This is a genomic window from Streptomyces scopuliridis, from assembly GCF_042790125.1.
GTDB classification, from domain to species: domain Bacteria; phylum Actinomycetota; class Actinomycetes; order Streptomycetales; family Streptomycetaceae; genus Streptomyces; species Streptomyces scopuliridis_A.
In genome coordinates, this window is record NZ_JBHTZS010000039.1 from 1 (window position 1) to 56,526 (window position 56,526).

General features: G+C 71.0%; 50 protein-coding genes, 1 rRNA gene, 1 pseudogene and 1 riboswitch. Of the genes and pseudogenes, 36 read left to right on the forward strand and 16 right to left on the reverse strand.

What is annotated here, in order from left to right; genetic code table 11:
• The 11 genes from rrf to ACFRKB_RS34655 all read left to right on the forward strand — a co-directional run.
• Positions 1-105, forward strand: a 5S ribosomal RNA gene (rrf, locus tag ACFRKB_RS34605); the annotation flags it as partial.
• A gap of 171 nt (positions 106-276) precedes the next feature.
• Positions 277-885, forward strand: a complete 609-nt coding sequence (locus ACFRKB_RS34610) for a CDP-alcohol phosphatidyltransferase family protein (protein ID WP_383110573.1) — start codon at positions 277-279, stop codon at positions 883-885.
• A gap of 113 nt (positions 886-998) precedes the next feature.
• A complete protein-coding gene (locus tag ACFRKB_RS34615; RefSeq protein WP_383110574.1) occupies positions 999-3,494 on the forward strand; it encodes a sugar phosphate nucleotidyltransferase in 2,496 nt (831 codons plus the stop codon).
• Positions 3,495-3,604: 110 nt separating this feature from the next.
• Positions 3,605-4,534 carry a DUF881 domain-containing protein gene (locus ACFRKB_RS34620; RefSeq protein WP_383110575.1) on the forward strand — a complete coding sequence of 310 codons (930 nt, stop codon included), beginning with the start codon at positions 3,605-3,607 and terminating at the stop codon, positions 4,532-4,534.
• Positions 4,531-4,863, forward strand: coding sequence for a small basic family protein (locus ACFRKB_RS34625; RefSeq protein ID WP_023543062.1), 333 nt, complete (start codon positions 4,531-4,533; stop codon positions 4,861-4,863). The genes ACFRKB_RS34620 and ACFRKB_RS34625 overlap by 4 nt, the downstream gene beginning before the upstream one ends.
• Before the next feature lie 5 nt (positions 4,864-4,868).
• Positions 4,869-5,657, forward strand: coding sequence for a DUF881 domain-containing protein (locus ACFRKB_RS34630; protein ID WP_383110576.1), 789 nt, complete (start codon positions 4,869-4,871; stop codon positions 5,655-5,657).
• 82 nt (positions 5,658-5,739) lie between these two features.
• Positions 5,740-6,624, forward strand: coding sequence for an FHA domain-containing protein (locus ACFRKB_RS34635; protein WP_383110626.1), 885 nt, complete (start codon positions 5,740-5,742; stop codon positions 6,622-6,624).
• 16 nt (positions 6,625-6,640) lie between these two features.
• On the forward strand, positions 6,641-7,378 hold the full coding sequence (ftsR, locus tag ACFRKB_RS34640) for a transcriptional regulator FtsR (protein ID WP_383110577.1): 738 nt from the start codon (positions 6,641-6,643) through the stop codon (positions 7,376-7,378).
• A 53-nt stretch (positions 7,379-7,431) separates the two neighbouring features.
• On the forward strand, positions 7,432-7,905 hold the full coding sequence (locus ACFRKB_RS34645) for a bifunctional nuclease family protein (protein WP_006123076.1): 474 nt from the start codon (positions 7,432-7,434) through the stop codon (positions 7,903-7,905).
• Positions 7,906-8,084: 179 nt separating this feature from the next.
• Positions 8,085-8,654 carry a MerR family transcriptional regulator gene (locus tag ACFRKB_RS34650; RefSeq protein WP_383110578.1) on the forward strand — a complete coding sequence of 190 codons (570 nt, stop codon included), beginning with the start codon at positions 8,085-8,087 and terminating at the stop codon, positions 8,652-8,654.
• A 103-nt stretch (positions 8,655-8,757) separates the two neighbouring features.
• On the forward strand, positions 8,758-10,281 hold the full coding sequence (locus tag ACFRKB_RS34655) for a DNA polymerase IV (RefSeq protein ID WP_383110579.1): 1,524 nt from the start codon (positions 8,758-8,760) through the stop codon (positions 10,279-10,281).
• Here ACFRKB_RS34655 and ACFRKB_RS34660 read toward each other — a convergent pair.
• On the reverse strand, positions 10,176-10,574 hold the full coding sequence (locus tag ACFRKB_RS34660; RefSeq protein WP_383110580.1) for a PRC-barrel domain-containing protein: 399 nt from the start codon (positions 10,572-10,574) through the stop codon (positions 10,176-10,178). The genes ACFRKB_RS34655 and ACFRKB_RS34660 overlap by 106 nt on opposite strands.
• Positions 10,575-10,697: 123 nt before the next feature.
• Positions 10,698-10,793, forward strand: a riboswitch (glycine riboswitch).
• Between the two features lie 178 nt (positions 10,794-10,971).
• On the opposite strand from ACFRKB_RS34660, the gene gcvP reads away from it, so the two are divergent.
• A complete protein-coding gene (gene gcvP, locus ACFRKB_RS34665; RefSeq protein ID WP_383110581.1) occupies positions 10,972-13,857 on the forward strand; it encodes an aminomethyl-transferring glycine dehydrogenase in 2,886 nt (961 codons plus the stop codon).
• A 154-nt stretch (positions 13,858-14,011) separates the two neighbouring features.
• Here gcvP and ACFRKB_RS34670 read toward each other — a convergent pair whose 3' ends face one another.
• Together ACFRKB_RS34670 and ACFRKB_RS34675 are read right to left on the reverse strand one after the other, a co-directional pair.
• The gene (locus tag ACFRKB_RS34670) at positions 14,012-14,218 is read right to left on the reverse strand and encodes a DUF5999 family protein (RefSeq protein ID WP_365973488.1); all 207 of its coding nucleotides are present in this window, start codon (positions 14,216-14,218) and stop codon (positions 14,012-14,014) included.
• Between the two features lie 315 nt (positions 14,219-14,533).
• Positions 14,534-15,142: a hypothetical protein gene (locus tag ACFRKB_RS34675; protein WP_383110582.1), complete on the reverse strand. Its 609-nt coding sequence runs from the start codon at positions 15,140-15,142 to the stop codon at positions 14,534-14,536.
• A gap of 504 nt (positions 15,143-15,646) precedes the next feature.
• Between ACFRKB_RS34675 and ACFRKB_RS34680 the strand changes: the two genes are divergently transcribed.
• Positions 15,647-17,170, forward strand: a complete 1,524-nt coding sequence (locus ACFRKB_RS34680; protein WP_383110583.1) for a glutamate--cysteine ligase — start codon at positions 15,647-15,649, stop codon at positions 17,168-17,170.
• A 41-nt stretch (positions 17,171-17,211) separates the two neighbouring features.
• On the opposite strand, the gene ACFRKB_RS34685 is transcribed toward ACFRKB_RS34680, so the two are convergent.
• Positions 17,212-19,008, reverse strand: a complete 1,797-nt coding sequence (locus tag ACFRKB_RS34685) for a substrate-binding domain-containing protein (protein ID WP_383110584.1) — start codon at positions 19,006-19,008, stop codon at positions 17,212-17,214.
• Positions 19,009-19,250: 242 nt separating this feature from the next.
• Here ACFRKB_RS34685 and ACFRKB_RS34690 point away from each other — a divergent pair, with 242 nt between their 5' ends.
• A complete protein-coding gene (locus tag ACFRKB_RS34690; protein WP_383110627.1) occupies positions 19,251-19,991 on the forward strand; it encodes a CPBP family intramembrane glutamic endopeptidase in 741 nt (246 codons plus the stop codon).
• A gap of 66 nt (positions 19,992-20,057) precedes the next feature.
• On the opposite strand, the gene ACFRKB_RS34695 is transcribed toward ACFRKB_RS34690, so the two are convergent.
• Positions 20,058-20,879, reverse strand: coding sequence for a PhzF family phenazine biosynthesis protein (locus tag ACFRKB_RS34695; protein WP_383110585.1), 822 nt, complete (start codon positions 20,877-20,879; stop codon positions 20,058-20,060).
• 140 nt (positions 20,880-21,019) lie between these two features.
• On the opposite strand from ACFRKB_RS34695, the gene ACFRKB_RS34700 reads away from it, so the two are divergent.
• The 4 genes from ACFRKB_RS34700 to ACFRKB_RS34715 all read left to right on the forward strand — a co-directional run bounded on the left by ACFRKB_RS34700 (position 21,020) and on the right by ACFRKB_RS34715 (position 24,680).
• Positions 21,020-21,649, forward strand: a complete 630-nt coding sequence (locus ACFRKB_RS34700) for a PadR family transcriptional regulator (RefSeq protein WP_383110586.1) — start codon at positions 21,020-21,022, stop codon at positions 21,647-21,649.
• A 238-nt stretch (positions 21,650-21,887) separates the two neighbouring features.
• The gene (locus ACFRKB_RS34705) at positions 21,888-22,439 is read left to right on the forward strand and encodes a Clp protease N-terminal domain-containing protein (protein ID WP_383110587.1); all 552 of its coding nucleotides are present in this window, start codon (positions 21,888-21,890) and stop codon (positions 22,437-22,439) included.
• 106 nt (positions 22,440-22,545) lie between these two features.
• Positions 22,546-23,529, forward strand: a complete 984-nt coding sequence (locus tag ACFRKB_RS34710) for an EamA family transporter (RefSeq protein ID WP_383110588.1) — start codon at positions 22,546-22,548, stop codon at positions 23,527-23,529.
• A gap of 185 nt (positions 23,530-23,714) precedes the next feature.
• Positions 23,715-24,680, forward strand: a complete 966-nt coding sequence (locus tag ACFRKB_RS34715; RefSeq protein WP_383110589.1) for a DMT family transporter — start codon at positions 23,715-23,717, stop codon at positions 24,678-24,680.
• 59 nt (positions 24,681-24,739) lie between these two features.
• On the opposite strand, the gene ACFRKB_RS34720 is transcribed toward ACFRKB_RS34715, so the two are convergent.
• Complete coding sequence (locus ACFRKB_RS34720; protein WP_383110590.1) at positions 24,740-25,441, reverse strand: pyridoxamine 5'-phosphate oxidase family protein; 702 nt, start codon at positions 25,439-25,441, stop codon at positions 24,740-24,742.
• A gap of 35 nt (positions 25,442-25,476) precedes the next feature.
• On the opposite strand from ACFRKB_RS34720, the gene ACFRKB_RS34725 reads away from it, so the two are divergent.
• Complete coding sequence (locus ACFRKB_RS34725) at positions 25,477-26,808, forward strand: aminotransferase class I/II-fold pyridoxal phosphate-dependent enzyme (RefSeq protein ID WP_383110591.1); 1,332 nt, start codon at positions 25,477-25,479, stop codon at positions 26,806-26,808.
• A 54-nt stretch (positions 26,809-26,862) separates the two neighbouring features.
• Here the strand turns inward: ACFRKB_RS34725 and ACFRKB_RS34730 are convergent, their stop codons facing one another.
• Entirely contained in the window at positions 26,863-27,876 is a 1,014-nt protein-coding gene (locus ACFRKB_RS34730; protein WP_383110592.1) for a DMT family transporter, read from the reverse strand.
• Positions 27,877-27,949: 73 nt separating this feature from the next.
• Here ACFRKB_RS34730 and ACFRKB_RS34735 point away from each other — a divergent pair, with 73 nt between their 5' ends.
• Positions 27,950-28,867 carry a LysR family transcriptional regulator gene (locus ACFRKB_RS34735; protein WP_383110593.1) on the forward strand — a complete coding sequence of 306 codons (918 nt, stop codon included), beginning with the start codon at positions 27,950-27,952 and terminating at the stop codon, positions 28,865-28,867.
• Between the two features lie 109 nt (positions 28,868-28,976).
• On the opposite strand, the gene ACFRKB_RS34740 is transcribed toward ACFRKB_RS34735, so the two are convergent.
• Together ACFRKB_RS34740 and ACFRKB_RS34745 are read right to left on the reverse strand one after the other, a co-directional pair.
• Positions 28,977-29,441, reverse strand: coding sequence for a Rieske (2Fe-2S) protein (locus ACFRKB_RS34740; RefSeq protein WP_383110594.1), 465 nt, complete (start codon positions 29,439-29,441; stop codon positions 28,977-28,979).
• Positions 29,442-29,521: 80 nt separating this feature from the next.
• Positions 29,522-31,648, reverse strand: coding sequence for a S9 family peptidase (locus ACFRKB_RS34745; RefSeq protein ID WP_383110595.1), 2,127 nt, complete (start codon positions 31,646-31,648; stop codon positions 29,522-29,524).
• A gap of 104 nt (positions 31,649-31,752) precedes the next feature.
• On the opposite strand from ACFRKB_RS34745, the gene ACFRKB_RS34750 reads away from it, so the two are divergent.
• The 7 genes from ACFRKB_RS34750 to ACFRKB_RS34780 all read left to right on the forward strand — a co-directional run bounded on the left by ACFRKB_RS34750 (position 31,753) and on the right by ACFRKB_RS34780 (position 37,882).
• Positions 31,753-32,622 carry a HipA family kinase gene (locus tag ACFRKB_RS34750; protein ID WP_383110596.1) on the forward strand — a complete coding sequence of 290 codons (870 nt, stop codon included), beginning with the start codon at positions 31,753-31,755 and terminating at the stop codon, positions 32,620-32,622.
• Positions 32,619-33,002 (forward strand): DUF3037 domain-containing protein, encoded by a 384-nt coding sequence (locus ACFRKB_RS34755; RefSeq protein ID WP_383110597.1) that lies wholly within the window; start codon positions 32,619-32,621, stop codon positions 33,000-33,002. The genes ACFRKB_RS34750 and ACFRKB_RS34755 overlap by 4 nt, the downstream gene beginning before the upstream one ends.
• 237 nt (positions 33,003-33,239) lie before the next feature.
• Positions 33,240-34,001: a 3-oxoacyl-ACP reductase FabG gene (gene fabG / locus ACFRKB_RS34760; protein ID WP_383110598.1), complete on the forward strand. Its 762-nt coding sequence runs from the start codon at positions 33,240-33,242 to the stop codon at positions 33,999-34,001.
• A gap of 17 nt (positions 34,002-34,018) precedes the next feature.
• Positions 34,019-34,807: an SDR family oxidoreductase gene (locus tag ACFRKB_RS34765; protein WP_383110599.1), complete on the forward strand. Its 789-nt coding sequence runs from the start codon at positions 34,019-34,021 to the stop codon at positions 34,805-34,807.
• Positions 34,808-34,958: 151 nt separating this feature from the next.
• Complete coding sequence (locus ACFRKB_RS34770; RefSeq protein ID WP_383110628.1) at positions 34,959-36,494, forward strand: ABC transporter substrate-binding protein; 1,536 nt, start codon at positions 34,959-34,961, stop codon at positions 36,492-36,494.
• A 117-nt stretch (positions 36,495-36,611) separates the two neighbouring features.
• Complete coding sequence (locus ACFRKB_RS34775; protein WP_365973465.1) at positions 36,612-37,304, forward strand: uracil-DNA glycosylase; 693 nt, start codon at positions 36,612-36,614, stop codon at positions 37,302-37,304.
• An 86-nt stretch (positions 37,305-37,390) separates the two neighbouring features.
• On the forward strand, positions 37,391-37,882 hold the full coding sequence (locus ACFRKB_RS34780) for a hypothetical protein (RefSeq protein ID WP_383110600.1): 492 nt from the start codon (positions 37,391-37,393) through the stop codon (positions 37,880-37,882).
• A gap of 77 nt (positions 37,883-37,959) precedes the next feature.
• Here ACFRKB_RS34780 and ACFRKB_RS34785 read toward each other — a convergent pair whose 3' ends face one another.
• The 3 genes from ACFRKB_RS34785 to ACFRKB_RS34795 form a co-directional block, all read right to left on the reverse strand.
• Complete coding sequence (locus ACFRKB_RS34785; RefSeq protein ID WP_383110601.1) at positions 37,960-38,409, reverse strand: hypothetical protein; 450 nt, start codon at positions 38,407-38,409, stop codon at positions 37,960-37,962.
• 163 nt (positions 38,410-38,572) lie between these two features.
• Positions 38,573-39,103, reverse strand: coding sequence for a DinB family protein (locus ACFRKB_RS34790; RefSeq protein WP_383110602.1), 531 nt, complete (start codon positions 39,101-39,103; stop codon positions 38,573-38,575).
• Between the two features lie 41 nt (positions 39,104-39,144).
• Positions 39,145-39,801 (reverse strand): TetR/AcrR family transcriptional regulator, encoded by a 657-nt coding sequence (locus ACFRKB_RS34795; RefSeq protein ID WP_383110603.1) that lies wholly within the window; start codon positions 39,799-39,801, stop codon positions 39,145-39,147.
• Between the two features lie 106 nt (positions 39,802-39,907).
• Between ACFRKB_RS34795 and ACFRKB_RS34800 the strand changes: the two genes are divergently transcribed.
• Positions 39,908-41,119 carry an FAD-dependent oxidoreductase gene (locus ACFRKB_RS34800; protein ID WP_383110604.1) on the forward strand — a complete coding sequence of 404 codons (1,212 nt, stop codon included), beginning with the start codon at positions 39,908-39,910 and terminating at the stop codon, positions 41,117-41,119.
• Between the two features lie 86 nt (positions 41,120-41,205).
• Positions 41,206-42,114 (forward strand): Gfo/Idh/MocA family protein, encoded by a 909-nt coding sequence (locus ACFRKB_RS34805; RefSeq protein ID WP_365973459.1) that lies wholly within the window; start codon positions 41,206-41,208, stop codon positions 42,112-42,114.
• Here ACFRKB_RS34805 and lnt read toward each other — a convergent pair.
• The gene (lnt, locus tag ACFRKB_RS34810) at positions 42,035-43,693 is read right to left on the reverse strand and encodes an apolipoprotein N-acyltransferase (protein WP_383110605.1); all 1,659 of its coding nucleotides are present in this window, start codon (positions 43,691-43,693) and stop codon (positions 42,035-42,037) included. The genes ACFRKB_RS34805 and lnt overlap by 80 nt on opposite strands.
• A 109-nt stretch (positions 43,694-43,802) precedes the next feature.
• The gene (locus tag ACFRKB_RS34815; RefSeq protein WP_383110606.1) at positions 43,803-44,261 is read right to left on the reverse strand and encodes a nuclear transport factor 2 family protein; all 459 of its coding nucleotides are present in this window, start codon (positions 44,259-44,261) and stop codon (positions 43,803-43,805) included.
• A 662-nt stretch (positions 44,262-44,923) separates the two neighbouring features.
• Between ACFRKB_RS34815 and ACFRKB_RS34820 the strand changes: the two genes are divergently transcribed.
• The 6 genes and pseudogenes from ACFRKB_RS34820 (at position 44,924) to ACFRKB_RS34845 (ending at position 51,557) form a co-directional block, all read left to right on the forward strand.
• Complete coding sequence (locus ACFRKB_RS34820; RefSeq protein WP_383110607.1) at positions 44,924-46,105, forward strand: NAD(P)/FAD-dependent oxidoreductase; 1,182 nt, start codon at positions 44,924-44,926, stop codon at positions 46,103-46,105.
• A complete protein-coding gene (locus ACFRKB_RS34825; RefSeq protein ID WP_383110608.1) occupies positions 46,102-46,398 on the forward strand; it encodes a (2Fe-2S)-binding protein in 297 nt (98 codons plus the stop codon). The genes ACFRKB_RS34820 and ACFRKB_RS34825 overlap by 4 nt, the downstream gene beginning before the upstream one ends.
• Positions 46,379-47,839, forward strand: a pseudogene (locus tag ACFRKB_RS34830) (FAD/NAD(P)-dependent oxidoreductase); the annotation flags it as partial. The gene ACFRKB_RS34825 and the pseudogene ACFRKB_RS34830, both read left to right, overlap by 20 nt.
• A gap of 192 nt (positions 47,840-48,031) precedes the next feature.
• Positions 48,032-48,994: a dihydrodipicolinate synthase family protein gene (locus ACFRKB_RS34835; RefSeq protein ID WP_383110629.1), complete on the forward strand. Its 963-nt coding sequence runs from the start codon at positions 48,032-48,034 to the stop codon at positions 48,992-48,994.
• A 5-nt stretch (positions 48,995-48,999) separates the two neighbouring features.
• Entirely contained in the window at positions 49,000-50,073 is a 1,074-nt protein-coding gene (locus ACFRKB_RS34840) for a proline racemase family protein (protein ID WP_383110609.1), read from the forward strand.
• Between the two features lie 218 nt (positions 50,074-50,291).
• Positions 50,292-51,557 (forward strand): cytochrome P450, encoded by a 1,266-nt coding sequence (locus tag ACFRKB_RS34845; RefSeq protein ID WP_383110610.1) that lies wholly within the window; start codon positions 50,292-50,294, stop codon positions 51,555-51,557.
• 96 nt (positions 51,558-51,653) lie between these two features.
• Here ACFRKB_RS34845 and ACFRKB_RS34850 read toward each other — a convergent pair whose 3' ends face one another.
• Positions 51,654-54,977: an amino acid adenylation domain-containing protein gene (locus tag ACFRKB_RS34850; RefSeq protein WP_383110611.1), complete on the reverse strand. Its 3,324-nt coding sequence runs from the start codon at positions 54,975-54,977 to the stop codon at positions 51,654-51,656.
• A 33-nt stretch (positions 54,978-55,010) separates the two neighbouring features.
• Positions 55,011-55,469, reverse strand: a complete 459-nt coding sequence (locus ACFRKB_RS34855; protein ID WP_383110612.1) for a pyridoxamine 5'-phosphate oxidase family protein — start codon at positions 55,467-55,469, stop codon at positions 55,011-55,013.
• 358 nt (positions 55,470-55,827) lie between these two features.
• Between ACFRKB_RS34855 and ACFRKB_RS34860 the strand changes: the two genes are divergently transcribed.
• The gene (locus tag ACFRKB_RS34860) at positions 55,828-56,466 is read left to right on the forward strand and encodes an LOG family protein (RefSeq protein ID WP_383110613.1); all 639 of its coding nucleotides are present in this window, start codon (positions 55,828-55,830) and stop codon (positions 56,464-56,466) included.
• Positions 56,467-56,526: the final 60 nt, after the last annotated feature.

Genomic DNA, 56,526 nt, shown 5'->3' on the forward strand with positions numbered 1-56,526 from the left:
TGCGTGAGGGAAACGCCCGGTTACATTCCGAACCCGGAAGCTAAGCCTCACAGCGCCGATGGTACTGCAGGGGGGACCCTGTGGGAGAGTAGGACACCGCCGAACAATCTTTGTGGGAATGCCCCGCACCTCTGGTGCGGGGCATTTCTGCGTTCTATGGGATGTTCTCCCCTCGCTGCCGTTTCCTCCGTTTCCTCACCCCCCTACGTTCGTGCGCCGGCGCTGAGGGTAGGGTCAGGACGCATCGTTGGCACGTTCCACACAGGAGGCCCCCGGGTGGAGGTCCAGGAGACTCGCGTTCAGACGGACCGGGTGCTCACCATCCCCAACATCCTCAGCATGGCCCGCCTCGCCGGCGTACCGCTCTTCCTGTGGCTGATCCTGCGCCCCGAGTTCGGCGGGCCGAAGAGCGACGGCTGGGCATTGCTGGTGCTCATGCTGAGCGGTGTCAGCGACTATCTCGACGGCAAGCTCGCCCGCCGCTGGAACCAGATCAGCAGCCTGGGACGACTTCTCGATCCCGCGGCCGACCGGCTCTACATCCTTTCCACCCTGGTTGGCCTCACCTGGCGGGAGATCCTGCCCCTGTGGCTCACCGTGGCCCTACTGGCCCGGGAACTGATGCTTCTGGTCATGGTGGCCATCCTTCGCAGGCACGGCTATCCGCCTCCCCAGGTGAACTTCCTCGGCAAGGCGGCTACCTTCAACTTGATGTACGCCTTCCCGCTCCTGCTCCTCAGTGACGGAACGGGCTGGCTTGCGTCACTCGCTGAAGTTTTCGGATGGGCGTTCGCCATTTGGGGTACAAGTCTGTATTGGTGGGCAGGGATCCTGTATGTGGTCCAGGTCCGTCGGCTTGTCAAGGCGGACAACGTGGCCGACTGAGCTCGTCGATGTGGTGCCGCGCAGTGTCGCCGGCCCGCGCCCGACGTCAGTGGGGCCTCTGTCCAGACGGGTGAAGTCGGCGAGACCGTCTCTTCAAGGAGGACGCTTCCGACATGAAGGCCGTCGTGATGGCCGGTGGCGAAGGTACTCGACTTCGCCCCATGACCTCAAGCATGCCCAAGCCGCTCCTGCCGGTTGTCAACCGGCCAATCATGGAGCATGTGCTGCGGTTGCTCAAGCGCCATGGGCTCAGTGAGACCGTCGTAACCGTGCAATTCCTCGCCTCTCTCGTCAAGAACTATTTCGGTGACGGTGAAGAGTTGGGCATGGATCTGACCTATGCCAACGAGGAGAAGCCGCTCGGCACCGCGGGGAGTGTGAAGAACGCGGAGGAGGCACTGAAAGACGATGCCTTCCTCGTCATTTCCGGTGACGCCCTCACCGATTTCGATCTGACCGACCTCATCGCCTTCCACAAGGAAAAGGGCGCACTGGTGACGGTGTGTCTGACCCGGGTGCCGAATCCACTGGAATTCGGCATCACGATCGTGGACGAAGAGGGGAAGGTCGAGCGCTTCCTGGAGAAGCCCACCTGGGGACAGGTCTTCTCGGACACCGTGAACACGGGCATCTATGTGATGGAGCCCGAGGTCTTCGACTATGTCGAGGCCGACGTGTCGGTGGACTGGTCCGGTGATGTCTTCCCTCAGCTGATGAAGGACGGCAAGAAGGTCTACGGCTATATCGCCGAGGGCTATTGGGAGGACGTCGGCACGCACGAAAGCTACGTCAAGGCGCAGGCCGACGTGCTCGAAGGCAAGGTCGACGTCGATATCGACGGCTTCGAGATCTCGCCGGGCGTGTGGATCGCCGAAGGTGCCGAAGTCCATCCCGACGCTGTTCTGCGCGGGCCGCTGTACATCGGTGACTACGCCAAGGTCGAGGCCGACGCGGAGATTCGTGAGCACACCGTCGTCGGCTCCAACGTGGTCGTGAAGAGCGGCGCGTTCCTCCATAAAGCCGTTGTCCACGACAACGTCTACATCGGTCAGCACAGCAATCTGCGCGGCTGTGTGATCGGCAAGAACACGGACATCATGCGCGCGGCCCGGATCGAGGACGGCGCGGTCATCGGCGACGAGTGTCTCGTCGGCGAGGAATCGATCATCCAGGGCAATGTGCGGGTCTACCCGTTCAAGACCATCGAAGCCGGCGCCTTCGTCAACACGTCCGTGATCTGGGAGTCCAGAGGGCAGGCGCATCTCTTCGGGGCGCGTGGTGTCTCCGGCATCCTGAACGTCGAGATCACGCCAGAAGTCGCGGTGCGGCTCGCGGGCGCGTACGCCACCACCCTGAAGAAGGGCTCCACCGTCACCACGGCGCGTGACCACTCACGTGGTGCCCGTGCCCTCAAGCGCGCCGTGATCTCGTCGCTGCAGTCCAGCGCCATCGACGTACGGGACCTGGAGAATGTGCCGTTGCCCGTGGCCCGGCAGCAGACGGCGCGGGGCAGCGCCGGCGGCATCATGATCCGTACCTCGCCCGGGGTGCCGGACTCCGTGGACATCATGTTCTTCGACGAGCGCGGCGCCGACCTCTCGCAGGGAGGTCAGCGCAAGCTGGACCGCGTGTACGCGCGACAGGAGTACCGCCGCGCGTTCCCCGGGGAGATCGGCGATCTGCACTTCCCCGCCAGCGTCTTCGACTCGTACACCGGCTCGCTGCTGCGCAATGTCGATACGACCGGGATCGCGGAGGCCGGGCTCAAGGTCGTGGTCGACGCGTCCAACGGCAGCGCCGGGCTCGTACTGCCCAGCCTCCTGGGCCGGCTCGGGGTCGACGCGCTGACCATCAACCCGGGCCTCGACGAGTCCCGGCCGACCGAGACGGCCGAGTCACGTCGTTCCGGGCTGGTCAGGCTCGGTGAGATCGTCGCCTCGGCGCGGGCCGCGTTCGGGGTGCGGTTCGACCCTGTCGGTGAGCGGCTGTCGCTGGTCGACGAGCGGGGCAGGATCATCGAGGACGACCGCGCGCTGCTGGTCCTGCTCGATCTGGTCGCGGCCGAGCGGCGCAGCGGCCGGGTGGCGCTGCCGGTGACCACCACGAGGATCGCCGAGCAGGTCGCCGCGTACCACGGCACGCAGGTGGAGTGGACGACCACCTCGCCGGACGATCTGACCCGGGTGGGCCGCGAGGAGACCACGATCTTCGGCGGTGACGGGCGTGGAGCCTTCATCGTGCCGGAGTTCAGCAGCGTCCTGGACGGTACGGCCGCCTTTGTGCGGCTGATCGGTCTGGTGGCGCGTACGCAGCTCACGCTGAGCCAGATCGACGCCCGTATTCCGCGTGCCCATGTGCTGCGCCGGGATCTGGCGACGCCCTGGGCCGTGAAGGGTCTGGTCATGCGCAGCGTCGTCGAGGCGGCCGGAGACCGGCAGGTGGACACGACGGACGGCGTGCGTGTGGTGGAGGCCGACGGCCGCTGGGTGATGGTGCTGCCCGACCCGGCCGAGGCCGTCACTCATCTGTGGGCGGAAGGCCCCGATGACGCGTCGGCGCAGGCGCTGCTCGACGAGTGGTCGTCGGTCGTGGACAGCGCAGGTCATTAGGGCCTTTCGCGGGTGTGACACGGGTGTGCCGGACGGTGTGATCGACCGCCGTCCGGCGCGCCGGTGGGGCCATTCGGCGGTAGCGCCCCCGACGTGCGACGATGTGCGTCATGTCGCAGCAGCCCCCCATTCGGAGCACCGGCTTTCCGCCGCCGCGCCCCGACGCGTCGATGTCGCTGCTGAACAATGTGATGGACCACAGCCTCGATGAGGGCTACGCGGAGGCGGCGGCCCGCAGGGACGCGGAGGAGGGCGGGCTGCCGCGCACGCTCAAGGCGAAGCTCGGCCTCGCCGCGGGTCTGGTGCTGGCCGCGCTGGTGGTCACCGTCGGCGCGGCCCAGGCGCGGATCTCGGCGCCCGTGGTGGCCAAGGAGCGCGAGGAGCTGATCAGCCGGATCGACGCGGAGACCGCCACGGCGGACACGCTGGAGAGCACGGTCGAGAAGCTGCGTACCGAGGTGGGTGAGCGCCAGCGCGCGGCCCTGCGGGCTCACGGCGGTGACCAGGGCGCGTTGGTTGCCCTGCTCGCGGGCGCGACGCCCGTGCGGGGGCCGGGTGTGCAACTCGTGGTGGACGACGCGAAGGACACCGATTCCGGTGGCGGCGGGCCGCGCGAGAGCAGTGGATTCTCCGATACGGGCCGGGTGCGCGACCGCGACATGCAGCGGGTCGTCAACGGGCTGTGGGAGTCGGGCGCGGAAGCGATCGCGATCAATGGGCAGCGGCTGACCTCGCTGTCCGCGATCCGGGCCGCGGGCGACGCCATACTGGTCGACAACAGGCCGCTGGTGCCGCCGTACACGGTGCTGGCGGTGGGGGACGGGAAGAAGCTGAGCACCGCGTTCCAGGACAGCGCCGACGGTCAGTATCTGCACGCGCTCCAGGAGAACTTCGGTATTCGCACCAGCATTTCGGATCAGGAAGAGGTGCGTCTGCCTGCCGCGCCGAGCCTGATCGTACGTACAGCAGAGCCGAAGGCCGCCGACGCCGGGAAGGGCAACGGACAGGGCGCGGCCAACACCGGGAAGGGCACATCGTGATCGCCGTACTGGGCCTCGTCGTGGGAGTCGTGGTCGGATTGTTGGTCCGGCCCGAGGTGCCGGCGGTGGTCGAGCCCTATCTGCCGATCGCCGTCGTCGCCGCGCTCGACGCGGTCTTCGGGGGACTGCGCGCCATGCTCGACGGGATCTTCGTCGACAAGGTCTTCGTCGTCTCGTTCCTGTCGAACGTGGTGGTGGCCGCGCTGATCGTGTTCCTGGGCGACAAGCTGGGCGTGGGTGCCCAGTTGTCCACCGGCGTGGTGGTCGTGTTCGGTATCCGTATCTTCTCCAACGCTGCCGCGATCCGCCGGCATGTGTTCCGGGCGTGAGGCCGATGAACGGCGGAGAGACCCCCAGGAACGAGGACGGTAAGGACATCCCGTCGCAGCCGGAGCGCCAACAGCTCACCGGCCGCCAGCGGTTGGCCGCGGGGCTGTGGCCGCCGAGGGTCACCCGGGCCCAGCTGATCGTCGCCGTCCTGCTGTTCGTGCTCGGACTCGGGCTCGCCATCCAGGTCACGTCGAACAACGACGACAGCGCGCTGCGGGGCGCCCGCCAGGAGGACCTGGTGCGCATCCTCGACGAGCTGGACAACCGTACGCAGCGGCTTGAGGACGAGAAGCAGCGTCTCGACGCCCAGCGCACCGAGTTGGAGACCAGCTCCGACCAGGCCGAGGAGGCGCGTAAGCAGACGCGCGAGAAGGAGCAGCAGCTGGGCGTCCTGGCCGGCACGGTCGCGGCGCAGGGGCCCGGGATCACGCTGACGATCAACGATCCGAGCGGCACGGTCGAGCCGGACATGCTGCTCGACGCGATCCAGGAACTGCGGGCGGCCGGCGCCGAAGCCATCCAGGTCAATGACGTCAGGGTGGTCGCCGATACATACTTCTCGGGTACGGGAGGTGACGTCCAGGTGGACGGCAAGGCGGTCACGGCCCCGTATGTCTTCAAGGTCATCGGCAAGCCGCAGGATCTGGAGCCCGCCCTCAACATTCCGGGCGGAGTGGTCCAGACGCTGGAGAAGGAGCAGGCCACGGCCACGGTGACACGGGCTGAGAAGATCATCGTGGATGCCTTGCGACCGGCGAAGCGTCCTGACTACGCTCGGTCGTCGTCGCAGTGAGGCGGGGGCGCATGGCAGTCGCTGTACGCGGGCATGAGGTTGCGGGGGGTCGGCGCACGATCAGCGTGGTGCGTGGTGGAAACTGTCCGGTGGATACGGACGTTGTCAAGATGTCCGGGTCGGCAGGTGTGTTCATTCAGGGTTCGTCCTGCCCCACGGGCGGGTCTGTTTCGGTCAAGGGGAATCGCCCGTGAAGTTGTTTGCGAAGTTGTTCGGCAAGAGCGCACGCGAGGAGAGCGGCTCCGCTCGCCATCGCGCATCGCGCCGTGGCCAGAGCGAGGAGGCGGGCGGCGAGCGTCCGCTCTTCCGTGACCAGGTGGGTGGTGAGGCGCCCGGCGCGTCGTCTGTTGACCCTGCTGGTCCCGGCCGCATAGGTTTCGAGGACTCATCTGTCCCCGGGGGGCAGTCGCGGCAGGAGGATCCCTCTATGTCGGCTTTGCCTGTGTGTACGAGGTGCGGACACCGAAACGCCGAAGCCAGTCGGTTCTGCTCCAACTGTGGTGCGCCGCTGCGGGGCGGAGCGCCCGCGGAGCGCGCTTCCGAGACGACCTCGACGATCTCCATCTCGGGCCTTGAGGCGTACGACTCCGAGGTGACCGGCCAGACGTCGCTTCCCTCGCTCACGCCGGAGGCGCAGGCGGCGGTCGACGCGCTGCCGATGGGATCGGCGCTCCTGGTGGTGCGCCGCGGTCCGAATTCGGGCAGCCGCTTCCTGTTGGACGGCGAGCTGACCACGGCCGGCCGTCATCCGGAGAGCGACATCTTCCTGGACGATGTGACGGTGTCGCGTCGCCATGTGGAGTTCCGCAGGGGCGCCGACGGCCGCTTCACCGTCTCGGACGTCGGCAGTCTGAACGGTACGTACGTCAATCGTGAGCGGATCGATTCGGTCCTGCTGGCGAACGGCGACGAGGTCCAGATCGGTAAGTACCGGCTGGTCTTCTACGCGAGCCAGCGGGGCGTGTGACCCTCAGGGAAGGTCCATGCTGCGCACACCGAAGGGCGGTGCCGGATCCGGCACCGCCCGCACGGGCGAGCCGCTGCTGAGCATCGGCGCGGTGCTCGCCCGGCTGCGGGACGAGTTTCCCGGCATCTCCATCTCCAAGATCCGGTTCCTGGAGGCGGAGGGGCTGGTCGAGCCGGACCGGACTCCCTCCGGTTACCGCAAGTTCAGTCCCGGGGATGTCGAGCGGCTGGCCCGGGTGCTGCGGATGCAGCGGGACCACTATCTGCCCCTGAAGGTCATCAGGGAGCAGCTGGACGCCTCGGGGCGCGGCGAGCATGTCCAGCTGCCGGGCCCCCAGCGGGGGCCGCTGAGCGCCGTCACGGAGGCGGAGCCGGGGGTTCCGACCGCCGCCAGGATCGGTCGTGACGAGCTGCTGGCCGCCGCCGGGGTCGGTGCGGGCTCCCTGGACGAGTGGGAGTCGTACGGCCTCATCACGCCACTGCCGGAGGGCGGCTATGACGCCGGGGCCGTCACTGTGGCCCGGCTCGTCTCGGATCTCGGACGATTCGGTCTGGAACCCCGGCATCTGCGGGTCATGAAGGCCGCCGCGGAACGCGAGGCCGGGCTGGTCGAACAAGTCGTCTCGCCGCTGCGCCGGCACCGTAACCCGCAGACCAGAGCCCATGCCGAGGCGACCACGAGGGAGCTGGCCGCGCTCTCCACGCGGCTCCACGCGGCCCTGGTCCGGACCGCTCTCGGGGTCCGGCCGGACTGATCATGGGGGAGTCCGACTACCCAAACCTGCCGGGCACGTCCTAGGGTTGCTGTGTGAACGAGCTCGACGTTGTGGGTGTCCGGGTGGAAATGCCCTCCAACCAACCGATCGTGCTCCTGCGTGAAGTGGGAGGCGACCGGTACCTCCCCATTTGGATCGGACCGGGGGAGGCGACCGCCATTGCCTTCGCCCAGCAGGGCATGGCCCCGGCCCGTCCGCTGACCCATGATCTCTTCAAGGACGTGCTGGAAGCGGTGGGCCAGGAGCTCACCGAGGTCCGCATCACGGACCTGCGCGAGGGGGTCTTCTACGCGGAGCTGGTCTTCGCGAGCGGGGTCGAGGTGAGCGCCAGGCCGTCCGATGCCATAGCGCTCGCGCTGCGCACGGGCACGCCGATCTACGGCAGTGACGGGGTTCTGGACGATGCCGGCATCGCCATCCCGGATGAGCAGGAGGACGAGGTGGAGAAGTTCCGCGAGTTCCTCGACCAGATCTCTCCGGAGGACTTCGGGACCAACAGCCAGTGAGCGGCCGGTGAGCGCTGCGCCGGGCTCTGTCAGCGCATTCGGTCAGCCTTTCCCCGAAAAGAGGCACGGGAAACCACTCTCAGGGTGATTATCACTCGGCGTGGCGAGTGTGGCGATCGTTGACGCACCCCGGGTGACTGCCTACCTTCGACAGGGCAGGTCAAGGACGGAGGGTCGGCGTGAGAAGCAGCGGCGACAGTACGGCGGCGGGCGGTCCGTATCCGCTTCACGGCAGTGCCCCCGACCCCGGTGCGGAGACGGTCGGATACCGGGGTCCCACAGCGTGCGCGGCGGCGGGGATCACCTACCGCCAGTTGGACTACTGGGCACGCACGGGGCTCGTCGAGCCGAGTGTCCGCCCGGCGTACGGGTCGGGCACCCAGCGGCTCTACAGCTTCCGGGATGTGGTCGTCCTCAAGATCGTGAAGCGGTTCCTGGACACCGGCGTCGCTCTGCAGAACATCAGGGCGGCCGTCCAGCATCTGCGGGCGGGCGGCTTCCAGGATCTGGACCGGGTGACGCTCATGAGCGACGGCGCGACCGTCTACGAGTGCTCCTCGCCCGACGAGGTGGTGAGCCTGCTCCAGGGGGGTCAGGGGGTCTTCGGGATCGCGGTCGGTGTGGTGTGGCGGGATGTCGAGGCCGCGCTGTCCCAGCTCCATGGGGAGCGGACCGACACCGGCGAGACGCTGATCGGCAACAACCCCGCCGATGAACTGGCCCGACGGCGCCGGGACCGGGCTGTCTGACCGTATCTGCGGCCCGTATCCCGGTCTCCGTCTCCGGCCCGTATCCCCGGTCTCCGGCCCGTATCGCGGCCGATTGTCAGTGGCGTGAGGGAGCATCGGTGATGTGAGATCCGCGCCGACGATCCTGCATCTGGACATGGATGCCTTCTTCGCCGCCGCCGAGCAGGCGGCGAAGCCGAGTCTGCGCGGAAAGCCGGTGGTGGTCGGCGGTCTGGGCCCGCGTGGGGTGGTCTCCACGGCCTCGTACGAGGCGAGACGCTTCGGGGTGCACTCGGCGATGCCGATGGCCCAGGCGAGGCGTCTGGCGCCGAACGCCGCGTATCTCGTTCCGCGCTTCGCGCTCTACCGCACGGTCAGCGAGCAGGTGATGGAGCTGCTGGGGCGGCTCTCGCCGCTGGTGGAGCCGCTGAGCCTGGACGAGGCGTTCGTGGATCTGGAGGCGGGCGGCTCGGCCGATGACAGCGCCTCGGCGCGGGCGGCGGGGGAACGGCTGCGCAGGGACATCAGGGCGGTGACGGGGCTCAGCGGGTCGGTGGGGCTCGCGGGGTCCAAGATGCTGGCGAAGATCGGCTCCGAGCAGGCCAAGCCGGACGGCCTCGTGCTCATAGAGCCCGGTACGGAGCGCGCCCTGCTGGGGCCCATGCCGGTGCGTACGCTGCCCGGGGTCGGGCCCGCGACCGGGGACCATCTGCGCCGGGCCGGCATGACCACGGTCGCCGATCTGGCCGAGGCGGGCGAGGACGAGCTCGTACGGCTGCTGGGGAAGGCGCACGGCGCCTCGCTGTACCGGATGGCGCTCGGGCGCGACGACCGGGCCGTGGTGTCCGAGCGCGACGCCAAGTCGGTGTCGGTCGAGGACACCTTCGATGTCGATCTGCACGACCGGGTCAGGGTGCGTACGGAGGTGGACCGGCTCGCGGACCGGTGCGTCGAGCGGCTGCGGGCGGCCGGGCGCTCGGGGCGGACCGTCGTCCTCAAGGTGCGGCGGTACGACTTCTCGACCCTGACCCGGTCGGAGACCCTGCGCGGGCCCACGGACGACCCGGGGGTGGTGCGGGAGGCCGCCGGGCGGCTGCTGGAGTCGGTGGACACCACGGGCGGGGTGCGGCTGCTCGGGGTGGGTGTGACGGGGCTCGCGGACTTCACGCAGGAGGATCTCTTCGCGCAGGCCGCGGCCGAGGAGTCCGCCGCCGCCCCGCACCTGTCGGCGGACCAGTCGGGGCGCGAGCCGGCGGGTGCGGAGAGCACGGCCGGACACGGGACGGTCCCGGCCGGAGCGGCCGGGAGCGGCGGTGGGCCCGCGCAGGCGCCGGACATGCCCGCCGAGCGGCGCTTCCCGGCGGGACACGACGTGCGCCATCGCGAGTTCGGCGCGGGCTGGGTGCAGGGCAGCGGGCTGCGGAGGGTGACCGTACGGTTCGAGGAGCCCGGGTCCGCGCCGGGGCGGGTGCGGACCTTCTGGGCCGACGACCCCGATCTGGAGCTCTCCGAGCCGCTGCCGCTGGTGCCGACGGTGGCGGGTCAGTCGTCCTGGCCGGCCAGGCGTCCGAAGTCGCGGTCCGCGTCACGGTCGGACAGGGAAGCGGGCCGTTCGGGTGACTCGGGGTCCGGCAGGGCCAGGCCGTAGTGGTGGTAGAGCTGGAGTTCCTGGTCCGGCGAGAGATGCCGGCCGACTCCGAAATCGGGGGCGTCCTTGATCAGCGCGCGCTCGAACGGGATCCGCAGACCGTCCTGGGACAGCGTGCTGGGAGCAAGGGGGACGAAGGCGTCGCGACTGAAGAGTCCGGTACGGACGGCGGCCCACTCGGGGATTCCGGTGGCGTCGTCGAGATATACCTCGTCCACTGTCCCGAGCTTATGGCCGTTGCGGTCGAACGCCTTGCGGCCTATCAGACTGCGCGGATCAATGTCGGTCTCCACGGTCCCTCCAACGGGTCGCAACTGCTCGCAACTGCTTGTGAATACTACAAAAGTGCAGATTTCGGACGTCGGCCACTCGAAAGTTGTGCCGAAGGCCGCGCTGGTAGGCTGGCAAGCGGCTGCTGACCCCGTGCGGGAGAGTCTCCGGAGAGAAGCCGGAGGCGCCGAAGGAGCAAATCCTCCCCGGAATCTCTCAGGCCCCCGTACCGCACGGACGAGGTCACTCTGGAAAGCAGGGCGGGCGTCGGACGGCATCCGCTCTCACCGACGGTGAAAGCCGGGCCGCCTCCGGGCGGGCCGGTGAAGCTCTCAGGTCGAGATGACAGAGGGGGAGGCCGTTCGGGCACCCGCGTCTCGGTGCCCCTCACAGGTCGCGTCGACCAGGAGGCCTCCCGCAATGACCGTCAACCGCATTCCGCTCTCCCAGCTGGAGCGAGGCACCCCCTTCGAGCAGCGCCACATCGGGCCCGACGCGCCGGCGCAGGCGAAGATGCTGGCGCAGGTCGGCTACGGCTCGCTCGACGAGCTGACCGCCGCCGCGGTGCCGGACGTCATCAGGAGCGCGGAGGCCCTGGAGCTGCCGGAGGCCCGTACCGAGGCGGAGGTGCTGGCCGAGCTGCGCTCCCTCGCGGACCGCAATCAGGTGCTCGCGCCGATGATCGGGCTCGGCTACTACGGCACGTACACGCCGTCGGTGATCCTGCGCAATGTCATGGAGAACCCGGCCTGGTACACCGCGTACACGCCGTACCAGCCGGAGATCTCCCAGGGCCGGCTCGAAGCACTGCTGAACTTCCAGACCGTGGTGGCCGAGCTGACGGGGCTGCCGACCTCGGGCGCCTCCCTGCTGGACGAGGGGACCGCGGCGGCGGAGGCCATGGCGCTCGCCCGCCGCGTCGGCAAGGTCAAGGGCGGTGTCTTCCTGGTGGACGCCGACGCCCTGCCGCAGACCATCGCCGTGATCGAGACCCGTGCCGAGCCGACCGGTGTCGAGGTCGTCGTCGCGGACCTGAGCGAGGGCATCCCCGCCGAGGTGGCGGAGCGCGGTGTCTTCGGTGTGCTGCTCCAGTACCCGGGCGCTTCGGGGGCCGTACGGGACCTGGGGCCCGTGATCGAGCAGGCGCACGGCCTCGGCGCGGTCGTCACCGTCGCCGCGGACCTGCTCGCCCTGACGCTGCTCACCTCACCGGGTGAGCTGGGCGCGGACATCGCGGTGGGCACCACCCAGCGCTTCGGGGTCCCGATGGGCTTCGGCGGACCGCACGCCGGATTCATGGCCGTACGCGAGAAGTTCGCGCGCAGCCTGCCGGGCCGGCTCGTCGGGGTGTCGGTGGACGCCGACGGCAACAAGGCGTACCGGCTCGCGCTCCAGACCCGCGAGCAGCACATCCGCCGCGAGAAGGCCACCAGCAACATCTGTACCGCTCAGGTGCTGCTCGCCGTCATGGCCGGGATGTACGCGGTCTACCACGGCCCCGAGGGGCTGCGGTCCATCGCGCGCCGCACCCACCGCTACGCCACGCTGCTCGCCGAGGGGCTGCGCGCGGGCGGCGTCGAGATCGTGCACGGCGCGTACTTCGACACGCTGACCGCGCGGGTCGCCGGCCGGGCCGCCGAGGTGGTCGCCGCCGCGCGTGAGGGCGGCGTCAACATCCACCTGGCCGACGCCGACCATGTCTCCATCGCCTGCGACGAGACCACCGGCCGTACGCAGCTGGCCGCCGTGTGGACGGCCTTCGGCGTGAGCGGGGACATCGAGGCGCTGGACGCGGCGACCGAGGAGGCGCTGCCCGGCGCGCTGCTGCGGACCGACGACTATCTGGCCCACCCCGTCTTCCACCAGTACCGCTCCGAGACCGCGATGCTGCGCTATCTGCGCCGGCTCGCGGACCGCGACTACGCGCTGGACCGCGGCATGATCCCGCTCGGCTCCTGCACGATGAAGCTGAACGCGACCACCGAGATGGAGCCGGTCACCTGGCCCGAGTTCGGCGCGCTGCACCCCTTCGCGCCCGCCGAGCAGGCACAGGGCTATCTGACGCTGATCAGGGAGCTGGAGGAGCGGCTCGCCGAGGTCACCGGCTATGACGCGGTCTCCCTCCAGCCCAACGCCGGTTCGCAGGGCGAGCTCGCGGGGCTGCTGGCGGTGCGGGCGTACCACCGGGCCAACGGCGACACGGGACGCACCGTCTGTCTCATCCCGTCCTCCGCGCACGGTACGAACGCGGCGAGCGCGGTGATGGCCGGCATGAAGGTCGTCGTCGTCAAGACCCGCGAGGACGGCGATGTCGACGTCGAGGACCTGCACGCCAAGATCGCCCAGCACGGCGCCGAGTTGGCCGTCCTGATGGTCACCTACCCGTCCACGCACGGGGTGTTCGAGGAGCACATCGGTGACATCTGCGCGGCCGTGCACGACGCGGGCGGTCAGGTGTACGTCGACGGCGCGAACCTCAACGCGCTGGTGGGGCTGGCCAAGCCGGGCAGGTTCGGCTCCGATGTGTCGCATCTGAACCTGCACAAGACGTTCTGCATCCCGCACGGCGGCGGCGGCCCCGGCGTCGGTCCGGTCGGCGTACGGGCCCATCTCGCCCCGTATCTGCCCAACCACCCCCTCCAGCCCGCGGCCGGGCCCGAGACGGGCGTCGGACCGATCTCGGCGGCGCCGTGGGGCTCGGCCGGCATTCTGCCGATCTCCTGGGCGTATGTCCGGCTGATGGGCGGCGAGGGCCTCAAGCGCGCCACGCAGGTCGCCGTGCTGGCCGCCAACTACATCGCCAAGCGCCTGGAGCCGCACTACCCGGTGCTCTACACCGGCCCGAACGGACTGGTGGCCCACGAGTGCATCGTGGATCTGCGGCCGCTCACCAAGGCGACCGGTGTCAGTGTCGACGACATCGCGAAGCGGCTGATCGACTACGGCTTCCACGCGCCGACGATGTCGTTCCCGGTGGCCGGGACGCTGATGATCGAGCCCACCGAGAGCGAGGACCTGACCGAGATCGACCGCTTCTGCGAGACGATGATCGCGATCCGCGCGGAGATCGAGAAGGTCGCGTCGGGGGAGTGGCCCGCGGACGACAACCCGCTGAGCCAGGCCCCGCACACGGCCGCCGCGTTGGGCGGTGCCTGGGAGCACGCGTACAGCCGCGACGAGGCGGTCTTCCCCGCCGGGGTCTCGGCGGCCGACAAGTACTGGCCGCCGGTGCGCCGTATCGACGGCGCGTTCGGCGACCGCAATCTGGTCTGCTCCTGCCCGCCGTTGGACGCGTACGACAACTGACGGGTACGAACTGACGGGCAGGGAGCACTGACGCGTACGGCAAGGCCGTGTACGGACAGTGACGGGGGCCGGACATGCGTCGGGGCCGGTGCGGAGGAAGGTCTCCGGGCCGGCCCCAGTCATTCCGGCGGCGTCCGGACGCCGCCGGGCGGCGTCAGGCCGCCGTCACCACCTGTTCGGTCCGCAGCGGCCGGTGCGGGGCGATGATCTTCCCGTCGGGCAGCAGTTCGCCGGTGTCCTCGAAGAGCAGAACGCCGTTGCACAGCAGACCCCAGCCCTGCTCCGGGTGGTGAGCCATCAGTCGGGCGGCGTCGCGGTCGGCGGAGTCGGCTGTGGGGCAGGCTGGTTGGTGCTGGCACATGGGCGAGTTCTTTCGCTGTGTCGTAGTGGGTGTCCTGCGGCTCGATGTGGTCATGGCCGCCCCCCGTATTCTGTCTGGTCCAGTCCTAGTCTTGCCCCACGGACGGCAATCCGCAGGGATTTCGCGGCAGCGCTTCCTTCTGCTTGAGGACGTGTCACCCAGCCGGACGGTTCAGTTCAACTTGACCGTCTTTCCGGGTGGTTCGGGGTGGCCGAACCGGGCTACGCCGGATGAGCAGAAAGGTACCCCGCGACCATAGCGGCCGCGGGGTACGGGAGGAACACATGACGCGGGCGCGCTGCCCGCGCTCCGGCCTCAGGCCGGCGTACGCAGCAGTGGCGCGGGCGCGAGCCGCAGGCCGATCATGGGCAGCAACTCGGCGACGTGGTGCGGGCGGTGGGCCGCGATGCCCGGCGGGGCCGGTGCGAGAGGCACCAGGATGTCGGCCGGCGCGGGGGACCCCGTGGAGGCGTCTGCCTCCGTGTCCCCGTGCAGCCAGAGCGTCAGCATGTAGAGCTCCGGCACCGAGAGCAGCCGGGGCTGGTACGCCGTCCCCAGCGCCTCCGCCTGCCGTACCGCCCGCTCCGTCGCGGTGATGTACGGGCCCTCGAAGAACCGGGAGAAGGCCCAGCCGTCCGCGGTGAGCATCGTGTCCGCGGCGGCGACGGCGCGGTCACCGCTGCGGATCAGGAAGCGCCAGCCTGCCAGCCTGGTCCGTGACGTACGTCCCGCCGGGGCGGTCGCCCGGGCTGCCGGGCTGACGTGGTCGAGCACATGGACGGGCAGCGGGAGTTCGGGGCTCAGCGGTCCCTGGACGGACTGCAGAGCGGGGGTGCGGGCATCGCGCACAGCGGTAGGGGAACCGAGTGCCGCGAGAACGCTGCGCAGGGCGGGCGCGGGAGCCGGGGGAACATGCAGCGGCATGGTGGGTTGCCTCTCACTCAGGAGACAGGGGTGACGCTTGAGGTGGAGCATGGGCGGGTGCGGACGTCGCTGTCAGCGTGCGTGGTCAGAGGTGGGCTCAGGGCTGTACGGCCGGACGCCGACTCTCTGCCTCGTATACGGGAGTTTATACGACACGTGTTCGTGCCATGTTTCTGCTAGCTCTCCTGCATATTGCGGACAAGGCACTATTAAGTCCATCTCCTGCGTAGTTTCTGCTGATAAGCGCGGAACGCAGGCGTCTGGCCTGGGGTGATTCATTCGCCACGGACGGCCGAAACTCGTCGGCGTTTTTCGCGGCCGGTCGGGCAGTGGATGCAGAACACCACGCCATGCCAAAGGAATGTGCCGCACGACCGATGTCCACACTGTACCGGGTACACGGTGTCGGCGGGGCGTTACGGATCACTCAGTGTGGGCATTATCGATCGTGACGCGAGCGCCCGGTGCCGCGGGCTGCCCACTCGATCGAGGAGGGACACTTCGATGGGTGAGAAGGTCGAGGCGGGCGGTCCCGGACTGTCCGATCGGCAGAAGTACCGCAGAAAGCTGCAACAGTGCCTGGCGGTGCTGGGGCGGCTCCTGGCGGAGGAGGGGTTCGACCGGCCCAAGAATCTGATGGGACTGGAGATCGAGCTGAATCTCGCGGGGTCCGACGGGATGCCCCGGATGATGAATGCCGAGGTGCTGAAGCGTATCGCGAGCGGTGATTTCCAGACCGAACTCGGAATGTTCAACCTGGAAGTGAACGTGGCTCCGCACCGGCTGGCCGGACGGGTTCTCGACCAGCTCGCCGAGGAACTCCGTACCGGCCTCGGATATGCCCACCGCAAAGCGAGCGAGGTCGACGCGGGGATCGTGATGATCGGAATTCTCCCGACCCTCACCCGGCATGACGTGGTCTCCGCGAATCTCTCCGACGTCGACCGCTACACCCTGCTCAACGAACAGATGCTGGCGGCCAGGGGCGAGGATTTCACCCTCGACATCGAAGGCGTCGAGCGGCTCACCTGCACCTCGTCGTCGATCACTCCGGAGGCCGCCTGCACCTCCGTACAGCTCCATCTCCAGGTCACGCCCGACCGGTTCGCCGATGTGTGGAACGCCGCCCAGGCCATGGCATCGGTGCAGGTGGCACTCGGTGCCAACGCGCCGTTCCTGTTCGGCCGGGAGCTGTGGCGGGAGTCCAGGCCGCCGCTCTTCGAACAGGCCACCGACACCAGGCCGCCGGAGCTGAAGGCCCAGGGGGTGCGGCCCAGAACCTGGTTCGGGGAGCGCTGGATCGACTCCGCGTACGACCTCTTCGAGGAGAATCTGCGCTACTTCCCGCCGCTGCTGCCGATCTGCGACGACGAGGACCCGCTGCGGGTGCTCGACAACGGGGGAGTGCCGGAGCTCCAGGAACTGGCGCTGCACAACGGGACGGTCTACCGCTGGAACCGGCCGGTGTACGAGGTCGCCGACGGCGTACCGCATCTGCGGGTGGAGAACCGCGTACTGCCCGCGGGTCCCACCGTCACCGACGTGATCGCCAACACCGCCTTCTATTACGGGCTCGTGCGCGCGCTCGCCGAGGACGCCAGACCGGTCTGGAGCCGGCTGCCCTTCGCCGACGCGGCGGCCAACTTCGACCTCGCCTGCCGCTATGGCATCGACGCGGAGCTGCGCTGGCCGCGCCCCGGCCGGGCCGCCGGTCTGACGACCGTGCCGGTGGTCAAGCTCGTACGCGACGAACTGCTGCCGCTCGCCGCGGCCGGTCTGGACGCGTGGCAGATCGAGCCGGCGGACCGCGACTTCTATCTCGGTGTGATCGAGGAGCGCTGCAAGCGGCGGATGAACGGGGCCTCGTGGCAGGTGGACACCTTCCACCGGGCGCTGGAGGCCGGGCTTGAGCGGCACGCCGCCCTGGCGGCCACCACCCGTCGCTACTGCGAGCTGATGCACCAGGGCGAGCCGGTGCACAGCTGGCCGCTGGGGTTCCCGGGGTCCTCTCCCGACGGGACGGGATGAGGGGTGACGTACGGCCCGCCGCCCCCTCGCGGCCGCCGTACTCAGGACCGGTCGGACGCCGTCGGGCCGGTCAGTCCGGCCGACAGCATGACCGCCCGCAGCATCACCGCCTGGATCTCGGCCGGGTCGCTCACCTCGTAGCCCGCGCCTCCGGTGGCCCTGGCGATGGTGTCGACCTCGCCGCGGTCGGCGTCGGGGCCTACCGCGATCGCGATCAGCGGTACCGGGCGGCGGGGGTCGACGACGGTCTTGAGCTTCTTGATCAGTTCGGTTCGTGAGAGCGAGTCGTCGTCCTTGTTGGAGCCGTCGGTGAGGATGACGAGCGCGTTGAACTTGCCGCTCACGTACGTGGCCACCGCTTGCCGGTACGCGGCGAGCATCGTGTCGTACAGACCGGTGTCGCCGTCCGGGACCGGCTTGAGCGCGGTGAAGGCGTCCGAGAGCCGGTCCCGGTGCGTGCCGCCGCCCTTCACCGGCTCGCCCAGCCGGGCCGTCTTCTCCAGCTCGCGGTAGTCCTTGGCGCCGTCCAGCCGGGTGGCGAACTCCCACAGTCCGATCTCGTCCTCGGCGGTGAACCCCGCGAGAGCCCGGAGCAGCGAGGCTTTCGTGATGTCCATCCGGCTCTGGCCGTCGCGGCCGGGCACGGGCGCCGCCATCGAACCGGACGTGTCCACGACCGTCGTCAGCCGCGCGCTCTGCACCGTCACCGTCCACAGACCGAGCGCCCGCTGAAGCGACTCCGGGGACGGCGGTCCGGCGTCGATCCCGTCGTACGGCTGGGGTGCGAGGCCGCCCGCCGTACGGACCAGGGTCGGGTCCAGCGCGGTGTCCGCCACCCTGAAGCCGCGCTTCTGGAGCGTGCGGCAGGCGGCCTCGTCGCCGAGCAGCGCCATGAACCGCATGGCGGCGCGGCTCCGGTCGGTGGTCAGCTCCGTCTCGTCGACCAGGCTGTACGGGTAGTCGAGTACGGGGGCGCCGTCCGTGGGGTAGAAGAGATTGAGGTTCGCGGAGCCGTTGCCCTCGGAGTTGTGGGCGAACGCGGCCTGTTCGGAGAGCAGCACCGCCTCATTGCGGCGGGGATTGCCCTTCTCCGCGCCCGAGTCGTCCTGCGCCAGTGTCTCCAGCACGCGCGTGTCGGTGTCGGAGACGCGCTGGGTGAGGAGTTCGGCGGTGGCCGCGGTACGGGTGTCGCTGTCGGCGCCCTTCTGCCGCGAGGACTCGGCGATGCTGCTGAGCGCGAGCAGCCCCGTGGCGCTGCGGGCCGGGTCGGCCGAGCCGAGCAGCAGTCCGTCCGGGCCGGTCGCGGTCGCGGCCAGTTCGGCCCATGTATAGCTCTTGCGGGGCCAGCCCAGGGTGCGCGCGGTCGTGGGGACGGTGGCCAGCGTCACCGGGGAGGTGGCGACCGTGCCGGCCGGGGTCAGCGGGATGCCGTCGCCAAGTCCCTTGGCGCGCTCCACCCAGATATCGGAGTCGGGCACCCATACCTGGTAGCCGGGTGTCCCGGAGCCGTCGGCGAGCGCGGCGGCGACCTGGTAGTTCTCGCGTGCCTCGACCCGTACATCGAGACAGTGGCCGTCGGTGGTCACCCGGTCCTGGCGCGCGCGGTCCGCGATGGCGCGCAGCGCGGGGGCGATATCGGGGGAGGCCGCCAGGTCCAGCCGTACCGGAGCGTCCGCGCAGGGATCGTCGAAGGAGAGAAGGCCGCTCTGTGCGGCCACCCCCGTCCCCGCCGCCACGGCCAGGACCAGCGCGGTGGCGATGGAGACGGTGCGGCGGCGCGGTGAACGGGCCCTGCCCGCGCCGCTCACCTTCGCGTCGGGCAAGCTGTGACGTCCCATGACGGTGGCGCCCCTCCTTCATGAAGGGTGTACAAGGGCTGGAAGAGTGGACGAGGACGAGCCTCGCCACGCGAACGGCGAATCGCTCCCCCGGCCTGTCGCGCGCGATCTTCGTACCTGCATTCGAGACCCTAGCGGCACCGCGTGAGGCATGAGGCGGGAATACTCAACTGGAGGCAGGTGTGCAGGCGGAGGCGGGCCAGGAGGACGGTTTCCATCCCCGGGAGGCCATCTCGCGCGGGATGTTGCGGTCCGAGACGGTACTCGTACTGGCGCTCTCGCTCGGCGCGAGCGCGGTGTCCGCGCTGATCAGTTTCATCGGCTCGCTGACCAGACCGGAGGCGCTGGGTGACCAGGCGGCGAGGCTCAACACGTCGGCCGCGCCCGGCCGGCCCTGGCTCGATCTCACCTGGCAGCTCTTCGGGATCTGTACGGCGCTGGTGCCGGTCCTGCTGGTCGCGCATCTGCTGACCCGGGAGGGCAGCGGGCTGCGTGACATCGGCTTCGACGGCCGGCGGCCCTGGCCGGACCTGGGCCGCGGCACGCTCGTCGCGGCCGGTATCGGGAGCGCCGGGCTCGCGTTCTATCTGGTGATGCAGGCGGCGGGCTTCAATCTGACGGTGGAGCCGGAATCGCTGCCCGATGTGTGGTGGAAGTTTCCGGTGCTGATCCTCTCCGCGGCGCAGAACTCCGTGCTGGAGGAGGTCATCGTCGTCGGCTATCTGCTGCGCAGGCTCGGACAGCTGGGGTGGTCGCCGATGGGCGCGCTGGTGGCCAGCTCGGTGCTGCGCGGCTCGTACCACCTGTACCAGGGGATCGGCGGCTTCATCGGCAACATGGTGATGGGCGTCGTCTTCGTACTGCTCTACCGGCGCTGGGGGCGCGTCGGGCCGCTGGTGGTGGCCCACACACTGCTCGATATCGGGGCGTTCGTCGGGTACGCGCTGCTCGCCGGGAAGGTGGACTGGCTGCCGACGGTGTAGCTCCGGGCCCGGAGGGCGGGACGGTGAGGGGGCGTACGGGCTGTCCGTGCGCCCCCTCCGCCGTGGTCACGGGGAGCTGAGCAGCTCGCCGTCGATGACCGTCACCGCTCGTCCGGTGAGCAGGGTGCGGTCGCCGCGCAGTGAGGTGCGGACGAGGCCGGTACGGGCGGAGGCCTGGAGGCCGGTCAGTTCGGTACGGCCCAGCCGAGCGGACCAGAACGGGGCGAGCGCCGTGTGGGCGCTGCCGGTCACCGGGTCCTCGTCGATTCCGACGCCGGGGAAGAAACCGCGGGAGACGAAGTCATGGCCCAGGCCCGGGTGCTGGGCGGCGGCGGTGACGATGATGCCGCGCCGGGAGAGTCCGGCGAGCGCGGCGTGGTCGGGGGTGAGCGCGCGTACGGCCGGTTCGTCGGCCAGTTCGACCAGCAGATCGCCGACGTGCTCCGAGGTGTTGTGGACCGCGACCGGCTCGGCGCCCAGCGCGGACGCGAGCCCGTCCGGGACCGGTACGGGCGTCAGCGAGGACGTCGGGAAGTCCAGGGTGAGCGAGCCGTCCTCGTGCGCGAGGGCGCCGAGGATCCCGGAGCGCGTCGCGAAGCGCAGGGCGCCGCTCGCGCGTCCGGTGGAGCGCAGCACATGCGCGGTGGCGAGCGTGGCGTGGCCGCACAGATCCACTTCGGTGGCCGGGGTGAACCAGCGCAGCGCCCAGTCCGCCTCGCCGCCGGGCGGCAGGGGGTGCGCGTAGGCCGTCTCCGAGAGGTTCACCTCGGCGGCGACCCGCTGGAGCCAGTCGTCGTCGGGGAAGCCGGTGGAGTCGAGGAGCAGCACCCCGGCGGGGTTGCCCGTGAAGGGGCGGTCGGCGAAGGCGTCGACGATTCGAATACGCATGGGCGGAGCGTAGAAGGCGTGGAAAGCCGCAGGCCAAGGCCAATCCGGGAAGCGCGGCCCGAGAATGCTTGCCGAACGAGCTGTTCCGATATATCGTTGACGCATCGCGACAGATCAACGATGTAGAGAGTGTGAGAGCGATGCGTTCACATGGACATGACCATGACCATGGACACGGGCGCGGACACGGTCCGGGCCCCGGCGCCTGCGGACCCGGCCACCAGGGCAGGGGCGACTTCGAGGCGCGGCGCGGGGCTTTCGGCCCGTTCGGGCCCGGCTTCGGCGGCCCCTTCGGTGGCGGTGGCCGCGGGCGCGGCGGTGGCAGGGGAAGGGCGCGGCGCGGCGATGTGCGCGCGTCGATCCTGGCCCTGCTGAAGGACCGGCCCATGCACGGCTACGAGATGATCCAGGAGATCGGCGAGCGCAGCGGCGGGGCCTGGCGTCCCAGCCCCGGCTCGGTGTACCCGACGCTCCAGCTGCTGGAGGACGAGGGGCTGATCACCAGCCAGAGCGAGGGCGGCAAGAAGCTGTTCACGCTGACCGAGACCGGGCGGACGGAGGCCGAATCGGGGCCCGAGGCCCCGTGGGAAGAGGCCGGCCGGGGCATCGACTGGGACACGATGAACGAGATCCGTCAGGCCGGCTTCGGGCTGATGGAGGCGTTCGGACAGGTCTGGAAGACCGGTACGCCCGAGCAGCGCCAGAAGGCTCTGGCGGTCATCACCGAATCGCGCAAGAAGCTCTATCTGATCCTCGCCGATGAGGACTGAGCGCGCTTCGGCCCGTAGTGGAGGCCCCGCGGCCACGCCTGTAGCGCAGGCGCCGCGGGGCCTCTTCGTGTTGTGGTCCACCGCGCGGAGGCAAGGCGGCGCGCTTCACCGGGGAGAGCAAGGGGGCGATCTCATTCGTAAGGAGGAGAACCGGTCCAGATGTGCCCAACTCCGGTGGGACGTGAGAATGCTCCCCGGCGGGGATGCTCCGCGAGTCCGGGGCTGATGGGGTGAGAGGGTGCAGAGCCCACCTCCGGGGGTGCCGGAACCGTCCGCACCGAACCGACCCGATACCGCGTCCGTGCGCGCCGATGTCGAGGCCCGGCTCACTCCGGAGCTGGCATCCGTCGTCTCGGGCGCGCGCAGAAGGGCGCACCGCGACGGGGACCGGCAGATCGACACCGCCCATCTGCTGCACTCACTTCTGGAGACCGACCCCGGGGTACGGGCCGCGTTCGGCGACGGTCCCCAACTGGCCCGGGTGCTCGGCTATCTCGTGCAGCGGAGCATCGGCTACGGACTGCGCTGGCAGGGAACCGTGGAGGACTCCGGGGCCGTACCCGTGGTGCGGGAGCGCCCCGTGACGGGCTGGTCGCCCCCGGCCGTCACCGCCATGGCGAGCGCGCTGGAACGGGCCGAGCTGCGTGGTGAGCCACTGGCCGGCGGGCTCGATCTGCTCGCCGCGCTCGCCGCCGACCGGGAGTGCCGGGCGGTCGATGTGCTCGAACGGGCCGGGGTGGACGCGCGATCGCTGGCCGGGCGGCTGTCCGGTACGTCACGATCGGTCTGACCGCGGGCGATTCGGCCGGCCGTGCCGCGTCACCGCGCCGGACATCTGCTGTCTCGACAGGTGTCATGAGGATGACGCTCCTGACGTCGGCTGTCATGATGACGCCATGCACATGTCTCAGGGGAGGAGCGTCGGCCTGGGCCTTGCCCTGGCCTCGGCGTTCGCGTTCGGCGGTTCGGGCGTGGCGGCCAAGCCGCTGATAGAAGCGGGGCTGGACCCGCTCCATGTCGTCTGGCTACGGGTCACCGGCGCCGCCCTGGTCATGCTTCCGGTCGCCTGGCGCCATCGGGCGCTGGTGCGGCGGCGGCCCGCGCTGCTGGCCGGATTCGGCCTGCTGGCCGTCGCGGGCGTCCAGGCCTGCTACTTCGCCGCGATCTCCCGTATCCCCGTCGGGGTCGCGCTGCTCATCGAGTATCTGGCCCCCGCGCTCGTCCTCCTCTGGGTCCGGTTCGTCCAGCGGCGGCCCGTGACCCGCGCCGCCGCCGTCGGGGTCGTTCTCGCGGTGGGCGGGCTCGCCTGTGTGGTCGAGGTCTGGGCCGGGCTGGGCTTCGACCCGGTCGGGGTGCTCCTCGCGCTCGCCGCCGCCTGTTGCCAGGTCGGCTACTTCGTCCTCTCGGACCAGGGCGCCGACGGGGAGCACCCGGCCGATCCGCTGGGCGTGATCGCGTACGGACTGCTCGTCGGGGCCGTCGTCCTGACGGTGGTCGCCCGGCCCTGGGGGATGGACTGGGCGCTGCTCGGCGGGAGCGCCGACCTGGGCGGAACGAGCGTGGCCGCGGCCCTGCTGCTCGGCTGGATCGTGCTGATCGCCACCGTGCTCGCCTATGTGACCGGAGTGATCTCCGTACGCCGGCTCTCGCCGCAGGTGGCGGGCGTGGTCGCCTGTCTGGAGGCGGTCATCGCGACCGTACTGGCCTGGGTGCTGCTGCGCGAACACCTCTCCGCGCCGCAGATCATCGGCGGCTTCGTGGTGCTGACCGGCGCGTTCATCGCCCAGTCGTCGACGCCGAAGGCGCCTTCCGGGCCGATGGCGGGCGGTACGGGGACGGGCGACCCGGCGCGGTTGTCCGCCGGACACCCCACGACGTAGGGTGCCGATCATGCACTTGACCGTTCTTCCGCCTCCCGCGTCATAACGCGGGCGGCCCTCCGCTGACGAAGACCGGGCTCGGACAGGACCACGGCCGTACAGGCCCCTTGTCCCGAGCGGTTCGTCGCTGCCCGCGTGACGGCTGAGCGACCACACCCATCCCGTTCTTCACACGGAGACGTCACGTGTCGAATCCTGTTTCCTCCGCTGCTTCCGGCCTGCCGGTCGGGCGGAGTCTGTTCTTTCTGATCGTCGCCGGGGTCGCCTGGGGGACCGCCGGCGCCGCCGCCTCGCTGGTCTACCGGGTCAGTGACCTCGGCCCTCTCGCGCTCTCCTTCTGGCGCTGCCTGGGCGGCCTCGTCCTGCTGCTCGGCGCGCTCGCGCTCCGGCGGCGCCGGGAGGCCGCGCCCGCGGAACCGCGCCGGCGGCGGCTGCTCCGGATCCTCGGGACCGGTATCGGTCTCACCGTCTTCCAGAGCGCCTACTTCGCCGCCGTCGAAGCGACCGGTCTGGCGGTCGGTACGGTCGTCACCCTCGGCGCCGGCCCTGTCCTCATCGCGCTGGGTGCCCGCCTCACCATGGGCGAGCGGCTGGGCGGCGGCGGTCTGGTCGCGGTGACGGGCGCGCTCGCCGGGCTCGGAGTGCTGGTGCTCGGCGGTGAGGGCGGCTCCGTACGCCCGGCCGGTGTCGCGCTCGCCATCCTGTCCGCCGCCGGGTACGCGGGGATCACCCTGCTCACCCGATGGCTGGGGCGCGACGGCGGCGGTGGCGACGCGATGGCCACCACCGCCTGGGCGTTCGCCATCGGCGCGGTCCTGCTGCTGCCGGTCGCCTGGGGCGAGGGGCTGCTGCCGCACACCGCGGAACCGGCCCGGGTGGTCTGGCTGCTGGTGTATGTCGCGGCGGTGCCGACCGCGCTCGCCTACGCCCTCTACTTCGCCGGGGCGGCGGTGGTGCGGGCCGCGACGGTCTCGGTGATCATGCTGCTTGAGCCGGTCAGCGCGGCGGTGATCGCGGTCGTTCTGCTCGGTGAGCGGCTGACCGCCGCGACCCTGCTGGGTACGGTCCTGCTGCTCGCGGCGGTGACCGGTCTCGCACTGGCCGAGGCGCGCCTCGCGGCGGTACGGCGCCGGGCGGCGGCGGTGGTCTGACCGCTGCCGCCCGTACTCCGCGTGGTGTCGTCCGTGGTGCCGCCGTCGGCGGTGTCGCCTCAGAGCGCGGAGAGATAGTCCGGCAGCGCGATGGCCGGGTCGAGATCGTCGGACCGGACGGGGGCGCCGTAGCCGCGCGCGAGCGGGACGACCCCGGCCCAGTGCGGCAGCGAGAGGTCCTCGGGATCGTCGTTGGGGCCGCCCGTACGGACCTTGGCGGAGACCTCGTCGAGATCGAGTCGGATCACGGCGGTCGCCGCCAGCTCACGGGCGTTGGCCGGGCGCGAGTCGTCGGAGCGGCCGGGCACGACATGGTCGACGATCGCGTCGAGCGCGGTGCGCCGTTCCCCGGGGTCGGTCACCTGGCGTGCGATGCCGTGGACCACGACGGAGCGGTAGTTGATCGAGTGGTGGAAGGCGGAGCGCGCGAGCACCAGACCGTCGACATGCGTCACGGTCAGACAGACGGCGAGACCGGGGCCGGCCTCGTTCTCGCCGCCCGCGCGCTCCGTACCGCCGCCCGCCGCTGTCATGCGCAGCGGCCGTGAACCGGTCGAGCCATGGACGTACAGCCGCTCGCCCACCCGGCCGTAGAGCGTCGGCAGGACGACCGGAGCGCCGTCGCGGACGAAACCGAGGTGGCAGACATACGCCTCGTCGAGTATCCCGTGCACCAGCTCGCGGTCGTATGCCGCCCGCTCGCGGGCACGGGTGGGGACGGTGCGTGGGGTGGGCTGGTAGGCGGCTGTGCTCTCCGGCATTGCGCTCTCCATTGCACTAGTGCATAGTATTCTTTGTGCTAGGAGAGTATCGGATTATGGGTCGGCGCGCGGCGGAGATTTCCGCCAGCGTGGAGCGCGCGGTGGGTTCCGGGGAGCTGGCTCCCGGGCAAGTCCTCCCGCCGATGCGGGAGTTGGCGACGGAACTCGGGGTCAATCCCAATACGGTCGCCGCCGCCTACCGGAGCCTGCGGGAGCGCGGGGTGATCGAGACGGCGGGGCGCCGGGGGAGCAGGGTGCGGGCCCGCCCCGCCAGTACGGCGCGCGGCTCGATCCGGGTCGACGCGCCTCCCGGCGTACGCGATGTGTCGGAGGGCAACCCCGATCCGGCGCTGCTGCCCCCGCTGCACGACGCCCTCGCCGCCGCCGCGCGGCACAACGCGGACCATCCGGGGCTGTACGGACAGGCGCCCGTCGACCCGGAGTTCGCGCGGCTCGCCCGCGCGGGGCTCGACGCCGACGGGGTGCCCGCCGGACCGGTCGCCGTGACCTCCGGATCGCTGGACGCGATCGAACGCGTACTGGCGGCCCATCTGCGGCCCGGTGACGCGGTCGCCGTCGAGGATCCGGGCTGGGGCAGTCTGCTGGACCTGGTGCCCGCGCTCGGGCTGCGGCCCGAGCCGATGGGGGTCGACGACGAGGGGCCGCTCCCCTCCGGGCTGGCACGGGCGCTGCGGGCCGGCGTCCGCGCGGTCATCGTCACCGACCGCGCGCAGAACCCGACGGGCGCCTCGCTGGGGGCGGCACGGGCCGGGGAGCTGCGCGCGCTGCTCGCCGACCGTCCCGAGGTGCTGCTCATCGAGGACGACCACGGCCACGGCATGGTCGATCTGCCGCTCCACCCGCTCGCCGGGACCACCCGCAACTGGGCGTTCGTCCGCTCCACCGCGAAGGCGTACGGACCCGATCTGCGGATCGCGGTGCTCACCGGGGACGCCCTGACCGTGGACCGGGTGGCGGGGCGCCAGCAGCTGGGTCCCGGCTGGGTCAGCCGCCTTCTCCAGCGCGCCGTCGTGGAGCTGTGGACCTCGGGGGCCGTGGAAGTGCCGGCCGTGGCGCGGTCCTACGGCGAGCGGCGCGACGCGCTCGTACGGGCCCTGGCGGAGCGGGGCATCGAGGCGCACGGCCGGAGCGGGATGAATGTCTGGGTGCCGGTGGCCGACGAGACCGGGGCGGTGGCGCGGCTGCTGCACGCGGGCTGGGCGGTCGCGCCAGGGGCGCGCTTCCGGATGGCCACGCCGCCGGGCGTACGGCTGACGGTGTCGGAGATGACGGGCGACGACATCGGGCCGGTCGCCGACGCGGTGGCGTCGGCGGCCGGCCCGGCGCCCGCGCGCACCTACGGCTGAGGCGCGGCCGACGCAGGTGTGTCTACGGCCGGGGCGCGGTCGGCGCAGGTGTGTCTACGGCCGGGGCGCGGGCCGCTTCCTGGCCCTGCTCTGGGTGAGTGCCGCTCCCGCGAGGACGATCAGGGCGCCGACGGGGGTGTTCCAGCTCAGCTCTTCGCCGAGCAGGGTGACCCCGGCCGCCGTGGCGATGACCGGGATGAAGTACGTGACCATCTGGCCCGTCGTCGGGCCGACTTCGGCGACCACCCCGTACTGCAGCAGGATCGCCAGACCGGTGCCCAGTGCGCCGAGCACGATCACGGCGAGCAGCGGCCCCGTCGGGAACGAGGTCGGCAGGGTGGTGAACAGCGGTGTCACGAGAGCGAGTTGCAGGGTGGCGAGGAAGAGCTGCGCGCCGGTCAGCGAGAGATGGGAGCTGCTGTTGCCCGCCAGGGTGCGGCGTACGTAGATCCAGCCGATCGGATAGCTGAGCGAGGCGAGCAGCGCCATCGCCGTACCCGTGACATCCAGACCGGAGAAGCCCTGCCAGGCGCCCAGCACGGTCAGCACACCGAGGAAGCCGAGGCCGAGCCCGGCGACCCGGCGCCGGGTGGGCCGGTCCTCGGAGAGCGCGACCAGCGACAGGGCCATGCCCCAGAGCGGCGAGGTGGCGTTGCAGATGCCCGCGAGCGTCGAGGGAATCGTCAGCTCGGAGTAGGCGAACAGCGAGAACGGCAGCGCGTTGAGGAAGAACGCCGCGACGGCGAGATGCCCCCAGGTGCGGAGCCCGCGCGGCAGGCGGTCCCGCTTCACCGCCATCGCCACGGCCAGCACCGCCGTACCGAAGAACAACCGGCCGAACGTGACCTGGAAGGGCGCGAAGCCATGGGTGCCCACCTTGATGAGCAGAAAGCTGAAGCCCCAGATGAGCGCGAGCACCGCGAACCGGATGCGCCAGTCCACGGTGGGGCGGGTACGGGCGGTGTCCGGCCGCGCCGGATCGACGACGGCCGGTATGGCCGCGACGGCGGGGAGGGGAGTGGGGGAGGCGGAGTCCGGCCCGGGACGGGGCGGGGTGGCGGTGCTCATACGGACAGCGTGGCGTGAACCATCTCGTAGAACAAGCGAGATTATGTGCACCTATCTGATTAGTATTGCTTACATGTTGAATCTGGAGCGCCTGCGCACACTGGACGCCCTGGCCCGCCACGGCTCGGTGAGCGGCGCCGCCGAGGGGCTGCATGTCACCACCTCCGCAGTTTCCCAGCAGCTGGCCAAACTGGAGCGGGAGGTGGGCCAGCAACTGCTGGCCAGGAACGGGCGCGGCGTACGGCTCACCGACGCGGGACGGCTGCTCGCCGACCACGCCGCGCGGATCCTCTCCCAGGTGGAGGTCGCGCAGTCGGACATCGAGGCGCAGCGCGGCCGGGTGGTCGGAGAAGTGCGGATCTCGGCCTTCCCGACGGCCGCCCGCGGGCTCTTCCCGCTGGCGATCCGCGCGCTGCGCGAGGGCCATCCGGAGCTGCGGGTCCGCTCGCGCGAGCTGGAACCCGAGGCCGGGATCCGGGGGGTCATCAGGGGCGATCTCGATCTCGCCGTGGTGCTGGACTGGAGCAACAAGCGGCTGCCGGTGCCCGGCGGGCTGGCGACGGCTCATCTGCTCGACGATGTCCCCGATGTGGCCATGCCCGCGGACCATCCGCTCGCGGACCGGTCGGAAGTGGACCTGGAGGAGTTCGCGGACGACCCCTGGGTCTCCTGGCCGGAGGGCGAATTCTGTTACGAGTGGCTGATGTTCACGCTGCGCTCGAAGGGGTTCGAGCCGCGGATAGCGCATCTCGCGGGGGAGTACCACACCCAGCTCGCGCTGATCGCGGAGGGACTCGGAGTCTGTGTCGCGCCCCGGCTCGGCCGCGGCGCCGTGCCGGAGGGCGTGGCGGTCGTGCCCGTACGGCAGCGGATGCGCCGGCACGTCTACGCCGCGTGGCGGACGGACGCGGACCGCCGGCCGTCGATCCGGGCGGCCGTCGAGGCGCTGGAGGAAGCGGCCGGCGCCGCGAACCGGGTGGTCGGCGGCTGACCGGAGGCGAGGGCGGAGCGGGGCGGCCGGAGGGCCTCACCTTCTGCCGACGAAAAGTGAGGCCCGCCGGCCGCCGGTCATGGGTGCGGGCGGTCGGCCACGGGCCGGCTCACGCGAGCGTGATCGTGTCCCCGGTGACCTTGATCGGCGTCGCGGGCAGCGGCTGCCTCGCGGGTCCGGCCTTCACACTGCCGTCCGCCACGCTGAACTGACTGCCGTGACACGGGCAGTGGATGGCCCCGCCGGAGATGTCCTTCACGGCGCAGCCCGCGTGGGTGCACTTCGACGAGAACGCCTTGAACTCGCCCGCCGTCGGCTGGGTGACCACCACTCCCTGGTCGGCGAAGACCTTCCCGCCGCCCTCCGGGATCTCGGTGGTCTTCGCGAGGGCATCCGCCGGTCCCGGGCCCCCGTCCGCGCCGTCGTCGGGCTTCGCGGGCTTGCCGGCGGCGGACTCCGCCGGCGTGTCCGAGCCGCCGCACGCGACCAGCGCCGCCGCCAGCCCCGTCGCGCCCGCCGCCGCGACCACGGTCCGGCGAGTGACGATCCGTGCGGTCCCCTGCGTTCCCGTCATACCGAGCTCCATTCCCTGGTGGGCTCTGCGCCGGCCGGTCGGCCGTTCAGCGATAGGTACGTCTCTACCCGTCGTGGTGTTCAGATGCCGAGAGACTTCCTGAGGAAGCCGAGTTCGTGGCACAAAAGAGTGTCCGCCTGCCCCACACGGGTGACGAGATGGCCCGCCCCCGGCAGCGGCAGTACGGTGTGCGGCCGGCCCGCCGCGAGCAGCGCGGCCGAGAGCCGCAGCGTATGGGCGGGGAACACATTGTCGTCGGCGAGCCCGTGCACGAGCAGCAGCGGCCGGGTCAGCCTGTGCGCGTGAGGGAGCAGCGAACAGCGGTCGTAGTTCTCCGGCTGGAGGCCGGGATGGCCGAGGTAACGCTCCTCCCAGTACGTGTCGTACAGCCGCCGGTCGGCCGGCGCCGCGCCCGCGACCGCCGCGTGGAACACCTCGGGCCGGTGCAGTACGGCCGCCGCCGCCAGATAGCCGCTGAAGGACCAGCCCCGGATCCCCACCCGCGCCAGGTCCAGCGCGCCGTACCGCTCGGCCGCCGCGTGCAGCGCGTCGACCTGGTCCGTCAGCACGGGGGTCAGCCGGTCCCCGACGATGGCCCGCTGCCACCCCACACCGCGCCCGGGGGTGCCGCGCCCGTCCGTGGCCAGTACGGCGAACCCCTGCTCCGCGAACCACTGGCACACGGCGGTGTACCAGCCGCCGCCCTTCGTCACCACCTGCATACCGGGTCCCGCGTACGGGCTGAGCAGTACGGGCAGCTTGCCCGTGTCCGGTGTGTACCAGGACGGAAGATGCAGCCGGCCGCGCAACTCCCGCTTCCCGAGCGTGAGATGGACCGGCTTCGGGGTGACCAGCGGCTGTTCGGCGAGGACCGCGATCCGGCCCGACGGGACGCCGCCGCGCAGCACCGTCACCGTCTGTCCGTCCGGAGTCCTGCTGTCGAGGACGACGGTGTCGCCGCCCGCCGAGGCGGTGTGCACCCCCGGCTCGTCCGTCAGCCTGACGAATCCGGTGTCCGGGGTGTACGACCAGACATGGGTCTCCGTCGGCTCCTCGCTCGCGGTGAACAGGACCCGCTCGCCCGCCGCGCCGAGCACCGCGCGGACCTGGAGCCCGTCCGGCGCGAAGGCGCCGCCGATCCGCAGCGAGCGGGCGTCGCCGCGTACGCACGGCAGGACCGCCGTCCCCGACGCGGTGTGCAGGGGAGCGCCCGGCGGCCACTCCACCCAGTGCTCGTCGGTCTGCCGGAACAGCCGCTCGACCTCGCCGTCGGCCGGGTCGGCGCGCAGGACCCACAGGGTGCGCTGGTCCCGGGTCTGGAGACCGATCACCGGCCCGCCGCCCGTCTCCCAGCCGGCGCTGACGACATACTCGAAGGCCGGGTCCCGCCAGACACCCGCCGGAGCCTCGTCCTCGGGGGCGCGCTCCGGGAGCCGTACGGGGGTGTGCCGGCCGTCGAGCGTGACCACGCTCAGCGAGGTACGCGCGTTGGCGGTGCCCGCCGCCGGATACGGCACCGCGCGTGGCGCCCGCGCCGGATCGGACGGATCGCCGAGGTACCAGCGGCGCACCATCGAGGTGTCGACCCGGGCCACCAGCAGGGCGTCCCCGTCGGGCGACCACCAGTGGCCGCGCGTCCTGCCGATGGACTCCGCGGCGGTGTGATCGGCCAGCCCGTACGACACCTCGGGGGCCTCGGGCGCGGCGAGCGGCCGGTCGTCCGTGCCGTCGGTCCGTACGACGCGCAGCGCGCCGTCGCTGACATAGGCGATGTGCGCGCCGTCTGGCGAGGGGCGCGGATCGACGACCGGGCCCTCGGTGCGGACGTGCCGTGGAGCGCCGCCGTCCGTCCGTACGATCCAGAGGTCGCCGCCGAGCGCGTACGCCACGACGCGAGCCTCCCGGTCGGTGGCGTACCCCACCACTCCCACCGAGGTCTCGCGGGCCCGTTCGCGGCGGATCAGTTCCGCGTCGGAGACGGGCTCGTCGCGAGCGGGGGCCGTCGGGTCGGAGCGGTCCGAGGGGCCGGCGAGAATCCGCTCGTCGCCGTCCTCGTACACCCACAGCAGGCCGCGCGGATCGACGCCGGACACCGACCGTACGAACAGCACACGCTCGCCGTCCGGTGACACGGTGAACTGCCGGGGGACACCCAGCGAGAAGCGGCGGGTACGGGCGAACTGCGGGGGAAAGCCGGTGGTATCCATGGTCTCCAGATCTCTCTCGCGGGCGCGCCGAGGCAACCTCCGGCGCGCTGTGACAGGCGAAAACGCCCGTGCGGCGCTCCACCACCCCGAAGTAACCTGGCGCAATGCTCACCGAAGTCACCGCGACCCGCTATGTCACGCCCTTGCGTGAGGGCGGCTCGCTTCCGGGGATCGTCGAGGCCGACGATCTCGGTACGTACGTCATGAAATTCACCGGCGCGGGACAGGGCCGCAAGACCCTGGTCGCGGAGGTGATCTGCGGACAGCTGGCCCGCAGGCTGGGGCTGAGAATCCCCGAACTGGTGCGTATGCAACTCGACCCCGTCATCGGACTCTCCGAGCCGGACCAGGAAGTACAGGAGTTGCTGAAGGCGAGCGGTGGGCTGAACCTCGGCATGGACTTTCTGCCGGGATCGATCGGCTTCGACCCGCTAGCTTATCAAGTGGGGCCGGAGGAGGCCGGACGGATCGTCTGGTTCGACGCGATCATCAACAATGTCGACCGCTCCTGGCGCAACCCCAACATGCTTGTCTGGCACGGCGACGTGTGGCTCATCGACCATGGCGCCACCATGATCTGGCACCACAACTGGCCCGGTGCGCAGGCTTCCGCCGCGAAGCCGTACAACGCGTCCGACCATGTGCTCGCCTCCTTCGGACCCGACATCGCGTCGGCCGCCGCCGAGCTGGCGCCGCTGGTCACCGAGGAGTTGCTGACGGAGGTCACCGCCGACGTACCGGACGAGTGGCTGGTCGACGAGCCCGGATTCGACTCCACCGACGCGCTGCGCCGCGCGTATGTGGAGCCGCTGCTCGCGCGGGCCGGCACGATCCATGAGCGCATCACTCTCGACGCGCCCACCACGAACGGCCCTTCCCGCGCCCCCGGTTGGCTCGCCGACCGGCTGGCACCAGGAGCGCGGACCACGCGGCGGACCGCGGACGAGCAGAGCGTGAAGGACGGCGGCCAGTGAGCACGAAGGACGTCTACGAGTACGCGCTGCTGCGGGTCGTGCCGCGCGTCGAACGCGGTGAGTGTTTCAACGCGGGCGTGCTCGTCTACTGCCGCGCCAGGTCCTACGTTTCGGCCAGAACCCATCTGGACGAGGCGAAGCTGAGGATCCTCGACCCGCGGGCGGATGTCCTGGGGGTACGGGCGGCGCTGCACGCGGTCGAGAGCGTCTGCCGCGGGGGCGACGCGGCCGGGCAGGCGGCGGACGACGACGCGGGCAGGCGGTTCCGGTGGCTGATCGCGCCGCGCTCGACCGTCGTACAGCCCGGTCCCGTACACACCGGACTGACGGACGATCCGGGGGCGGAGGCCGAGCGGCTGCTCGCTCTGCTGGTGCGCTGACACGTCGGCTCGCGAGGGCGTGCTGACGCGGGCGGGTGTCGCGGGCGGGGCGAAGCCGGGGTGTGACGTCCGCCCCGGATCCCGCCATCGGCGCCGTCGGCCGTTGACACCGCGTGCCGTGGCTTCTAGCGTCTGTCTGCTGGACCTACTAAGCGGTTGCTCAGGGGTCTTGGTGATCGGGAGCCGCAGGAGTCAGGCGGGATGTGTCAGACAGCGCCTAGGGCGAGGAGAACAGGGATGTCCACCACCGAGCAGCGCGTAGCGGTCGTGACCGGGGCGGCGCGTGGCATTGGCGCCGCCACCGCGGTACGGCTGGCGGCGGAGGGCCGCGCCGTCGCCGTACTCGACCTCGACGAGGCGGCGTGCGAGGACACCGTCGAGAAGATCACTTCGGCCGGCGGCACGGCACTCGCCGTCGGCTGCGACGTCTCCGACAGCGCGCAGGTGGAGGCCGCCGTCGCGCGGGTCGCTGCCGAGCTGGGGGCGCCGACGATCCTGGTCAACAACGCGGGTGTGCTGCGGGACAACCTGCTCTTCAAGATGACCGAGTCCGACTGGGACACGGTGGTGAACGTGCACCTCAAGGGCGCGTTCCTGATGGCCAAGGCATGCCAGAAGTACATGGTGGACGCCGGGTTCGGCCGTATCGTCAGCCTGTCCTCCAGCTCCGCGCTGGGCAATCGCGGCCAGGCCAACTACGCGGCGGTCAAGGCCGGTCTCCAGGGCTTCACCAAGACCCTCGCCAAGGAACTCGGCAAGTTCGGCATCACCGCCAACGCGGTGGCGCCCGGCTTCGTCGTCACCGAGATGACCGCCCAGACCGCCGCCCGTGTCGGCATGGGCTTCGAGGAGTTCCAGGCCGCGGCGGCGAGCCAGATCCCGGTGCAGCGCGTCGGCAGGCCGGAGGACATCGCCAACGCCATCGCCTTCTTCGCGGGCGAGGAGGCCGGTTTCGTCTCCGGCCAGGTCATGTACGTCGCCGGCGGACCTCTCAACTGAGGCCGGGGGCAACGGAGATGACGGAGGAAACGCGGCGGCCGGAGTCCGGGGGGCGGCTGCCGGACAGCGGGAAGGCCGCCCTGGTCACGGGCGCGAGCCGGGGTATCGGATACGGAGTGGCCGAGGCGTTCGTCGCCCGCGGCGACCGGGTGTGCATCACCGGCCGGGACGAGGACGCGCTCAAGGAGGCCGTGGAGAGGCTCGGTTCCGACCGGGTGATCGGCGTGGCGGGCAAGGCGCATGACGAGCGGCACCAGGCGGCGGCGGTCGCCCGTGTCATGGAGACGTTCGGCCGGGTCGACTTCCTCGTCAACAACGCGGGAACGAACCCGGTCTTCGGCCCGATGGCCGAGCTGGACCTGAACGTGGCCCGCAAGGTGTACGAGACCAACGTCATCTCGGCGCTCGGGTTCGCCCAGCAGACCTGGCGGGCCTGGCAGAAGGAGAACGGCGGCGCGATCGTGAACATCGCGTCCGTCGCCGGGATCTCGGCGTCCCCCTTCATCGGCGCGTACGGCATGAGCAAGGCGGCGATGGTCAATCTGACCCTTCAGCTGGCGCACGAGTTCGCGCCGGTGGTACGGGTCAACGCCATCGCGCCCGCCGTGGTCAAGACCAAGTTCGCGCAGGCGCTCTACGAAGGCAGGGAGGCGGAGGCCGCGGCCGCCTACCCGATGGGACGGCTCGGAGTGCCCGAGGACATCGGCGGCGCCGCCGCGTTCCTCACCTCCGACCAGTCCGACTGGATCACCGGCCAGACACTGGTCGTCGACGGGGGCATCTTCCTCAACGCCGGGGTGAGATGACGGTTCCCGGCCCCAACCTCCCCAAAAGCCCTACCGGATCAGCGTATTGATCCGGTGAACGCTGCGGTATGGTCTGCCGATCCATGGCTGAACAAGGAGTGTGCACGTGTTCAACCGGACCATTCGGCGGGCCGCCGCGGCTCTGGCGGTCATGTCTCTGCTCGTGGGATGCGGCCTGTTCTCGGACGATGACGCGGAAGCCGAACAGAGGATAACCGTCGGCACGACGAGTGAGCCGAGCACGCTCGATCCGGCGGCGTCCTGGGACAACTCCTGGGAGATGTTCCGCAATGTCTTCCAGACCCTGGTGAGCTTTCCGACCGGCAGTTCGTACCCGCAGCCCGATGCCGCGCGGAAGTGCCGGTTCACCGACGCCGCCAACCAGGTCTTCCAGTGCGTGCTGCGTGACGGCCTGAAGTTCTCCAACGGCGATCCGCTCGACGCGGCGGCCGTCAAGCACTCCTTCGACCGGATCCGGAAGATCAACGTGCCGGGCGGTCCCGCCGGCCTGCTGGACTCCCTCCGCACGGTGGAGACGAGCGGGGACGACACCGTCGTCTTCCGGCTGCGCAAGCCCGACGCGACCTTCCCCTTCATCCTGGCCACGCCCGCCATGTCCCTCGTGGCCCCGGACGAGTACCCGATGGACAGGCTGCGCCAGGACGGCGCGATCACCGGCTCGGGGCCGTACGTACTCGACTCGTACACCGGCGGGGACCGGGCGGAGCTGAACCGGAACAAGGACTACCGCGGATTCGCGAAGCACCGGAACAACGCCGTCACGATCCAGTACTTCAAGGACTCCGACACGGTTTTCCGCGCCCTGCAGAAGAAGGAGATCGACGCCATCTACCGGGGCCTCACCTCGGAACAGGTCGTCGAACTCGAACACAAGGGACCCCGGAACAAGGATCTCCAGCTGGTCGAGACCGTCGGTGCCGATATCCGCTATCTGGTGTTCAACCCCGCGGATCCGGCGGCCGGCAAGCTCGCGGTACGCCAGGCTGTGGCACAGATCGTGGACCGCGACGCGCTCGTGGCGAAGGTCTACCAGGGCACGGCCGAGCCGCTGTACTCGATGGTCCCCAAGGGCATTTTCGCGCACACCACCGGCTTCTTCGACCAGTACGGCGACCCCGATGTGAACGAGGCGAAGGCGATCCTCAACGGCGCGGGCATCAGCGCGCCCGTGCCCCTCACGCTCTGGTACACGACGGACCGCTACGGGTCGGGGACGGCGGCCGAGTTCACCGAGCTGAAGCGCCAGCTCGAAGCGTCGGGGCTGTTCAGGATCACCGTCCGGGGCAAGCCGTGGAAGCAGTTCCAGGCGGGCTACCAGAAGGGGGAGTACCCCGTCTTCGGGCGCGGCTGGTTCCCCGACTTCCCGGACCCGGACAACTTCATCGCGCCCTTCGTGGGCAAGAACAACGCGCTGAGCACACCGTACGAGAGCCCGGAGATCACCCAGAAGCTGCTGCCCCGGTCCCGCCGGGTGAGCGACCGCGCCGCGGTGAACGCGGAGTTCGAGCGCGCCCAGGAGATCTTCGTCGATGATGTACGGCTCCTCCCGCTGTGGCAGGGCAAGCTGTACGTGGCGTCGACCGAGGACATCGGCGGCGGTGAGCGGGCGCTCGATCCGCAGACGGTCATGCAGATGTGGGAGCTGAACCGGAAAGCCAGCTGGTAAGGGCGCTTGTCACAGGCGCTTGTCACCGGCTCTTGTCACCGGCCGACTGAGGCCGTTGTCAGTGGTCCCCGGTAGGTTCAGTGGTGCACAAGTGATCGCTTACCGGAGGTTGTTGACGTGACCGACACCGACATGCTGCCCGAGTCCTGGCGCGGCGTCCTCGGCGATGAGCTGCAGAAGCCCTACTTCAAGGAGCTCACCGAGTTCGTCGAGGAGGAGCGGGCGAAGGGGCCGGTCTATCCGCCGCGCGAAGAGGTCTTCGCGGCGCTCGACGCCACTCCGTACGACAAGGTGAAGGTCCTCATCCTGGGCCAGGATCCGTACCACGGCGAGGGGCAGGGGCACGGCCTGTGCTTCTCGGTGCGGCCCGGTGTCAGGACCCCTCCCTCCCTGCGGAACATCTACAAGGAGATGAAGGAGGAGCTGGGCCACCCGGTGCCGGACAACGGCTATCTGATGCCCTGGGCCGAGCAGGGTGTGCTGCTGCTCAACGCGGTGCTGACGGTCCGCGCGGGTGAGGCCAACTCCCACAAGGGCAAGGGCTGGGAGAAGGTGACGGACGCGGTCATCCGCGCCGTGGCCGAGCGGCCGGACCCGGCGGTCTTCGTCCTGTGGGGGGCGTACGCGCAGAAGAAGCTGCCGCTGATCGACACGGAGCGGCATGTGGTGGTGAAGGGCGCGCACCCCTCGCCGCTGTCCGCGAAGAAGTTCTTCGGGTCGCGGCCGTTCACCCAGATCAACGAGGCCGTCGCCGCGCAGGGGCATGAGCCCATCGACTGGCGCATCCCCGACCTCGGCGACCGCGGCTGATCCGCCGAGCCTGCCGACAGGCTCGGGTCGTCCGCCCGAGCCTGAAGGCCGTGGCCCGTCATGCCGGATAGCGTCGTGTTCGTCGGATGTACTGGACGGTGTGTGGACGGCATGCGGAGGCGGCGGCAGTGAGGGAGCGGCAGGAGGCGTCGGAGGACGCCGTCATGACCAGGATCGGGCAGGCGGTCATGCTGCTCCACGGCGGCGACCGCGAAGAGGCGCGCAACCGGTTCGGCGAGCTCTGGGCGGAGCTGGCGGAGGCGGGCGACGCGTTTCACCGCTGCGCCCTCGCGCACTACATGGCGGACACGCAGGACGACCCGGGCGATGAACTGGCCTGGGATCTGCGGGCGCTGACGGCCGCGGGCCCGCCCGGGACCTCCTCGGTGGTGCGGGCCTTCTATCCGTCGCTCCATCTCAATCTCGCCGCCGACTATCTGAAACTCCAGCGGCCGGAGGCGGCGCGGCTCCATCTGGACCGGGCGCGTGACGCGGCGGACGCCCTGGGGGACGAGGGGGATGTGAAGGGGGTCCGGGCGGGGATCGACCGGCTGGAGCGGCTGCTGCGCGAGCGGTGACAGCGAGAGCGACGAGGGAGCGGGGGTGAGAGCGTGGGCGGGGGGCGCTGGGGCGGGGCGGCGCGGGGCGCGCGGGGTCAATCGCCATAGGTGTCATGGCAGATGCGGGCCTGGGGGCTGTCCTCCGGCCACTGGCCGTACCGCTCCCCGAGGGCGCAGACATCGGCGATGGCCGGTGCGGACGACGGCGCGGAATGCCGCTGTCCCTCGCGGTGGTCCTGAGCCCACCGCTCGGGCCGGGACGTGGCCGGGGGCCGATCGGATCCGCTCGTCCACTCCGAGGCCGGCCGGTCCTGGGCCGGCGGGCGGGCTTCGGCGGACGAGCGCGGCGCCGCTTCCGGGGCGGGCGGAGGAACGGCCGCCTCCAGCGCTTCCTTGGCCGGGGCCTCGATGATCAACGGCTCAGGCGCCCCCGGGCCCTGGATGCCGCTGCTCGTTCCCGGGCGCGGCGAGGGACCGGGCGAGGGGTGCGGCTCCACGGCCACACATCCGGAGACGGCGGTGACCGCCACCCCCATCAGGATCATCGCCGCGCTTCTCGTTCGGTTGGTTCGGTGCACTCGGGCAACTCTGCTGGCCGGCGGCGCTGTTGGGGAGCGGAAGAGCGCGGATTGGCCCGGACGGGTGACGCCGGGCCCGTGTGCCGCTCCCTCGGTCGAGTCCGTCGGCCGGCCGGCGGGGCCGCCGGGGTCAGTCGCCCGTCGCGCCGTCGATCCGCTCGCGGAGGAGATCGGCGTGGCCGTTGTGCCGGGCGTACTCCTCGATCATGTGGGTGTAGATCCAGCGGAGGTTGTACGGCTCGCCGGTGTGCCGGCTGGGCGGTCCTTCGCCGAGGTCGTCGAGGGAGCGGGGCGCGGCCAGTTCGCGGGCGCGGGCGATCTCGGCGTGCCAGGTGGCGTACGCCTCCTCCCAGGTGTCGGCCTCGCCGGGGTGGAAGTCGCCGTCCGGGTCGGCGTCGGTGTAGTAGAGCGGCCCGGCCTGCTCGTCGGCCAGCCGGTTACGGAACCAGCCGCGCTCCACCTCGGCCATATGCCGCACCAGACCGAGCAGGGTCAGGCCGGAGGGTGGAATGGACGCCTCTTTGAGCTGTTTCTCGTCCAGGCCGGAGCATTTCAGGGCCAGGGTCTCGCGGTGGTAGTCGAGCCAGCCCTCCAGCATCTCGCGTTCGCCGGCGACGGTGGAGGGTTCGGTGCGCTCGGGTGTTGCCTCGGTGGTGGTCATGGCGGACATCCTGAAGGATGAGCCGCCGATGTGGCGAGCGCTTAATTGTCCAGGCCGGCCGGGGTCTCATCGTCCTGGGCGGACGGGGGCCCGTCCGCCGTTCCGAGCATGCCGCGCAGCAGCTCGGTGAATCCGAGGCGCAGGGCGTCCAGGGAGGGTACGGAGTCGTGGTACGACCCGGCCGCGCAGGAGAACATCAGCCCCTCGCACCAGGCCACCAGCGAGAGCGCGTGCCGCGCGGGGTCGGGGGAGCCCGCCGCCGTCATCATCGCGACCAGCGGCTCACGGAACCGCTGCCCCGTCGCGTCGTAGTAGGCCCGTAGCTCCGGCCGGCGCGTGGCCTCCAGCGCCAGTTCGTAACGGGCGACGAGCAGTTCGGGGTGGCCGGTCAGATAGCGGTGCAGCGCCAGCGCCAGCGCGTCTACGGGTGCGCCCCGGCCGCCCGCGCCGACGGGCATCTCGTCCGGGGTGAGCACCCGCGCCTCGCGCTCCGCCTGCCGCCGTATCGCCGCCTCCAGCAGCGCCTGCCGGGTGCGCGCGTGGTTGGAGGTGGAGCCCTGGGGGAGCCCGGCCAGCTCGTCCACGGCCCGGTGGGTCAGCCCGCGCATGCCGCGCTCGGCGAGCAGGGTGAGGGCGGCGTCGGCGATCAGTTCGGCGCGGGAGGAGGACCCGGTGGAGCGGGTGGAGCGTGTGGCCATGGAGCCAATCTATCCCGTGCACTACAGCTGTAGTACGGTGGATGTGCTCACTACGGCTGTAGTTCCGGCTTCGGTGTGAGCGGCGATCCGAGGAGAGTGAGACGTCATGGACCAGCCCCGCGCCCTCGTCATCGGCGGTGGAATCGGCGGACTGACCGCGGCTGTGGCCCTGCGTCAGCGCGGGTGGGAGGTCACCGTGCTGGAACGCGCACCGGAACTCACCCCGGTCGGCGCCGGACTCGGCCTCGCGCCCAACGCGCAGCGCGCGCTCGATGTCATCGGACTCGGCGACCAGGTCCGCGCCCTCTCCGCCTGGCAGGGCGACGGCGGGCTGCGCGCCCCGGACGGTCGCTGGCTCTCCCGTACGAGCAGCGAGGCCGCGGCCGACCGCTTCGGCGGCCCCCTCGTCCTGGTCCATCGCGCCACCCTCGTCTCCCTCCTGGCCTCCGCGCTGCCCGAGGGCGTGGTGCGCACCGGCACGGCCGCCGTGCTCACCGATCCGGGCGGTGACGGCCGGCCGGCCGTCGTCAGTACGCCGGACGGCGAGCTGGAGGCCGAACTCGTCGTGGCCGCCGACGGCATCCGCTCCGCCGTACGCCAGGTGCTCTTCCCGGACCATCCCGGCCCGCGCTACACGGGACTGACCACCTGGCGCGTGGTCGTCCCGGCCCCCGAGCGGCCGTTCGCGCCGCACGAGACCTGGGGCCGGGGCCGGTTGTGGGGCACCCAGCCGCTCAAGGACGGCCGTGTCTACGCGTACGCCGGCACCACAGCGCCCGAGGGCGCTCACGCGCCCGACGACGAGCGGGCGGAGCTGCGCCGGCTCTTCGGCGACTGGCACGACCCCGTACCCGCGATCATCGAGGCCGCGGACCCCGGGCAGGTGCTGCGCCATGACGTCCATGAGATGGCCGTACCCCTGCCCGCGTACCACCGCGGCCGGGTCGCCCTGCTCGGTGACGCCGCGCACGCGATGCAGCCCACGCTCGGTCAGGGCGGCAACCAGGCCATCGAGGACGCCATCGTCCTCGCGCACCACATGGGACCGGCCGGCGGCTTCGGGTCCGACGCCACCCCCGCCGCCGGGCTCGCCGCCTACTCCGCCGACCGGCTGCCGCGTACCACCGCCATCGTCCGCCAGGCCACCAGGACAGGCCGGATGACGGCCGTCAGCAATCCGGTCGCCGTCGCCGTACGGAACGCGCTGATCGTCGCCGTCTCCCGCTTCGGGCCCGGACTCATCCTGCGCGGCTTCGCCGGGATCGCCGACTGGCGGCCTCCCCAGCACACGTATGCTTCCGGGACACCACGTCGGTAATGCGGACGGACAACGCGTACAGACGTACGGACAGATGGACGAACGCGCATGTCAACGACGCGTAGGAACAGGCAGGGGAGGCCCTTGTGAAGGTCGGCTGCATCGGGCTCGGCGACATCGCGCAGAAGGCGTATCTGCCGGTGCTCACCACACTGCCCGGGGTCGAGCTGCATCTGCAGACCCGTACCCCCGCCACCTTGACGCGTACCGCCGAGGTCCACCACATCCCGGCCGAGCGGTGCCACGCCGATCTCGGCTCGCTGCTCGCCCAGGGCCTCGACGCCGCGTTCGTGCACGCCCCCACCGCCGTGCACGCCGAGATCGTCACCCGGCTCCTGGAGGCGGGCGTACCGACCTATGTCGACAAGCCGATCGCGTACGAACTCGCCGACTCCGAACGGATCGTGCGCCTCGCCGAGGAGCGGGGCGTGAGCCTCGCCGTCGGCTTCAACCGCCGTTTCGCGCCCGGGTACGCGCAGTGCCTGGAGCATCCGCGCGAACTGATCCTTCTCCAGAAGAACCGGGTGGGTCTCCCCGAGGACCCGCGCACCTTCGTCCTCGACGACTTCATCCATGTCGTGGACACACTGCGCTTCCTGCTCCCGGGACCGGTCGAACACACCGACGTACGGGCGCGGATCCGCCAGGGTCTGCTGCACCATGTCGTGCTCCAGCTCTCCGGCGACGGCTTCACCGCGATCGGCGTGATGAACCGGCTGAGCGGTTCCACGGAGGAGATCCTCGAAGTGTCGGGGCAGGACACCAAGCGCGCCGTCCACGATCTCGCCACGATCATCGACCACAAGGGGCAGCCCAGCGTCCGGCGGCGCGGCGACTGGGTGCCGGTGGCCCGCCAGCGCGGTGTCGAGCAGTGCGTGCTGGCGTTCCTCGACGCCGTACGGGCCGGAAGGACGCTCAGCGCGAGGGACGCGCTGCTGACTCACGAGCTGTGCGAGCGGGTGGTACGAGAGGCGCTGGACCAGTCCGCCGCCTGAGCGAACGGGCGCCCTCCACCGCGAAGAACGCCGCGAGGACGGCCAGCGCGCCATGGACCGCCCAGTCACCGAACCGTACGTAGAGGGTCGTGCCCCGGGCCAGCGGGAGATCGAAGACGGCGGCGGCGGAACGGTCCGTACCGATCGCGCCGCCCACCCGTTCGCCCCCGGGGCCGAACACCGCGCTGACGCCCGTGAGCGTGGCGTGCACCATCGGCCTGCCGGACTCCGCGGCCCGCAGCGCCGCCAGTGAGGCATGCTGCTCCGGCGCCCAACTGCCCTGGAACGACGAGGTGGCGGACTGCGCCACCAGCACCTGCGCGCCGTCCCTGACCAACCGTCTGCTCATATCGGGGAACGCCGACTCGAAGCAGATCAGCGGACCGAAACGCAGCCCGCCCCTGCCCTCGCCCGGCAGCACCATCACCGACGGGCGGGTCCCGCGCACACGGTCCTCACCGGCCGCCTTCCCCACCGAGGTCACCCAGCCCAGCGCGGCACGGGCCGGGATGTACTCGCCGAAGGGCACCAGCCGCATCTTGTCGTACACATCGCCCGTCGGACCGTTCGGCCCCACCAGGACACCGCGCTTGAATATGCCCGCCCGGCCCGTCGGATCCGTACTGCGCGCATCGACATTGACCAGGATCTCGGCGCCGACCGTGCGGGACAGCACGGCGATCCGCGCCGCCAGATCGGGCCGCTCCCCCAGATCCGCGCCGACGCTGCTCTCGCCCCACACCACCAGATCGAGATCCTGTCCGGCCAGCGTGCGGGTCAGCTCCTCGCCGCGTGCGAACCGGCGCTCCACGGCGTCCGCGCCGGCGACCACGCCCGGCTGGACGACCGCGATCCGTGCCAGGCCCGATCGTTCGGGCTCCGGGGCCCACCACCCCACTGACCCCACGGTGACGGCGCACACCACGATGCCGAGGGCCGCGGCGCTCCGCGCCCGGGGCACCGACAACAGCAGGGTCAGCGCGGTGTTCACCGCCACCACCAGCAGACTCACCAGCCACACGCCGCCCACCGAGGCGAGCCGCAGTGCGGGGGAGACTTCCCACTGGCTGGCGCCGAGGAGTCCCCATGGTCCGCCAAGTCCCTGCCAGGACCTGACCAGTTCGATCATCAGCCAGCCCGAGGGGAGCACGGCGAGCGCGGTGGCGGCGCGCCTCGCGGACGGCGCGCCGGCGAGCATGGCGCGTACCAGCCACCCCCACGGCGCCCACAGCAGCCCCAGCAGCGCCGCCAGTACCAGGATGAACACATGGAGGCTCGGTATCAGCCAGTGGTGCACGGCGATGATGAAGCCGAGTGCGCCCAGCCAGCCGTCCAGCGCCGCGCGGCGGCCCGTGGGCGCGGACCGTATGAGCAGCATCCAGGGCACCAACGCCCCATACGCCAGCCACCAGAGCGAGGGCGAAGGGAAGGTGAGGGCCGGCAGCGCGCCGGCGGCCACGGCGAACGCGCCGCGCCACCACGGCGATATGGACGCGCCGTGCCACCACCGCGATATGGACGCCCCGTGCCACCACGGTGATGCGGTGGCACCGCGCCACCACGGCGATGCCTTTCGCATACCGCGCCTCCTCGCCCCGCCCGTCCCCCGTCCGTGTAGCAGTCCCTTCCCTCGATCGGGGGAACCGAAGCGGATACGGAGCAGGTGCGTCCAGCGCGTACCCCGCAGGTCAGCCGAGGCCGGCCGGTACGGAGGCGCGCCGCCACTTCTCCTGGGCGGTCACGGTGCGCAGCAGCCAGCCCTCCTCACCGCGCAGCAGCCCGAACGTGAACCCGCCGCCGCTCATCAGGTCCTCACCCGACTCGTGCCGCAGCGGACTGAGATAGTCGGCGCGCAGTTCGGCGCGGTCGCCGGGATAGCCCCCGAGGTCCTGGATGCGCAGCCGTCGGTTGACGATCAGATGCTGACGGACGGTGAAGGGCCGCAGCGTGCCGGCCAGCCAGTCGGCGACCTCGGCGGCGGGCCCCTCGATACCGCCCGCCGCGGTGTAGTCGGCGCGGCCGTCCGGGGTGAACAGGGCACGGAACCCCGGCCAGTCGGCGTCGTCCATGGCCACGGCGTAGCCGGTGATCACCTCATCGATCGCCAGACGGTCCATCACGGTCGCGAGATCCACACGCTGTGTCATCGGTTCAGTCTCCGGCAGCGGGAGCCCCAGGCCAAGGGCCATGAGTGGTCGGATCGGCTTCCGGACACCTACGTGGCCCATTCGGCGCCGCCCGGATTCAGCCGCGGATTCATCCTTGGCCGACCGGCCGGCGAAGACGACCAGTTTGAGTATCCGTACCGGCTTCTCGAAGTCCGCCTCCAGATACTCACCGAGCCCGGGCCGGCACCGAGCGCGCCCGCGTCGACTTCGCCACCGCCGAGCTGCGGATCCCGCCCGGCCACGCGGACTTCGCGAAGCTGCGGGTACGGTCGGCCAAACGGCTGTGGCACGGGACTCAGGAACGGGTGCGGGCGGCGCGCGGGGGGCGGGCGCGCCGACGAGCGCGCCCGTCGAGGTCAGGGACGCCGTGGGCGGTGGCCCGGCCACCGGAACCGCGTACCGGGTGCCGGCCGGCAGCACCTTCGAACTCACCGACATCGTGGTCCAGAACCCGCAGGGCGACGCCGGAACACTCGTGGTGTCCAGCCAGGACGATCCCGTGCTGCGCCTGGCGCTGGAGAACTTCCGCGACTCCGACTACCACTTCGTCAACCCGCACCCGACACTCGACAACCAACCGCCAACAGCCGACCCATCGACGGCCCATGGTGCGCCACATTGCGATGTGACATGGTACCGACATGGGCAACTCGGAGAGATCTCCAGATGTGGTTGTCATCGGGGCGGGCATGGTCGGTGCCGCCTGTGCTTACTACTGTTCGGCGGCGGGTCTCCGCGTCACCGTGATCGAGCGGGGTGCGATCGCCGCCGGAACCACCTCCGCCTGCGAGGGCAACATCCTGCTCTCCGACAAAGAGCCGGGACCCGAACTCGATCTGGCGCTGCTCTCCTCGCGCCTCTGGAGCGAGGTCGCCCAGGACGTGGGCGCCGAGCGGCTGGAGTATCAGCGCAAGGGCGGCGTTGTGGTCGCCACCTCGCGGGCCACGGCCGACGGTCTCCGGAAGCTCACCGCCGTACAGCGCGCGGCTGGAATCGACGCGGTCGATGCGTCCTCCGGCGAGGTCGCCGATCTGGAGCCGCACCTCACGCCCGACGTGGTCTCGGGCGCGTACTACCCGCAGGACTGCCAGGTCCAGCCCATGCTGGCGGCTGCCCGGCTGCTCCAGCGTGCGCGTGGCCGCGGGGCCACCGTACTGACGGGGACGGAGGTCGTCGGATTCGTACGCGACGGCCATGGCGCCGTCACCGGTGTCCGTACGGACTCGTCCACGGCGCCCGTGATCCACGCCGGCCGGGTCGTCAATGCCACCGGTACCTGGAGCGGACAGACCGCCCGGCTCGCGGGTGCGCCGGTTCCCGTGTTGCCGCGCAAGGGGTTCATCCTGGTCACGGAGCCGCTGCCGCGGGTCATCCGGCACAAGGTGTACACGGCCGAGTACGTCGCCAATGTCGCCAGCAGCGACGCCGGGCTGGAGACCTCGGTCGTGGTCGAGGGCACCCGGGCCGGGACCGTACTGATCGGGGCCAGTCGCGAGCGCGTCGGCTTCGACCGCTCGATGTCGCTGCCGGTCCTGCGTACGCTCGCCGCACAGGCCGTCGCCGTTTTCCCGTTCCTCGCCGAAGTCCGGTTGCTCCGCAGCTACTTGGGCTTCCGCCCCTACTGCCCGGACCATCTGCCGGTCATCGGCGCCGACCCGCGCGCCCCCGGGCTCATCCACGCCGGAGGACACGAGGGCGCCGGGATCGGCCTGTCCACCGCGACCGGCCATCTGATCGCGCAGGTCATCGCCGGTACGGAACCCGACCTGGACCTCACACCGTTCCGCCCGGACCGGTTCGGGGAGGAGGAGATGACGGCGTGAGCGCCGAGGGGGAGGCTCAACTCCCTTTCCAGTTCCGGTTCGACGAGCGGACCATCGACGCCACGGCGGGCCAGACCATCGGCGCCGCGCTCATCGCCGCCGGGCACCGCTCCTGGCGCCGTACCCGCGCCGGCGGCGCTCCGCGCGGTGTGTTCTGCGGCATCGGGGTGTGCTTCGACTGCCTGGTCACCGTCAACGGGCAGCCGAATCAACGGGCTTGTCTGGTCGAGGCCGCGCCCGGTGACCGGGTCCGTACCCAGGAGGGAGCCGGCCATGACGACCTCGCGTGCTGACCCCGACGCCGCACGGCGCGACCGCTATGACCTCGCGGTCCTCGGAGCCGGCCCGGCCGGTCTCGCCGCCGCTGTTACGGCCGCCTCCGCCGGGGCCCGCGTCGCGCTGATCGACGCGGCCCCGCGTCCCGGCGGCCAGTACTGGCGCCACCGCCAGGGTGACAACGGGGCCTCGCGCCATGGCTGGCCGGTATTCCAACAGCTCCTGCGCGGGCTCACCGAACACGCCGACCGGATCGCGCACCTACCAGGGCGCTCCGTCTGGCACATTGAGCGGTCCGCCGAGGAGTTCCCGAACGGGTTCCGCACGCACACCGTTGCCACCGACGCCGTCCACGCCACCGACGCCGTCCACGCCACGGACACCGTCCACGCCACGGACACCGTCCACGCCACGGACACCGGCACCGCCCGCGGCAACACCGAGCGCGTCATCGACAGCCGTACGGTCGTGATCGCCACCGGCGCCTACGACCGCCAACTCCCCTTCCCCGGCTGGACATTGCCCGGCGTCTTCACCGCGGGCGGCGCGCAGGCACTGCTGAAAGGGCAGGGTGTACGCGCCGGCCGGCGGATCGCCGTGGCCGGCACCGGCCCGTTCCTCCTCGCCGTCGCCGCCGGTCTCGCCGAGGCGGGCGCGGACGTCGTCGGGGTCTTCGAGGCCGGGCTGCCCACCGCCTTCGTGCGGCATCCGCTCGCCGTGGCCCGTAACCCCGGCAAACTCGCCGAGGGCGCGGGGTTCCTCCGTACGCTGTTGCGCCACCGCGTGCCGTACCGGACCCGTACGGCCGTGGTCGCCGCCCACGCCGCCCACGCAACCCACGCCGCCCACGCAACCCACGCAGCTCACGGGACCCACGGCGGCGGCGAGGTCTCCGGCGTCACGGTGGCCGCGCTCGACGCGCGGTGGCGCGTCGTACCGGGCAGTGAGCGCCGCGTGGACTGCGACACCCTCGCCGTCGGCTACGGCTTCACGCCCCAGATCGAGATCCCGCTCCAGCTCGGCTGCGACACGCGCCGTGACATCGACGGAAGCCTGGTCGCCACCGCCGACGGCCGCCAGCTCAGCACGCTCCCCGGGGTCTATCTCGCCGGGGAGGTCTGCGGGGTCGGCGGCGCGGAGCTGTCCGTGACCGAGGGGCGGCTCGCCGGACTCCATGCCGCGTATGCCACGGTCGGCGCCACCCCGGAGCCGGCGGCGGTACGCCGTCTGTCGCACCGCCGCGCCGCGCTGCGCTCCTTCGCCACCGCCCTCCACGAGGCGTATCCGGTGCGGCCGGGGTGGACCGGATGGATCGACGACGACACCGTGGTGTGCCGCTGCGAGGAGGTCACGGCGGGGGCGATCACCGAGGTCATCGAGGAGCTGGGCGCCACCGACTCCCGCGCGGTGAAGCTGTTCGCACGCCCCGGTATGGGGCTGTGCCAGGGGCGGGTCTGTGGGTACGCCACCAGCTGTCTGGTCGCCGCGCGCACCGGACGCGCACCGACCGAGGCCGATCTGCGCTCCATGGCGAGCAGACCCATCGCTCAGCCGGTGCGGCTCGGCACCCTGGCCGCGACCGCGACCGCGAAACCCGCCGCTCAGCCTCAGCAAAGCCGACCGAATCACCAGAGTCTTCGCGGAGGTCGCATGAACGCGTCAGCGCACGGACAACCACAACACATACAAGAACCACAAAAACCGCAACAACCTCACCGCAAGCCCTGGCACGGCGTGCTCGTCGCCACCGCGCTGCCGCTGCGCGACGGCTCCACCGGCCGGCTGGAGGTGGACTTCGACGGTTACGCCGACCATGTCGGCTGGCTCGCCGAGAACGGATGCGACGGCGTCACCCCGAACGGCTCCCTCGGCGAATACCAGACCCTCTCGCCGGAGGAACGCGCCCGTGTGGTGACCACGGCGGTCGAGACCGCCCCCGAGGGCTTCACGGTCATGCCGGGAGTGGCCGCCTACGGCGCCGACGAAGCCCGCCGCTGGGCCGAGCAGGCCGCCGAGGCGGGCGCCGCCGCCGTGATGCTGCTCCCGCCGAATTCCTACCGGGCCGACCCGCGCGCCGTGGTCGCGCACTACCGCGAGGTCGCGCGGGCCGGCCTGCCGGTCGTGGCGTACAACAACCCCTTCGACACCAAGGTCGATCTGGCGCCCGAGCTGCTCGCGGAACTTCACGCCGAGGGACTGATCGTCGCGGTGAAGGAGTTCTCCGGCGATGTCCGCCGTAGTTACCGGATCGCCGAACTCGCCCCTGGTCTCGATGTGTTGTGCGGCGCCGACGATGTCGCGCTGGAGCTGGCCATCGCGGGTGCCCCAGGCTGGGTGGCCGGTTATCCCAACGCGTTCCCCCGCGCCTCGGTCGCGCTGTGGCGCGCCGCCTCGGCCGGTGATCTGGAGACCGCCCTGCCGCTCTACCGTGCGCTGCACCCGCTGCTGCGCTGGGACTCCAGGACGGAGTTCGTGCAGGCGATCAAGGCGAGCATGGATCTGGCCGGCCGCTACGGCGGTCCCTGCCGCCAGCCGCGCGTTCCGCTCACCCCCGAGCACGAGGAGATCGTGCGCCGGGCCACCGAGAAGGCGCTCGCGGAAGGGCTCGGGTAAACCGTATGCGCAGCAGCAGGGTCTTCCACGCTGTCGATTCCCACACCGAGGGCATGCCCACCCGGGTCATCACCGGCGGCGTCGGTGTGGTGCCCGGCGCCACCATGTCCGACCGACGCCGCCACTTCATCGAACACCTCGACCACATCCGTAAGTTCCTGATGAACGAGCCCCGCGGCCACGCGGCGATGAGCGGGGCCATCCTGCAACCGCCCACCCGCCCCGACGCCGACTACGGCGTGCTCTACATCGAGACGTCCGGCTGTCTGCCGATGTGCGGTCACGGCACCATCGGTGTCGCCACCGTCCTCGTGGAGACCGGCATGGTCGAGGTCACAGAACCGGTCACCACCATCCGCCTCGACACCCCCGCCGGGCTGGTCGTCGCCCAGGTCCGGGTGACGGACGGAGCCGCGAAGTCGGTCGTCCTGCGGAACGTACCGTCGTTCGCGCTCGGTCTCGACCGTACGGTACGGGTCGAGCCCTGGGGCGACATCCCGTACGACCTCGCCTTCGGCGGCAACTTCTACGCCATCGTCCAACTGGACAAGCTGGGCATCCCGTTCGCGCGTACGGAGAAGCAGCGCATCCTGGACGCGGGCCTCGCCATCATGGCCGCCGTCAACGATCAGGACCGGCCCGTCCACCCACTCGACCCCGGGATCAGCGGCTGCCATCACGTATATCTGGCCGCCCCCGGGTCGGACGCCCGGCACTCCCGGCACGCCATGGTCATCCACCCGGGCATGTTCGACCGCTCACCCTGTGGCACCGGCACCAGCGCCCGGATGGCCCAGTTGCACGCCCGCGGCGAACTCGCCCTCGACACCGACTTCGACAACGAGTCGTTCATCGGCACGCACTTCACGGGCCGTCTCATCGAGGAGGGCGTCCTCGGCGGGCAGGACGTTCCCGGCGCATCGGACGGTCCCGCCGCACTGGACGGTCCCGGCGGCCAGGAAGCGCCTCGCGGCCTGACCACGGTGATCCCCACCATCGAGGGCCGCGCCTGGATCACCGGAACCGCTCAGTACCACTACGACCCGGACGACCCGTTCCCCGAAGGCTTCGAGCTATGACCGCACGCAGCCGGAAATGACCGTACGAAGGCGGAAGATCGTGCCCGAGGGCGACCACATCACACCGGTGCTGTCCTCCTGAGAGTGGTCTTCCGAAGCTCCTGTTCCGTTATCGGGTGTATGCCGCTATCACGGGAATGTATGAGTGAAAGCGCCTTTCGGGACCTCCGGGCTGTCGCCCTTCGGCCGGCCCGTCCCTCGAACAGGAGACGGTGGTCATGAGCGTTGTCGGCGACGTCCCGCACTACCCGTTCAGCTTCCGGGGCGATGTTCTGGCGAGTGAGCTGGGCAGATTCGTGGTCGAGGAACCCGTCACCCGCGTGGTGACCAACGCCGGCGCGCGCGGCTGGCTCGTGACCGGTTACGCCGCCGCGCGGGAGGCGCTGAAGGACCCCCGGCTCAGCCGCAGCCTGATCGCCGACCCCGATATGCCACAGGAGGACAGCTCGGCGCCGCCGCTCAGCGTCGTCGGCACGATGACCATGCTGCGGCGGGCGGGGCTGCGGGACGAGGCCGTGAAGGGCATGGGGCCGCGGCAGACACATATCCCGCTATGGCGGGTACGGGAGATCGCCGACACCCTGCTCACCACGATGACGGCGAACGGGAACGAAAACGGGGGCACGGACGAAAACGGGGGCGCGGACGGAATCGGGGGCGCGGACGGAAACGCCAACCCGACCGCCGAACCGGGCGACCTGGTGGCCGACTTCGCTCTTCCCTGGGCCTCCCAGGTGACCTGCGAACTGCTCGGCCTGCCCACCGAAGCGGCTCCCGAGCTGGCCGGCTGGTTCCGTCTGCTCTGCACGGGCGAAACGGCCGACGAGCACCTCTTCTCCGACTGGACGAAGGCGCTGAGCCGCTTCGACGACTGGATGACGGGCATCGGCACGGACGGGCTCCTCGGCCGCCTCGCCCTGCTGAACCGCTCCTCCGACCGCCCGCTGAGCCACCAGGAGTTGGTGGAGATCGCGCTGTTCCTGTTCGTGTCCGGCCTCGGGAACCCGGCCGGATTCCTGGCCCTCTGCGGTCTGGTGCTGGCCCGCGACCCGGAGTTGGCCGCCCGGCTGAGGCGCGAGCCGCAGGCGCTGCCCGGCGCGCTGGAGGAGCTGTACCGCTGGTCCGTCATGCTGGGCGATTCCATTACGCGTATCGCACGGGAGGACACCGAGGTCGGCGGAGTCCACGTCCGTGCCGGTGAGTTGGTGCTGATCTCCACCGACGCGGCCAATCGCGACCCGGCCGTCTTCGACTCGCCCGAGCGGCTGGACATCGACCGTCGGCCGCCGGTGCCGCATCTCCGGTTCGGGCAGGGGCGGCATTTCTGTCCGGCCGCCGCGCTGAACCGGGCACAGACCGAAGTGGCGTTGCGGGCGCTGCTCGACACCGTCCCCGGGCTGCGGCTGGCCGTCGCGCCCGAGGAGATCCGCTGGCGGCAGGACCACGCAGTCCTCCTGCCGGAGACGATTCCGGTGCGCTGGTGACGGGTCACACGGTCGTCGGATCGCGCGCGGCAGGTCGTACGCGCCCCTGGCAGTACCGGCGTTGGGGCGGGGGAGCGCGCCCCGCCCCACCACCGCCTACGGCACCGTCGCCGCCGCGCCGACCGGAGCGACCGGTGCGACCGCGGGCCGGGTCATATAGCCCGAGGTGAAGAAGTACTCCAGATAGCGGTCGAGCATCACCGCGTCCACCGGCGGGCAGTCGAGCCCGCTCCCGGCCAGAGCCGCTTCGGTGTTACGGCGGCTCAGTCGCGGGAAGACGCCCTCCAGATACATCTCCTTGACCGAGATGTCGCCCTGGTTCGCCCGGTCCACACAGAGGGACACGAAGGGCGCGGTCGGGCTGGTGGGATGGAGCGAGACATGACGTACCAGCTCGCCCACCCACTCCCCGTACGGCAGCATGCGCATCTCGCACCCCGCCACGCGCATCCGGTCCAGTACGTCACGCAGCACGGCCGGGCGCGGATTGGTGAGGTGGTACACCCGGTCCGTCGCCCGGTGCCGCGTGGCGATATACACGACCGACTCCGCCACATGATCGACCGGTACGAAGTCCATCGGCAGCGCGATGTCCGGGGCGAGCCCCGTCTCCGCGATGGTCTTGAACAGTGAGCAGATCGCGGTCTCCGTGTTGCAGGCGCCGTGCAGCCGGTCCCCGGTCACTTCGTACGGACGGTAGACGGCGACCGGAAGCCCCTGCTCCGCCGCGTTGCGCAGCAGGCCCTCGGCGACCCACTTGCTCTCGGCGTACCCCATCGTGAGCCGGTCCGCGTGGTCCAGCCGTACGTCCTCGTCGACCTCGCGCGCACCGGCGGTGCCGAAGCCGGCGAGGACCGCCACCGTGGACAGGAAGTGCACGGGCACCCGGCGGGGGGCCGCCAGCCTGATGATCTCGCGGGTGCCCTCGACATTGGCGGCCCGCAGAGCGCTGTAGGGATAGAGGAAGTTGACCTGGGCGCCGTTGTGCACGATCAGATCCAGGCATGCGGCCAGACCGTCGGCGTGTTCCTGGGACAGACCGAGTCCGGGAGCGGCGAGGTCCGCGGGGAAGCAGACCAGCCGCTGCCGCGCCGCGTCGTCCGCGCGCAGACCGTAACGGGTGAGCGCGGCCAGGACGCGTCGCTCCGCGTGCGCCGCGCCCGAGGCTCGGACCGGGCAGTGGATACGGGCCGTGGTGTCCCGCAGCAGCCGGTCCAGGAGGAACGCGCCGACGAAACCGCTGGCGCCGGTGAGCAGGATGTCCGAGGGGTCGCCGGGTCGCGGGAGTGGCGTCCGGGCGGGCGGCAGCGAGAAGCCGAGTGCGGTCTCGCGTACGAAGTCGGCCTCCGCCTCCTGGGCCCCCGACGCGGTTCCCGTCTTCCGCGGGCCGGCCTGGCGGCCGCGAAGAGCGCCGACGGCTGCCGCGAAACCCTCCAGCGTCGGGTCGGCGAGCAGGGCGCGGATCAGGCCGCTGCCGAGCGCCGCGTCGAGATTCAGCAACGCGAGCGTACGGGCCACGACTTCGGCCGCCAGCAGGGAATCGCCCCCGATGAGGAAGAAGTTGTCCGTGGGCGCCGGCCGTACGCGCAGCGCCAGATGCCACACCTCGGCCAGCGCCTCCAGCGGGCAGTCCGCCTCCGCGCCCGCGCCGGTCCGGGTCTCCCGGCCGGGACCGGATCCGTACGCGGTGCCTTCCCGCGTCTCCCCACTCGTGTCGGTCCTCGTCTCCCCGCGCGGCGCGCTCACTTCGCCGTGCCGTGACTCGGCCAGCAGGCGTTTGCGGTCGACCTTGCCGCCGCTGGTCACCGGGAACCTGTCCCGCGCGATGAGCGCCGGCACCGCCTGGGCGGGCAGCCACCGCACGCAGTACCTCCGCAGCGCGTCCACCGGAAGGGTGCCGCCGGGCCGCGCGGGGGTCAGATAGGCGGCCAGGACACCGTCGCGGAGTTCCACGACGGCCTCGCCGACCTCGGAGTGACTGCGCAACCGCGCCTCGATCTCGTCGAGTTCGATGCGCTGGCCGCGCACTTTGACCTGCCGGTCCAGCCGTCCTCGGTACTCCAGCACGCCGTCGGGGCGCCGTACGACACGGTCACCTGTCCGGTACAGCCGGCCACCCGGTTCGTCGGGCAGGCTGACGAACCGTTCCGCCGTCAGCTCCGCGTCCCCGATGTACTCCAGCGCCAGACCGTCCCCGCCCACGTACAGCTCGCCCTCCTCGTCCGGCGCGGCGGGCGTGCCGTCCGGGCGCAGTACACGGCAGGTGGAGGTGGCGAAGGGGCGGCCGATGGGGACGCAGGTCTCCTCGCCGGTCAGCTTCGGCAGGACGTACGCGGTGGACACCACGCTGTTCTCGGTGGGCCCGTAGAAGTTGACGAGGGTCGTGCCGGGGCAGGCGGTCTGTACGGCGCGGGCGAGGCCGGGGTCCATCGCCTCCCCGCCGGCGGAGGCGAACCGCAGTCCGCTCAGGGCGCCGGGCCGGGTCCTGGCCAGATGGTGGAAGACGCTGGTGGTGAGGTAGGCGACGGTCACTCCGTGCGCACGTAAGCGCTCCTCCAGGACGGCGGGGGCGAGCAGTTCCTCCCGGTCCACCAGTACGAGGCAGGCGCCGCCGAGCAGTCCGCTCCAGATCTCGATCGTGGAGGCGTCGGAGGAGAGGCCGTAGCCGTGCAGCACCCCGTCGCCGGGGCCCGGCGGAGGCAGTTGGGGATCCGACAGGACCAGCTGGGCAACACCGCGGTGGGCGATCGCGACGGGCTTGGGCCTGCCCGTGGAGCCGGACGTGAACATCACATAGGCGCGGTCGGTCGCCGCGGCGACCGGCAGCGGGGCGCCAACCGCGGCGTCCGGGGGAGCGGCGTCGGTGACCGGGCCGAGCTCGACGCGCGTGTGCAGGCCGCGGATACGGCGGGTGCTGCCCGGCAGCACGACGGCGACCTGGACGCTCGCGTCCTCGGCCATCGCGCGCAGCCGGGCCGGCGGATGGTCCTCGTCGAGGGGTACGTAGGCGCAGCCGGCCTTGAGGATGCCCAGGAACGCGACCAGCGCCTCCAGCGAGCGGCTGCCGCACACCCCCACCGCCGAGCCCGGTTGGACACCGGCGGCGAGCAGCCGGGCCGCGAGGCGGTCGGAGTCGGCGCTGAGCTGCCCGTATGTCAGGACGCGGTCCCGGTGGCGGGCCGCGGGCGCCGGCGGGGCGGCCGCGGCGCGCGCTTCGAACAGCTCCGGGAGGCCGACGTTGCGTGGATAGCCCGGGTGCGGCAAGGCGGAGTCCCGTGGGGCGCCGGAGTCCGGTGGATGGCCGGGACGCGGAAGGTGTCCGACGCCCGGAGCGAGGGGCGTGACGGCCGGTCCGGGGCGGCCGGTCGTGGGGTCGGGATGGCGGTCGATACCGTCCGTGCGGGGGTCGGTGTCGGTCATGCGGTCCTGCCTTCCGGCGCTGTCGGGGTCGGATCAGCGAGGGCCGTCGGCACCGGCGAACTCGGCGGCGAAGGCGGCGAAGTCGGCGCTCCGCCAGTGCTCCGGACGCATCCGGAAAGTGATGTCGTCGATGAGCTGGTTCCGCGTCCCGGCGAGGTAGTCGCGCGCCTCGGCGGCCCCCAGATAGCGATGGGCCATGGCCTCGCGCTCCGCCGCGTCCATCGGATCCGCGACGGACGTGACCGGACCTTCCACGCTGACGTAGCGGTAGGGGGCGGTCTCGTCCTGTACGCACAGGCTGAACCGGCCGGCCTCCTTCAGCAGGCGCGCCTTGAGCGACGTCCTGCCGGTCTGCACGACCACCTCCTCGCCCGGCTCGTACCGGTACCAGACAGGTACGAGCAGCGGCGCTCTGACTCCACGGGGGTCGGTGACTCCCAGGACACCCACATGGGTGTCGGCCAGGAATCGTTCGCGTTCGTCACGTCGCATGGCGGGCACCATCGACAGCCTCCACATCTCGGTCCGGACCGGTAGGCCGTCATGGGCCCCGGTAGTAAGGGGGAGAGCGGCGGAGCCGGGCTCACCGCGGCCGGGGAAGTCCGGCCGCCACGCCGCGGGCGGGCCGTACCGCTCCCGCCGTGCTCCACAGCAATCGTCTTGCCCCAGCGGTATGCCCCTGACTGCTCCACATGACCCGGTAAGTAATCCCTTCGGGGGTTTAGTGCTACTAGTCGGCCCATGTGGAGAGGTGCGCTGAGCGGGAGCGGCGGACGCCCTCTTCGCTTAACGTAGCCGTTCGGATACTTTATGTGTCGATCGGGGCCGGGCCAGAGAGACGGAGACGGATATGACCATGCCAGCGTCGCGGGTGGAGCGAGTCGGTGTGTTCTGCGGCGCCCGGCCGGGCGCCCGCCCCCAGCACCTGAGGCTCGCCACCGAGTTCGGCGAGGCGCTGGCACAGCGCGGGACGGGACTGGTCTACGGCGCGGGAGGCGTCGGCATCATGGGCGCCGTCGCCGACGCGGTACTGGACGCCGGGGCGCCGGTGACCGGTGTGATCCCCCGTCAGCTGTACGAACGTGAGCGGCCCGACGAGTCACGCACCGAAGTGATCGTCGTGGAGACGATGCATGAACGCAAGGCGCTGATGTACCGCCTCGCGGTCGGCTTCGCGGTGCTCCCCGGCGGCCTCGGCACGCTCGACGAGCTGCTCGAAGTGGCGACATGGAATCAACTGGGCATCCACCACAAGCCACTTGTCCTGGTCAACCAGGGCGGATTCTTCGATCCGCTGCTGACGCTGCTGGACAATATGGTCGCCGACGGCTTCATCAGCCAGGAGGAACGCTTCGTTGTCCAGGTCGCGTCCGGGGTGGAGGAAGCACTCGACCGCCTGGTCAGCCCGGAGTCCCGCCCCGACCCCGGGCGACCGGTGATCCCCCCGGCCCCCGCCCGGACGCCGGTGGCCCCCACCGCCGCGACCTGATGAACCGACAGGCGGCGTGGGGGTGTGGCTCACACGGGAAGGCGGCTCATCTCAGGCGCG

Bases quoted from the DNA above. Each gene is read 5' to 3' on its own strand.
- ACFRKB_RS34630 (WP_383110576.1), top strand. From the start codon at position 4,869: ATGAACGGCGGAGAGACCCCCAGGAACGAGGACGGTAAGGACATCCCG.
- ftsR (WP_383110577.1), top strand. From the start codon at position 6,641: ATGCTGCGCACACCGAAGGGCGGTGCCGGATCCGGCACCGCCCGCACG.
- ACFRKB_RS34815 (WP_383110606.1), bottom strand. From the start codon at position 44,261: ATGACACAGCGTGTGGATCTCGCGACCGTGATGGACCGTCTGGCGATC.
- lnt (WP_383110605.1), bottom strand. From the start codon at position 43,693: ATGCGAAAGGCATCGCCGTGGTGGCGCGGTGCCACCGCATCACCGTGG.
- ACFRKB_RS34750 (WP_383110596.1), top strand. From the start codon at position 31,753: ATGCTCACCGAAGTCACCGCGACCCGCTATGTCACGCCCTTGCGTGAG.
- ACFRKB_RS34840 (WP_383110609.1), top strand. From the start codon at position 49,000: ATGCGCAGCAGCAGGGTCTTCCACGCTGTCGATTCCCACACCGAGGGC.
- ACFRKB_RS34770 (WP_383110628.1), top strand. From the start codon at position 34,959: ATGTCTCTGCTCGTGGGATGCGGCCTGTTCTCGGACGATGACGCGGAA.
- ACFRKB_RS34615 (WP_383110574.1), top strand. From the start codon at position 999: ATGAAGGCCGTCGTGATGGCCGGTGGCGAAGGTACTCGACTTCGCCCC.
- ACFRKB_RS34620 (WP_383110575.1), top strand. From the start codon at position 3,605: ATGTCGCAGCAGCCCCCCATTCGGAGCACCGGCTTTCCGCCGCCGCGC.
- ACFRKB_RS34675 (WP_383110582.1), bottom strand. From the start codon at position 15,142: ATGCCGCTGCATGTTCCCCCGGCTCCCGCGCCCGCCCTGCGCAGCGTT.
- ACFRKB_RS34680 (WP_383110583.1), top strand. From the start codon at position 15,647: ATGGGTGAGAAGGTCGAGGCGGGCGGTCCCGGACTGTCCGATCGGCAG.
- ACFRKB_RS34860 (WP_383110613.1), top strand. From the start codon at position 55,828: ATGACCATGCCAGCGTCGCGGGTGGAGCGAGTCGGTGTGTTCTGCGGC.
- fabG (WP_383110598.1), top strand. From the start codon at position 33,240: ATGTCCACCACCGAGCAGCGCGTAGCGGTCGTGACCGGGGCGGCGCGT.
- gcvP (WP_383110581.1), top strand. From the start codon at position 10,972: ATGACCGTCAACCGCATTCCGCTCTCCCAGCTGGAGCGAGGCACCCCC.
- ACFRKB_RS34780 (WP_383110600.1), top strand. From the start codon at position 37,391: ATGTACTGGACGGTGTGTGGACGGCATGCGGAGGCGGCGGCAGTGAGG.
- ACFRKB_RS34740 (WP_383110594.1), bottom strand. From the start codon at position 29,441: ATGACGGGAACGCAGGGGACCGCACGGATCGTCACTCGCCGGACCGTG.
- ACFRKB_RS34745 (WP_383110595.1), bottom strand. From the start codon at position 31,648: ATGGATACCACCGGCTTTCCCCCGCAGTTCGCCCGTACCCGCCGCTTC.
- ACFRKB_RS34685 (WP_383110584.1), bottom strand. From the start codon at position 19,008: ATGGGACGTCACAGCTTGCCCGACGCGAAGGTGAGCGGCGCGGGCAGG.
- ACFRKB_RS34735 (WP_383110593.1), top strand. From the start codon at position 27,950: ATGTTGAATCTGGAGCGCCTGCGCACACTGGACGCCCTGGCCCGCCAC.
- ACFRKB_RS34695 (WP_383110585.1), bottom strand. From the start codon at position 20,879: ATGCGTATTCGAATCGTCGACGCCTTCGCCGACCGCCCCTTCACGGGC.
- ACFRKB_RS34730 (WP_383110592.1), bottom strand. From the start codon at position 27,876: ATGAGCACCGCCACCCCGCCCCGTCCCGGGCCGGACTCCGCCTCCCCC.
- ACFRKB_RS34790 (WP_383110602.1), bottom strand. From the start codon at position 39,103: ATGACCACCACCGAGGCAACACCCGAGCGCACCGAACCCTCCACCGTC.
- ACFRKB_RS34855 (WP_383110612.1), bottom strand. From the start codon at position 55,469: ATGCGACGTGACGAACGCGAACGATTCCTGGCCGACACCCATGTGGGT.
- ACFRKB_RS34835 (WP_383110629.1), top strand. From the start codon at position 48,032: ATGAACGCGTCAGCGCACGGACAACCACAACACATACAAGAACCACAA.
- ACFRKB_RS34795 (WP_383110603.1), bottom strand. From the start codon at position 39,801: ATGGCCACACGCTCCACCCGCTCCACCGGGTCCTCCTCCCGCGCCGAA.
- ACFRKB_RS34765 (WP_383110599.1), top strand. From the start codon at position 34,019: ATGACGGAGGAAACGCGGCGGCCGGAGTCCGGGGGGCGGCTGCCGGAC.
- ACFRKB_RS34720 (WP_383110590.1), bottom strand. From the start codon at position 25,441: ATGCCGGAGAGCACAGCCGCCTACCAGCCCACCCCACGCACCGTCCCC.
- ACFRKB_RS34710 (WP_383110588.1), top strand. From the start codon at position 22,546: ATGCACATGTCTCAGGGGAGGAGCGTCGGCCTGGGCCTTGCCCTGGCC.
- ACFRKB_RS34670 (WP_365973488.1), bottom strand. From the start codon at position 14,218: ATGTGCCAGCACCAACCAGCCTGCCCCACAGCCGACTCCGCCGACCGC.
- ACFRKB_RS34690 (WP_383110627.1), top strand. From the start codon at position 19,251: ATGTTGCGGTCCGAGACGGTACTCGTACTGGCGCTCTCGCTCGGCGCG.
- ACFRKB_RS34820 (WP_383110607.1), top strand. From the start codon at position 44,924: ATGGGCAACTCGGAGAGATCTCCAGATGTGGTTGTCATCGGGGCGGGC.
- ACFRKB_RS34845 (WP_383110610.1), top strand. From the start codon at position 50,292: ATGAGCGTTGTCGGCGACGTCCCGCACTACCCGTTCAGCTTCCGGGGC.
- ACFRKB_RS34850 (WP_383110611.1), bottom strand. From the start codon at position 54,977: ATGACCGACACCGACCCCCGCACGGACGGTATCGACCGCCATCCCGAC.
- ACFRKB_RS34800 (WP_383110604.1), top strand. From the start codon at position 39,908: ATGGACCAGCCCCGCGCCCTCGTCATCGGCGGTGGAATCGGCGGACTG.
- ACFRKB_RS34700 (WP_383110586.1), top strand. From the start codon at position 21,020: ATGCGTTCACATGGACATGACCATGACCATGGACACGGGCGCGGACAC.
- ACFRKB_RS34785 (WP_383110601.1), bottom strand. From the start codon at position 38,409: ATGATCCTGATGGGGGTGGCGGTCACCGCCGTCTCCGGATGTGTGGCC.